Origin of the sequence: Oceanibaculum sp. (assembly GCF_022449305.1) — a bacterium.
Taxonomy (GTDB): domain Bacteria; phylum Pseudomonadota; class Alphaproteobacteria; order Oceanibaculales; family Oceanibaculaceae; genus Oceanibaculum; species Oceanibaculum indicum.
Window position 1 is genome coordinate 111,590 of the sequence record NZ_JAKUSO010000004.1, and the last position, 44,422, is coordinate 156,011.

Here is a 44,422-nt window from a genome sequence, read left to right on the forward strand (position 1 = left end):
CCCGCCCATCTATCGCCGCCAGCCCGCACAGGATGCCGGCAAGGCCCAGCATCTGCATCGGCGCCAGCCGTTCGCCCAGCACCAGCGCTCCCAGCAGGATGGCGCTGGCCGGCACCAGGAAGGTAACCAGCGCGACATTGGTTGCGCCTGCCTTCGCCAGGATGCGGAAGAAGATCACATAGGCGAGCGCCGTGCTTGCCACCGCCAGGGCTATGATGGCGGCGATGGCCTCGGCCGGCGGCATCGGCAGGCTCCAGGGCGCCTGGAATATCAGGATAATTGGCGTGAGGATCAGCGCCGACATGGAAAGCTGCCCGCAGGCCAGCGCCATCGGCGGGCGGTCACGGAATCGCCGGCCGAAGATATTGGCGCAGCCATAGGAGAAGGCTGCCCCGACAATGGCGAGCTGCGCCAGCGTGGTACCCAATCCAGACCCGCCGAGGCTGGCCAGCGCGTCCGGCCCGATCATCGCCACCACACCGGCAAGCCCGATCAGCAGCCCGGCCAGCTTCGCCCCGGTGATGCGTTCGTCCCGCGTCAGCGCATGCGCCAGCAGTACGGTGAAGAAGGGCGTCGTCGCGTTCAGGATGCCGGCCAGGCTGGCGCCGATCTCCTGCTGGCCCCAGAAGATCAGCGCGAAGGGGGCGACATTGTTCAGCATCCCCATCACCGCGACCTCGCGCCAGAATCGCCCGTCGCGCGGCAGCCGGACGCCGAAGGCCGGCAGCAGCGCCAGCAGGATGGCGGCGGCGATGCAGACGCGCAGCCAGACCACCACCAGCGGCGGCACATGGGTGACGGCGATCTTGGCGAACAGGAAGGAGCCGCCCCACAGCACCGACAGGACGATCAGCAGCAGCCATTCCGTTGGCCCCATCAGCGGGGCAGGCACGGTCGGACGCATCGCGGTGTTCCTTGGTCGTTGCCGGAAGGGGCAATGAACGGGATGGCAAGGGCTGCCGCCACCCGCTTCTTGCGCGGATGGTTAGAACATCTGCTCCAGCACGCGGTCGGGCGGGGTGTGGCCGTCGATGAAGGTCTTGATGTTGATGATGACCTTCTCGCCCATATCGATGCGGCCCTCGATGGTGGCCGAGCCCATATGCGGCATCAGCACCACATTGTCGAGTTCCAGCAGCTTCGGGTTGATCGCCGGCTCGTGCTCGAACACATCGAGGCCGGCACCGGCGATCTCGCGCCCGGCCAGCGCGCGTGCCAGCGCATTCTCGTCGATCACCTCGCCGCGCGAGGTGTTCACGACGAAGCTGGTCGGGCGCAGCAGCTTCAGCCGCCGGGCGGAGAGCAGGTGATAGGTTGCCGGCGTGTGCGGGCAGTTGATCGAGATCACATCCATGCGGGCCAGCATCTGGTCCAGGCTTTCCCAGTATGTGGCCTCCAGCTCGGCCTCGATGTCGGGATGGACGCGCCGCCGGTTGTGGTAGTGGATCGACAGGCCGAAGCCCCGCGCGCGCTTCGCCACTGCCTGGCCGATCCGGCCCATGCCGATGATGCCCAGCCGCTTGCCGCCGATGCGGTGGCCCAGCATCAGCGTCGGCCCCCAGCCCTCCCAGGTGCCGGAGCGCACAAGCCGCTCGCCCTCGGTCAGCCGGCGCGACACGGCAAGCACCAGCGCCATCGTCATATCGGCGGTGTCTTCGGTCAGCACGCCCGGTGTGTTGGTGACGGTGATGCCCTTCTGCCGGGCCGTCGCCAGGTCGATGTGATCGACGCCGGTGCCGAAGGAGGCGATGAGCCGCAGCTGCGGGCCGGCCTGCGCCAGGATGCGGGCATCCACGCGGTCGGTAACGGTCGGCACCAGCACATCGGCCACCTTCACCGCCTCGATCAGCTCCGCCGGGGTCATCGGCCGGTCGTCGAGGTTCAGGCGCGCGTCGAACAGCTCCATCATGCGGGTCTCGACCGCGTCCGGCAGCTTGCGGGTGACCACGATGGTCGGTTTCTTGGCGCTGTTCGGCATTGTCCCGTCCCTGCCTTCCTCTTGGGCCTTCCTCTTGACCCTGTTTCCAGCCCTGCCCTTGCGACAGACCCTAGCATGATGTAGCGCAGGCGCGCATCCCGCCCGCTTGACCTGTACCGGGTGAAAGCTGCACCGTTATAATACGCCGTCTGCTAGGGTCCAGCTTTCCGATACGCATCCGCCGCCGAATCGATGACATCAGCCACATTGCCCCGCCGAATCCTCCTGCCTGCGCTGGCCTGCCTTGCGATGCTGGTGGCGCTGCTGCCGGCGCTGGTCCAGGCGCAGCAGAGCCCCTCCGGCCTGCCGATCCCGCGCTTCGTCTCGCTGCGCTCCGGCGAGGTGAACATCCGCACCGGCCCCGGCGTGCGCTACCCCATCGACTGGGTATTCCTGCGCAAGGACATGCCGGTGGAGATCGTCGCCGAGTTCGATACCTGGCGGCGCATCCGCGATGTCGAGGGCACCGAGGGCTGGGTGCATCAGAGCCTGCTGTCGGGCAAGCGCACCATCGTCTTCACCGCGCCGCTCGCCAGCCTACGCCGCGAGCCGACGGAAAGCGCGCCGCTGGTAGCAAAGGTGGAACCCGGCGTGATCGGCGAACTGCAGGAATGCCGCCCCGCCTGGTGCCGGGTCAAGGCGGCGGGCCTTACCGGCTGGGTGCAGCCGATCGAGACCTGGGGCGTCTATCCTGACGAATGGATGCGCTAGAGATTCTTTCTTTGTTAACCGCTGTCGGGTAAATCCTTGGCGGACCGATCATCCAGACCCACATGGCAGGGCATGTCCGACGGACCGCTTCATCTCTACCGGCAGCAAAAGGCCGAGGGCGCGCTGAAGCCCGACCAGCATCAGGAACTGGCGGTCGAGAAGCTGCAGAGCCTGCATAATGCCTTGAAGAACCACCGCCCGAATGGCGGTGGCGAGGAAGGCTGGTTCGCGCGCTTCGGCTTCGGGCGTCGGCACAAGGATGTCACGCCGCCGCCGCAGGGCATTTATTTCTACGGCCCGGTCGGGCGCGGCAAATCCATGGTGATGGATTTGTTCTTCGCCGGCGCGCCGGTCGAGAAGAAGCGCCGCGTGCATTTCCACGAATTCATGGCCGAGGTACATGGCCGCCTGCACCGGCTGCGCCAGCAGGCGAAGAAGGAAGGCGGCGACCCGATCCCGCCGACCGCGAAGGAGATCGCCGCCGAGGCCTGGCTGCTCTGCTTCGACGAGTTCGACGTGAACGACATCGCCGATGCGATGATCCTGGGCCGGCTGTTCGAGGCGCTGTTCGCGCTGGGCGTCGTCGTGGTCGCCACCTCCAACAAGGCGCCGGACGATCTTTATAAGGGCGGGCTGCAGCGCGAGCGCTTCCTGCCCTTCATCGACCTCGTAAAGCAGAAGCTGGACGTACTGTCGGTCAGCGGCGACACCGACTACCGGCTCGACCGGCTGCGCGGCATGCCGGTCTATCATGCGCCGCTGGACGAGAAGGCCGCCGCGGCACTGGAAAATATCTTCCGCGAGTTGACCGATGGCGCGTCCGGCGCGCCGGACAGTGTCAGCGTGCTGGGCCGCCTCGTGCCGGTGCCAAAGGCGGCGCGCGGCGTTGCCTGGTTCTCCTTCGACGATCTGTGTCGCAAGGCGCTGGGCGCGTCGGACTATCTCGCCATCGCCGACCGCTACCACACGGTCATTGTCGAGGGCATCCCGCGCCTCGGCAAGGAGAACCGCAACGAGGCCCGGCGCTTCATCCACCTGGTCGATGCGCTGTACGAGCGCAAGGCGAACTTCGTCTGCTCCGCCGAATCGGCGCCGGAGACGCTGTATCGGGAGGGCGATGGCGCCTTCGAGTTCCAGCGCACGGTCAGCCGCCTGATGGAGATGCAGTCAGCCGATTACATCGCTGCCCCGCATCTGGGCCGGGCGACGGAATCGGCCGAGCCCGAAGCCGTGGCGGCAGCACAATGAGCGATTCTGGAGAAGGGATTGTTTCAGCGACCGCTTTCCCTTGCCCCCTCCTCGGAATCGCGCTAGTAACCCGACACTTTTTCGCGGCGCGGCAGGCCATGGCGGCACGCGCGATGACCGGCCTTTGGCGGCCGGCCACCGGGCAGCCGGTAACAGAGTCTGACGCGGCGCAGGCCGTAAGGTTTTGTCAATAGACGGCCCTTACCATCGCAAGCGGAGCGGATTCATGGCACGGAACAAGATCGCACTCGTCGGCGCCGGCAATATCGGCGGCACCCTCGCCCTTCTGGCAGGCCTGAAGGAGCTGGGCGACATCGTCCTGTTCGACATTGCCGAGGGCATGCCGCAGGGCAAGGCGCTGGACATCGCGCAGGCCTCCCCGGTCGAGGATTTCGACGCGGCGGTTTCCGGCACCAACGACTATGCCGATCTGAAGGGTGCCGATGTCGTCATCGTCACCGCCGGCGTGCCGCGCAAGCCGGGCATGAGCCGCGACGACCTGGTCGGTATCAACACCAAGGTCATGCGCTCGGTCGGCGCCGGCATCAAGGCGCACTGCCCCGATGCCTTCGTGATCTGCATCACCAACCCGCTGGACGTGATGGTCGGCGTGCTGCGCGAGGCCTGCGGCCTGCCGCACGAGAAGGTCGTCGGCATGGCCGGCGTGCTGGACTCGGCGCGCTTCCGCTATTTCCTGGCCGAGGAATTCAAGGTCTCGGTCGAGGATGTGAACGCCTTCGTGCTGGGCGGCCATGGCGACACGATGGTGCCGCTGGTGCGCTATTCCGCCGTCGCCGGCATCCCGGTGCCGGACCTGATCAAGTTGGGCTGGTCCACGCAGGAGAAGATCGACCAGATCGTGCAGCGTACCCGTGATGGCGGTGCGGAGATCGTCGGTCTGCTGAAGACCGGCTCGGCCTTCTACGCGCCGGCCTCCTCGGCGATCCAGATGGCCGAGAGCTACCTGCGCGACAAGAAGCGCGTGCTGCCCTGCGCCGCCTATGTGAAGGGCGCCTACGGCCTCGACGGTCTGTATGTCGGCGTGCCGGTGGTGATCGGCGCGAAGGGCGTCGAGCGCATTGTCGAGATCGAACTGAATGCCGACGAGAAGAAGATGTTCGACCATTCGGTCGGTGCCGTGAAGGCGCTGGTCGAGGTCGTGAAGAACATGGACGCCTCGGCGGGCTGAATATGAAGGAGCGCCCTTGGCTTGGTTGAACCCGGGCCATTGGGTGTTAGAGTACCGGAGGGCCGGCGGAGAGGCGCAGGAGTGGGGCCTGCGTTGCACCGCCGGTCGATGGCGCATCCGCTTCCCCCCACATCGATGCAATTGCCGGGAAGGCTGACCGCATGAATATCCACGAATACCAGGCCAAGCAGCTCATGGCGAAATACGGCGTCGCCGTGCCCAAGGGCGGCGTCGCCTACACCGCCGCGCAGGCGGCCGAGGTGGCCAAGAGCCTTGGTGGCCCCGTCTATGTCGTGAAGTCGCAGATCCATGCGGGCGGCCGTGGCGCCGGGCGCTTCAAGGACGATCCGAACGGCAAGGGCGGCGTGCGCGTCGTGAAGTCGGTCGATGACGTCCAGGCCAATGCCCAGGCGATGATCGGCAAGGTGCTGGTCACCAAGCAGACCGGTGCCGAAGGCAAGGAAGTGACACGGGTCTATGTCGAGGAAGGCTGCGACATCAAGCGCGAGCTCTATCTCGGTATGCTGATCGACCGCGCCACCAGCCGCATCACCGTGATGGCCTCGACCGAAGGCGGCATGGAGATCGAGGAGGTTGCGGCCGAGCATCCGGAGAAGATCCTGAAGGTCGCCATCGACCCGGCCACCGGCATGCAGGCCTTCCACGCCCGCCAGATCGCCTTCGGCCTCGGCCTTGAGGGCAAGCAGGTGAACGCGGCGGTGAAGTTCATGCTGGCCATGTACAAGGCCTTCACCGAGCTGGATTGCTCCATCGTCGAGATCAACCCGCTGGTCGTCACCGGCGACGGCAGCGTCATCGCGCTCGACGCCAAGGTGAACTTCGACGACAACGCGCTGTTCCGCCATGCGGACATCGAGGAGCTGCGCGACGAGGATGAAGAGAATCCGATGGAGCTGGAGGCCACCAAGCACGGCCTCAACTATGTGAAGCTGGACGGCAATATCGGCTGCATGGTGAACGGCGCTGGCCTTGCCATGGCGACCATGGATATCATCAAGCTCTATGGCGGCGAGCCGGCCAACTTCCTGGATGTCGGCGGCGGCGCCACCAAGGAGCGTGTGACCACCGCCTTCAAGATCATCCTGTCCGACCCGAATGTCGAAGGCATCCTGGTGAACATCTTCGGCGGCATCATGCGCTGCGACGTGATCGCGGAAGGCGTGGTGGCGGCGGCCCGCGAGGTCAGCCTGCATGTGCCTCTTGTGGTGCGCCTGGAAGGCACCAATGTCGAGCTTGGCAAGAAGATCCTGTCCGAATCCGGGCTGCCGATCATTTCCGCCGATAACCTGGCCGACGCGGCCGAAAAGGTCGTCAAGGCCGTGAAGGAGGCCCAGTAATGGCTGTTCTGGTCGATCGCAACACCAAGGTCATCTGCCAGGGCTTCACCGGCGCGCAGGGCACCTTCCATTCCGAGCAGGCGATTGCCTACGGCACCAGGATGGTCGGCGGCGTGACCCCCGGTAAGGGCGGCACCACACATCTCGACCTGCCGGTGTTCGACACAGTCGCCGACGCGGTCGCCAAGACCGGCGCCGACGCCTCGGTGATCTACGTCCCGCCGCCCTTCGCGGCGGACGCCATCCTGGAAGCGGTGGACGCGGAAATCCCGCTGGTCGTGTGCATCACCGAAGGTATCCCGGTAATCGACATGGTGGCGGTGAAGCGCGCGCTGGCCGGCTCGAAGACCCGCCTGGTCGGGCCGAACTGCCCGGGTGTCATCACGCCGGACCAGTGCAAGATCGGCATCATGCCGGGCCATATCCACCGGCCGGGCAAGATCGGCATCGTCAGCCGGTCGGGCACGCTGACCTATGAAGCCGTCGCGCAGACCACGGCGGCCGGCCTCGGCCAGTCCACCTGCATCGGCATCGGCGGCGATCCGGTGAACGGCACCAACTTCATCGACTGCCTCGATATGTTCCTGGGCGATCCCGATACCCAGGGCATCATCATGATCGGCGAAATCGGCGGTTCCGCCGAGGAAGAGGCAGCCGAATTCCTGAAGCAGAGCAAGGTGAAGAAGCCGGTGGTCGGCTTCATCGCCGGCGTCACGGCCCCGCCGGGCCGGCGCATGGGGCATGCCGGCGCGATCATCGCCGGCGGCAAGGGCGGTGCCGGGGACAAGATGGAGGCCATGCGTTCGGCCGGCATCACGGTCGCGGATTCCCCGGCCAGCCTCGGCAGCAGCATGCTGTCCCTGATGAAGGGCTAGCGTCGTCAATTGACAAGGGAGCGCGGCGGACGCGCCGCGCCACAAGGCGCCATGGCAAATAGCATCGATATCGATTCCGTTTTCTCCGGCGCGAACGCGCCATTCATCGCCGAGCTGTACGCCCGGTACCTGGACAATCCCGGCTCGGTGGATGCCAGCTGGCAGGCCGTGTTCGGCGAACTGACCGAGGCCAATGGCGTCGCGGTCGAACAGCCGAGCTGGTCAAAGGACCGCACCCGCATTATCGGCGTGCCAGACCCCGAAGCGGCAAAGCCGGTCAAGGGGAAGGCGAATGGCGCCGCCCCGGCAATGTCCGAGGCGGAGGTCAAGGCCGCGGCCATGGATTCGATCCGGGCGCTGATGATCATCCGCGCCTACCGGGCGCGCGGCCATCTGGTGTCCAACCTCGATCCGCTGGGTCTTGCCGGCACGCGCTTCCCGCATCCGGAACTCGACCCCGCGCATTTCGGCTTCACCGAGGCCGACATGGACCGGCCGATCTATCTGGCCAATGTGCTGGGCCGGGAAAAGGCGTCGCTGCGCGAGATCATGTCGATCCTGCGCGACACCTATTGCGGCAATATCGGCGTCGAATATACCCATATTTCCGACCCGGCGAAGAAGGCCTGGCTGCAGGAGCGCATCGAGGGCATCCGCAACCACACCGAATTCACCGAGAACGGCAAGAAGGCGATCCTGGAGCGGCTGACCGCGGCCGAATCCTTCGAGCGCTTCCTGCATGTGAAGTACACCGGCACCAAGCGCTTCGGCCTGGATGGCGGTGAGGCGGCGATTCCGGCGCTGGAGCAGATCGTCAAGCGCGGCGGTCAGCTCGGCGTCCAGGAGATCGTCGTCGGAATGGCCCATCGTGGCCGCCTGAACGTGCTGACCAATTTCATGGGCAAGCCGTTCCGCGCGGTCTTCTCGGAGTTCCAGGGCAACCCGGCGAACCCGTCGGATGTGCAGGGCTCGGGCGACGTGAAGTACCATCTCGGCACCTCGACTGACCGCGAGTTCGACGGCAAGTCGGTGCATCTGTCGCTGACCGCCAACCCCTCGCATCTGGAAGTCGTCGATGCGGTGGTGCTGGGCAAGGTGCGCGCCAAGCAGACGCAGCTGAAGGACACCGAGCGCCGCAAGGTGCTGGGCCTGCTGATCCACGGCGATGCCGCCTTCGCCGGCCAGGGCATCGTGGCCGAATGTTTCGGCATGTCGGAGCTGAAGGGCTACCGCACCGGCGGCACCCTTCACCTGATCATCAACAACCAGATCGGCTTCACCACCAGCCCGGCCTATTCGCGCTCCTCGCCCTATCCGAGCGATGTGGCGAAGATGGTCGAGGCGCCGATCTTCCATGTGAATGGCGACGACCCGGAATCGGTCGTCCATGTCGCCCGCATCGCCACCGAGTTCCGCCAGGAATTCGGCAGCGACGTGGTCATCGACATGTTCTGCTACCGCCGCTTCGGCCATAACGAAGGCGACGAGCCGGCCTACACCCAGCCGCTGATGTACGACGCCATCGGCCAGCACACCTCGGTGCGCAAGCTCTATGCCCAGCGCCTGGTCGAGGAAAAGCTGCTGACGCAGGACGAGGCCGACCAGGTCGAGAAGGACTTCATGGCCCATCTGGAGGAGGAATTCCAGGCGGCCAACAGCTACAAGCCGAACAAGGCGGACTGGCTGGAAGGCGCGTGGGCCGGCATGGAGACGGCGTCGGGCGATGACCGGCGTGGCGAGACGGCGGTGCCGCTGGAAAAGCTGCGCGAGATCGGCCTGAAGCTGTGCGAGATCCCCGAGGGCGTCGAGGCGAACCGCAAGCTGGTCCGCCAGATGGAAGACCGCAAGAAGCGCCTGGAAGCCGGCGAGAATCTCGACTGGGCGACCGGCGAGGCTCTGGCCTTCGGTACGCTGCTGACCGAGGGCTATCCGGTGCGCCTGTCTGGCCAGGACAGCGGCCGTGGCACCTTCTCGCAGCGCCATGCCGTGGTCATCGACCAGAAGACGGAGGAGCGCTACATCCCGCTGGCGAACCTGTCGGAAAACCAGGCGCAGTTCGAGGTGATCGACAGCCCGCTGGCCGAGATGTCGGTGCTGGGCTTCGAATATGGCTACACCCTGTCGGAGCCGCGGGCCCTGGTGCTGTGGGAAGCGCAGTTCGGCGATTTCGCCAACGGCGCGCAGGTCGTCATCGACCAGTTCATCAGCTCCGGCGAGAACAAGTGGCTGCGCATGTCGGGTCTCGTCATGCTGCTGCCGCACGGTTATGAGGGCCAGGGGCCGGAACATTCCTCGGCCCGGCTGGAGCGCTATCTCCAGCAGTGCGCGGAAGACAATATGCAGGTGGTGAACATCACCACCCCGGCGAACTACTTCCACGCCCTGCGCCGTCAGCTGCACCGGAAGTTCCGCAAGCCGCTGATCATCATGACGCCGAAGTCACTGCTGCGGCACAAGCTGGCGGTCTCCACCCTGGCCGACATGGCCGAGGGCACGACCTTCCACCGGGTGCTCTACGACAACGAGATCCTGTGCGACGACAAGGATGTGAAGCGCGTCGTGCTGTGCTCCGGCAAGGTCTATTACGACCTGTATGAGGAGCGGGCGAAGCGCGGCATCAAGGACGTGTTCTTCCTGCGCCTTGAGCAGCTCTATCCGTTCCCGCACAAGGCGCTGGCGGCGGAGCTGAAGCGCTTCCCGAAGGCCGAGGTGGTCTGGTGCCAGGAAGAGCCGGAGAACATGGGTTCCTGGACCTTCGTGGACCGCAAGATCGAGGCGGTGCTGACCGAGATCGGCGCCAAGCACAAGCGCCCGGTCTATGTCGGCCGGCCGGCGGCGGCGGCGACCGCGACCGGTCTGCTGAAGCGGCACAATATGGAGCAGGCGAAGCTGGTGGAGGAGGCCCTGACGGGCAAGCTCTGACCGGCGCAACGGGTATCGGCGCCAGATAAGGCGCCGCAGGACAGGCAAACCGGCCCTCTCCCGCATGGAGGGGCCGGCCAACGAAGCGGAGAAGGCATGGCCACCGAAATCAAGGTTCCGACGCTGGGCGAATCGGTCACCGAGGCGACTGTCGCCAAATGGATGAAGAAGGTGGGCGACGCCGTCGCCATGGACGAGCCGCTGGTCGAGCTTGAGACCGACAAGGTGACGCTGGAGGTGAACGCCTCCGCCGCCGGCGTGCTGGCCGAGATCGCCGTGAAAGAAGGCGCCAATGTCGAGGTCGGCGCCCTGCTCGGCACCATCGACGAGAAGGCGACCGCCGCTCCTGCCGCCGGCAAGCCGGCTGCCAAGGAAGAGCCGAAGAAGGAAGAGGCCAAGGCTGCTCCCGCGCCTGCGGCGGCTCCCGCCGCGCCGAAGCCGGCACCTGCCCCGGCCCCGGCTGCTGCCGCTCCGGCGTCTGCCACCTACGACAAGGTGCTGTCGCCTGCGGTGAAGAAGCTGATCGACGAGCACAATCTCGATCCGCGCAAGATTCAAGCCTCCGGCAAGGATGGCCGCCTGGTAAAGGAAGATGTGCAGAAGGCCATCGAGGCCGGCACCGCCAAGGTGATCTATGGCGCCCCTGCTGCGGGCGGCGCTGCCCCGGCGGCCCCGAAGGCCCCGCGCGCCGACCGCGAGGATGAGGAGCGGGTGCGCATGACGCGCCTGCGCCAGCGTATCGCCCAGCGCCTGAAGGAGGCGCAGAACACGGCGGCGATGCTGACCACCTTCAACGAGATCGACATGACGAACGTCATGGCGCTGCGCAACCAGTTCAAGGACGAGTTCGAGAAGAAGCACGGCGTGAAGCTGGGCTTCATGTCCTTCTTCGTGAAGGCCGCCATCGCCGCGCTGAAGGAGCTGCCGGCGGTGAATGCCGAGATCGACGGCGACGACATCATCTACAAGAACTACTACGACATTGGCGTTGCCGTCGGCACGCCGCAGGGTCTGGTGGTGCCGGTGCTGCGCGGGGCGGATCACCTGTCCTTCGCCGGTGTCGAAAAGGCGATCAACGAGCTGGGCGTGAAGGCCCGCGACGGCAAGCTGTCGCTGGACGACATGTCGGGCGGTACCTTCACCATCTCGAATGGCGGCGTCTATGGCTCGCTGATGTCCACGCCGATCCTGAACCCGCCGCAGTCTGGCATCCTGGGCATGCACAAGATCCAGAAGCGCCCGATGGCGATCGGCGACAAGGTCGAGATCCGGCCGATGATGTATGTGGCGCTCAGCTACGACCACCGCATCATCGACGGCCGCGAGGCGGTCACCTTCCTGGTGCGCCTGAAGGATGCCGTGGAAGACCCGCAGCGCCTGCTGCTGGACATGTAATCGGCTTACGAAACTCTTAAGGAACCATCATGGCTGACAGCTTCGACCTTGTGGTGATCGGCAGCGGCCCCGGCGGCTATGTGGCGGCAATCCGCGCCGCACAGCTCGGTATGAAGGTCGCCTGCGTGGAGAAGCGCGCCACGCTGGGCGGCACCTGCCTGAATATCGGCTGTATCCCGTCCAAGGCCCTGCTGGCCGCCTCGGAGAAGTATCACGAGGCGGTGGACGGGCTGGCCGCCTTCGGCGTCGATGTCGGCAAGCCGAAGCTGAACATGAAGCAAATGATGGCGCACAAGGACGGTGTCGTTGCCTCCAACGTCAATGGCGTCGCCTTCCTGTTCAAGAAGAACAAGATCGAGCAGGTCGTCGGTACCGGTTCCATCCCGAAGGCCGGCGAGGTGCTGGTGACGGCGGACGACGGCAAGACCCGCACGCTGAAGGCCGGCAAGATCCTGATCGCCACCGGCTCGGAATCGACCCCGCTGCCGGGCGTGGAGATCGACGAGAAGCAGATCGTTACCTCCACCGGGGCGCTGGACCTTACCAGCGTGCCGAAGCATCTGGTGGTGATCGGCGGCGGCGTGATCGGGCTGGAAATGGGCTCGGTCTGGCGCCGTCTCGGTGCCGAGGTGACCGTTGTCGAATTCCTCGACCGCATCGTCCCGACCATGGATGGCGATATCGGCAAGCAGTTCCAGCGCGTGCTGACCAAGCAGGGCTTCAAGTTCATGCTGGGCAGCAAGGTTACCGGCGCCAAGAAGGCGAAGACCGGCGTCACCCTGACGGTCGAGCCCGCTGCCGGCGGCAAGGCCGAGGAACTGAAGGCCGATGTGGTGCTGGTCGCCATCGGCCGCCGCCCCTACACCCAGGGCCTCGGCCTCAACAAACTGGGCGTGGCGATGGACAAGCGCGGCTTCATCCAGGTCGATGAGGATTACCAGACCAGCGTGAACGGCATCTACGCCATCGGCGATGCGATTCCGGGGCCGATGCTGGCGCACAAGGCGGAGGAGGACGGCATCGCCGCCGTCGAAATCATGGCCGGTGAGGCCGCCCATGTGGATTACGACCTTGTACCGGGCATCGTCTATACCTGGCCGGAAGTCGCCTCCATCGGCAAGACCGAAGAGGAGCTGAAGGCGGCCAAGGTCGAGTACAAGGTCGGCAAGTTCCCCTTCACGGCCAATGGCCGCGCGCGCGCCATGAACATGACCGACGGTCTGGTGAAGATCCTGGCCGACGCGAAGACCGACCGGGTGCTGGGCTGCCACATACTGGGCGCCGAGGCCGGCACGCTGATCCACGAGGTCGCCACCGCCATGGCCTTCGGTGCGTCGGCCGAGGACATCGCCATGACCTGCCACGGCCATCCGACGCTGAACGAGGCGGTGAAGGAAGCGGCGCTGGCGGTCCACGGCCGGCCCATCCACATCTGAGCATAGAACCCTCTCCCCTTGCGGGAGAGGGATGCATCCGCCTTATCGAGCCAGCGGCGAGATTAGGCGATGCTGGGTGAGGGGTGATTGCATGGGCGGAGCCGCCCCCTCACCCGCTCGCTGACGCTCGCACCCTCTCCCGCAAGGGGAGAGGGTTTTTCTTTGTCCTTTGCTGACGCCTGCTGAAGCGGGCTTCTCAGGGCGAAAGAGAACTTCCCCCTCACAGCGGCCAGAAGAACAGCAGCGCCGGAATAGCCACGGCGAGGATCAGGACTTCCAGCGGCAGGCCCATGCGCCAGTAATCGCTGAACTTGTAGCCGCCGGGGCCCAGGATCAGCGCGTTGTTCTGGTGGCCGATGGGGGTCAGGAAGGCGCAGGAGGCGGCAATCGCCACCGCCATCAGGAACGGGTCGGGATTGACGTCCAGCGCCTGCGCGACGCTGACGCTGATCGGTGCCATCACCAGCGCGGTCGCGGCATTGTTCATGATGTCGCTGAGGCACATGGTCAGCACCATCAACAGCGTCAGGGTCACCACCGCGGGCGCGCCGAAAGTGGCATGGATCAGCCATTCCGCCAGCAATTCCGCCGCGCCGCTTGTTTCCATCGCGGTGCCGATGGGGATCATCGCGCCCAGCAGCACGATGATCGGCCAGTCCACGCTCTCATAGATCTCCCGCGGCCGGACCGCGCCGAAGGCCACCATAGCCAGCGCTGCGATGCCGAAGGCGACGGGCAAGCCGATCAGCCCGACAGCGGCGGCAGCAACGGCACCGGCGAACAGGCCGACCGTCAGCAGCGCCAGCCGCCGGCTGCCGCCTTGCAGCTTGCGTGGCGCCAGCGGCAGACCGCCCAGCTGCTGAACGATGTCGGGCAGCCGGTCGCTTTCGCCCTGCAGCAGCAGCACGTCGCCGACCTGGAAGCGGAAGGAGCGCAGCCGCCCGCGATAGGGTCGGCCCTGCCGGGAGACCGCCAGCAGATTGACGCTGAACCGGCGGCGCATGCGCATGGAGGCGGGGGTCTGGCCGATCAGCGGCGAATCCTGCGCCACGACTGCTTCCACCAGGGTCATGTCCTGGCGGCGCAGCCGATCCTCGCGCGGTGCCTTCTCGCCCTCAACCTCTTCCTTTTCCTCTTCATCTTCCGGCGTGCCCGGCAGGGTCAGCTTCAGGGCGTCAGCGACCTTGCCGATGGCGTCGGGCGCGGCCTCGACCAGCAGCACGTCGCCGGCATGCAGCACCTCGTCCCGCCGGGCAGCCAGCACGAACCGGTTGCCGCGCGCCAGCCCGATCAGGATGGCGTCGATCTCCTCGATATCCTTTTCCAGCTCCTGGAAGCTGCGGCCAACCACTTTCGACTTCTCGCCGACATTCATTTCGGCAACGTAATTTTCAATGTCGAACAGGTCCATCGAACTGGCCGCCGACCGTCTTTCCTTCGGGATCAGCCGCCAGCCGATTGTGGCGACGAAGGCAATGCCGGCCAGTGCCACCAGCCCGCCCACCGGTGTGAAGTCGAACATGGTGAAGGGACCGTCGCCGCTGTCAGCTCTGTAGGTGGCGATGATGATGTTGGGCGGCGTGCCGATCAGCGTCACCAGCCCGCCCAGGATCGAGGCGAAGGAGAGCGGCATCAGGATCGTCGCCGGGGATCGCTTGGCGTTCAGGGCCGACTGGATGGCCGCCGGCATCATCAGGGCCAGCGCGCCGACATTGTTCATTATTGCCGACAGCAGCGCCGCCAGCCCGGAGAAGGCGGAGATATGGGTGAAGTTGGTGCGCGTCGCCGGCTGGATCGCATTGGTCAGCATGTCCACCACGCCGGAATTGGACAGCGCCCGGCTGATGATCAGCACGGCAGCCACGGTCACGGTGGCCGGATGGCCGAAGCCCATGAAGGCCTCGTCCGCCGGTACCAGCCCCAGCACGGTCGCTACCATGAGTGCCGCGAAGGCGACGATATCGAAGCGCCAGCGGCCCCAGATGAACAGCGCCATCACCACGGTCAGCAGGATGAAGATGCTCGTGACGTCGAAGGTCATGAGGCGTGCGTCCTTCCGGGTTGTACAGCAATCATGGTGCGGCCTCGCGGTCGCGGGCGCAATGGGCGCGGGAATGAGTGAAACGAAGAAAGCGGGGGGTCGGTTGCCGTCAGGCGACCCAGAAACGCCGGCTGAACAGCACCAGCACGGTGAAGAACTCCAGCCGCCCCAGCAGCATGCCGAAGGACAGCAGCCATTTCGCACCATCCTGGATGGTGGCGAAATTGCCTGCCGGGCCGACCACCGGGCCGAGGCCGGGGCCGACATTGCCGATGGCCTGGATGGCGGCGGTGGAGGCGGTCAGCGCATCCAGCCCGAACAGGGTCAGCGCCACCGACAGGGCCACGCAGCTGGCCGCGAACATGAAGATGTACAGCAGCACGGCGCGCGCCAGATCGTCGGTGATCGGCGTGCCGCGATAGAAGGGCACATTCACGCTGTGCGGCAGGATCAGGCTGCGCACATAGCTGCCGAACAGCTTCACCGCAATGTCGAGGCGGAACATCTTGATGCCGCCGGTGGTGGAGCCGGTGCAGCCGCCCACGGTCATCAGCAGGAACATGAACACCACGACATAGCCGCCCCACAGCGAATAATCGTCGGACGCGAAGCCGGTGGTGGTGACGACCGAGGTGACGTTGAAGCTGGCCAGGGTCAGCGCCTCGTCGAAGGGTATGTCCTGGGTCGCTGTCAGCCACAGCGCGATGGACAGGCAGACCAGCACCAGGAACAGCAGAAAGGCACGGACCTGCCGGTCGCGCAGCAGCAGCGTCGGCTTGCCCATGATGGCGCCGATATAGAGCGCGAAGGGCAGCGCGCCGGCGGCCATGAAGATCACGGCGATCCAGTGGATCGACACTTCCTCGAAATAACCGAAGGAGCTGTCATGGGTGGAATAGCCGCCGGTGGACAGCGTCGTCATGGCGTGGTTCACCGCATCGAAGCCGCTCATCCCGGCGGCCCAGTAGGCCAGCAGGCACAGGACCGTCAGGCCCAGATAGACCAGGCCGATGGCGATGCCAAGACGTCCGACCGAGGGCAGGATCTTCTCCGAGGAGGTATCGGAGGATTCGGTCTTGAACAGCTGCATGCCGCCGATGCGCAGGAACGGGAAGATCACCATGCTCATACCGATGATCCCGATGCCGCCCATCCATTGCAGCAGGGAGCGCCAAAGCAACAGGCCCGGCGGTGCCTCGTCCAGCCCGGTCATCACCGTGGAGCCGGTGGTGGTCAGGCCGGACACAGTCTCGAACAGCGCGTCGGCCAGGTCCAGGCGGTAGTCCGACAGCATGAAGGGTAGCGCCGAGAAGAAGGCGCTGGTCACCCAGGCCAGCGTGGTCAGCAGGAAGGCCTGCTGCCTTCGCAGCACCAGCGGCATGCCGCGCGTGGTCAGCACGAGGCTGACACCGACGAAGCCGGTGATGACGGCGGAGGCGAGGAAGCTGGTCCAGTCCCTGTTGCCGTCCGCCAGATCGACGGCGACGGGAATCAGCATGGCGGCGCCCAGAACCGTCAGCAGCCAGCCCAGCACGAACAGGATGGGACGCAGATTGAGAGCAGGGGACAAGAGTCCAGACCCGGCAGTGATCCCGAAGCGGCGGGAGCATCCGCCTGTCCGCTGGAGATTGCAAGCCTGTACTGGGCCGATACGGATGTCGGCGCTAGGCGGGCCGGTCTCCCCGGCGTAGGATCACGACCCTTTTCCGATGCCAGCCAGCGACTCAGCCAGCATGCGCCAGCCAGACCCAGAACCCGCGGGTGCCCCGACCGACATGAACCGCCGCGTCTGGGCGCTGGCCGGGCCGATCATCCTGTCCAACATCACCGTGCCGCTGATCGGCGTGGTCGATACGGCGGTGGTCGGGCATCTGTCCTCGCCGCACTATATCGGTGCGGTCGCGGTCGGCGCGCTGGTGTTCAACTATCTGTTCTGGAGCTTCGGCTTCCTGCGCATGGGCACGACCGGCCTGGCGGCGCAGGCAGCCGGGGCCGGCGATACCGACGAGGTGCGTTCCACCCTGGCGCGCGCGCTTCTGCTGGCAGGATCGCTGGGGCTGGCGGCCATCGCCCTGCAGGTGCCGATCCTCTCGCTGGCCCTGTGGGCAATCGATGCCAGCGCCGATGTCAGCGCGGAGGCCGCCGCCTATTTCGAGATCCGCATCTGGTCGGCGCCGGCGGCGCTCGCCAAATTCGCGCTGATCGGCTGGTTCCTGGCGCTGCAGAAGGCGCGGGTGACGCTGCTCATGCAGGTGGCGATGAATATCGTGAACCTGGTGCTCGACCTGCTGTTCGTGCTGGGCTTCGGCTGGGGCGTGGAAGGCGTCGCCGCGGCCAGCGTGATCGCCGAATATGCCGGGCTGGCGCTCGGCCTCCTCGTCATGCGCCGGCTGCTGGCGGAAATGGGCGGCAGTTTCCGCCGCACCCTCATCCTCGATGCCGTGCGGCTCAGGCAGATGGTGAAGGTGAACCGCGACATCTTCATCCGTACGCTATGCCTGCTGACCGCCTTCGGCTATTTCACCGCCAAGGGCGCGTCGATGGGCGATATCACGCTCGCCGCCAACGCCATCATGCTGCAGTTCCAGTCGATCATGGCCTATGCGCTGGATGCCTTCGCCCATGCCGCCGAGGTGCTGGTCGGCCGTGCCGTCGGCAGCCGCGACCGGGCGGAGGTGCGCCGCGCGGTACGCACCTGTTTCCTGTGGGCGCTGATCTTCGCCGTGCTGTTCGCGCTGGCCTGGCTGGCCGTGGGGCCGGCGCTGGTGCGTGTGCTGACCGGCATCGAGGCGGTCCGGCTGGCTGCCTATGCCCTGCTGCCCTGGGCCATCGCGGCGCCGCTGCTGTCGGTCTGGGGCTATACCTTCGACGGTATCTTCCTGGGCGCCACGCGCACGGTGGAAGTGCGCAATGCGATGATCGCCTGCCTCGTGCTGTGTGTGGCGCTGGGGGAGGCGCTGATCCCGCTCTGGGGCAATACCGGCCTGTGGGTCGCCTTCATGGGCTTCCAGGTGGCGCGGGGGGTGACGATGGCGCTCTATTACCCGCGCGTCGAACGAGCGATTACACAGGCTTAGAGAGGATGCGGCGTTTTGGCGCGGATAGCAGGCTGGCTTTTGTCAGCATTCCTGACAATTGGTCTCTCTGTTAAGCCTTTTTTATCGAAGCCCGCCATATCCTCGTCACGGATTGGAAATGTAATGGCACAGCCCGTGCTGTGCCAGTTGAGGCATTTCACCGGGGCGAGGATACGGAGAACCCCCGTTATGGACCGCATGCCAGAGACCGACCGGACGATTGCCAGCCCCCGCAGCGCGCGCGGGTGGGTCTCGACGCGTGTGTTCCGGCTAACCGGGTTCGGACTGCTCGGCCTGCTCGCCGTCGGTCTGGTGACACTGGCGGCCAGCGCCTTCCTGTTCGGTGCCGGCGATTCCGTGCGGGCGCAGGAGGCCAAGTTCTTCCGCATCGCCACTGGCTGGACGGGCGGCTCCTATTTCCCGATCGGCACCTCCATTGCCAATGTGATCAGCAGCCCGCCAGGCGCGCGGCCATGCGACCGGGGCGGCAGCTGTGGCGTGCCCGGCCTGATCGCGCTGGCCAAGACGACCGGCGGCTCGGTGGAGAATGTCCGGCAGATCGCCAAGGGCGAGGTCGAATCCGGCCTCAGCCAGGCCGATATCGCCTATGCCGCGCTGAACGGCACCGGCATCTTCAAGGGCGAGAAGGGCGGTGAGAAGCTGCGCGCCATCGCCAGCCTGTATCACGAGACAGTGCATCTGGTGGTGCGTGCCGATTCCGGTATCGAAACGATCAAGGATCTGCGCGGCAAGCGCGTCTCGCTGGGCGAGAAGGGCTCGGGCACGCTGGTGGACAGCCTGATCCTGCTGAAGGCGCATGGGCTGACCGAAAAGAGCGTGAAACCGGTCTATCTGCAGCCGGGTGCCTCGGTTGACCGGCTGGTCGAGGGCGAGATCGATGCGCTGTTCCTGATTGCCGGGGCCCCTGCCGCGGCGATTGCCGAGCTGGCGGGCCGGATTCCGGTGCGCCTCGTGCCGCTGGCCGGCCCGGCGGTGGAGAAGGTGCTGAAGGACTACCCGTTCTTCAAGGCCGGCACGATCCCGGCGGAGGCCTATGAGGGGCTGCCGGCCACGGAGACGCTGACCGTTGCCGCGCTGTGGCTGGTCTCGGCGGAGGTCGAGGCGGACCTCGTCTACCAGATCACCCGCGCGCTCTGGCACGAGAATTCGCGCGCGACGCTGGACCGTGGCCATGCGGCCGGGAAACTCATCCGGCTTGAAAGCGCGCTGGAGGGCGTGCCGGTGCCTTTGCATCCGGGTGCGGAGCGCTTCTACCGCGAGGCGGGCCGCCTGCCGGCGGATGCGGAAGCCGCCCCCCGCACCCAGTAAGCGGTCTTAGTCTCCGTCAGGCGACTTCCTGCTCGATCATCCAGGGTTCTTTCTTCGCGGCTGCGATCCAGGCCTGCATCTCCGGCATGTCCAGAATGGTCTGGCAATAGGCCTGGGCATCCTCGCCGATTTCCGGCCGGTAGGTGTTGAAACGCAGCACGACCGGCGCGTACATCGCATCGGCAATCGTGAAATGGCTGAACAGGAAGCCGGTATCGCTTCCGAAACGACGGCGGCAATCGCGCCAGATTGCGCTGATGCGGTTGATATCCTCCCGCACGCCCGGCGCCATGCCTCGGTCCGGCATTGTTTCGCGCGCATCCATCGGCATGTTCCGCCGCAGCGCCGCGAAGCCGGAATGCATTTCCGTCGAGACAGCGCGCGCCACGGCGCGGGCCGCCGGATCGGCCGGCCACAGCTTCGCGTCAGGATAGGTTTCCGCCAGATATTCGCAGATCGCCAGGCTGTCCCAGATGGCGAGATCGCCGCGCTTCAGCACCGGCACCTGGCCGGAGGGGGAATGGCGCAGGATCTGTTCCTTGCTGTTCGCCTGGTCGAGGGGAATCAGCTCCTCGGTGAAATCCTCACCGGTCATTTTCAGCGCCAGCCAGGCGCGCAGCGACCAGGAGGAATAATTCTTGTTGCCGATGACGAGCGTGATATCGCCGCCAAGCTCCGTGCTGTTGCTCATTCCTCTGCTCCCCTCTCGCTCCCCGGCCTTGCGGCCAGGCTTTTCCACTAACCGTGCCGTCATATGGCGGCCAAGGCAATCTTCATCCCGCACGGCCCTGCGCCTGGTATGGCGCCGCCGCATCGTTAACGCTTTGCAGGCGGCGCGGTTCGCGCCATCCTTGCGGCCGATTTTTCTCAAGCCGGGAGAACCGACGTGCCGAGCTGTTTTGCCAACCGTGCCAATGCCGATACCCGCATCCTGCTGCCGGTCTTCACCAAGGACTACAAGGCGTGGCTCAAGAAGCAGCCCGCCGGGTGGCAGGACTGGCTGGCGGCAACCGGCTTCAAGGGCGAAGCCGGCGAGGTCGGTTTCCTCCCCCCCATTGATGGGCACGCCATAAATGGGCAAGAAGGCCGTGCGGCGCAAGTCGTGATCGCCGTCGAAGCGCCCTGGACGGTCTGGTCGCTGGCGGGCCTGCCGTCCAGCCTGCCCGCCGGGCGCTACCGGCTGGAGGCCGATCTGGCGCCGGATGAGGCAACCCGCCTGGCACTCGGCTGGGCGCTGGGCTGCTACCGTTTCGCTCGCTACCGCAAGAATGATCGCGTGGTGCCGGAGCTGGTTTGGCCGGCGGGTGCGGACCGCAAGCGGGTCGAGAGCGCGGCCGCCGCCATATCGGAAGTGCGCGATCTGGTGAACACGCCGGCGGGCGATCTGGGGCCGGAGCAGCTTGCCGAGGCGGCGCTCGCTCTCGCCGGCAGCTTCAAGGCCAAGGCGAAGGTGACGGTCGGCGAGGCGCTGCTGAAGCATAATTACCCGGCCATCCACACCGTGGGGCGGGCCGCTGCGCAGGAACCAAGGCTGATCGATTTCAGCTGGGGCGCCAAGGGCGATCCGAAGATCACGCTGGTCGGCAAGGGCGTCTGCTTCGATACCGGCGGTCTGGACCTGAAGCCGTCCAGCGGCATGCTGATGATGAAGAAGGATATGGGCGGTGCGGCGCAGGCGCTGGGTCTGGCGCGCATGATCATGGCGGCCGGGCTGAAGGTGCGGCTGCGCGTGCTGATCCCGGCGGTGGAGAACGCGGTCTCCGGTAACGCCTTCCACCCAATGGATATAATCCGGATGCGCAACGGTCTCAGTGTCGAGGTTGGCAACACCGATGCGGAAGGCCGTCTGATCCTGGCCGACGCCCTGGCCGAGGCGGATTCGGAGAAGCCCGAACTGCTGATCGACTTCGCCACCCTGACCGGCGCCGCCCGGGTGGCGCTGGGACCGGACCTGCCGGCCTTCTACTGCAATGACGAGGCGACGGCGAAAGGATTGCTGGAAGCGTCGGAGGAGGAGGCCGATCCGTTCTGGCGACTGCCGTTGTACCAACCCTACAAGCGCATGCTGAAGAACAAGATCGCCGATCTGTCCTCGACCGGCAGCGGCGGCTTTGCCGGCTCGATCACGGCAGCGCTGTTCCTTCAGCATTTCGTATCCGAGACGACCCCCTGGGTGCATTTCGACGTCTATGCCTGGAACCCGTCCGACCGGCCGGGCCGGCCGGAAGGCGGCGAAGCGCAGACGATCCGGGCAGTTTTCGCCTATCTGGCCGGCAGGTACGGCGCGGCATAGGGTATATCGCCAAGATTTCATTTTGCGGTTCGGCCAAGAGAGGCTATTCTTCGGTACGTTATCGTAACGATAGGACGGTCTCCGCGCCGATATGACGATCACGCAGACACAGGCTCTCGACCTCTGGCGCCGCGCTCTCCTGGAGAGTGTGCGGGCGGATGCGCCTGACCTGTCGTCGCGCCAGATGGCCATCCTGCTGACTGTCTATCTGACACCGCCGCCGCACACGGTGCGCGGCCTTGCCCAGACCCTGAACATCTCCAAGCCGGCGGTGACGCGCGCCCTGGACCGGCTGGGCGAGCTTGGCCTGCTGAAGCGGCGGCCCGACGAGACCGACCGCCGCAGCGTGCTGGTGCAGCGCACGGTGAAGGGTTCGGTCTTCCTGTCGGACTTTGCCGGGCAGGTGATGGAGGCGGCCCAGCAGGCCGCCAGCGGCGGCATGGAGCCGCCCGTCACCGCGGCCGGCCTGGGCCAGGCAGCGGCGAGCCTGCCGCATTAGCGCGTGAAAGAGCAGTCCGCCCAGCCCAAAACCTGGCGCGACCGTCCCCTGTTCCGGCGCCTTCAGTCTATCTCCGCCCTGCCGGTCGATACCGCGCGCCGCTTCCTGCAGCATGACGGAATGGTCCGCGCGAGCGCGATCTCCTTCAGCAGCCTGTTCGCGCTGTTTCCCTTCCTGATCTTCCTCACCGCCGTGGCCGGCGCGCTGGGCAACAATGCCGAGGCGTTGAATTTCGTCTCGCTGAGCCTCGCCAATTTGCCATCCGAGGTGGCCGATACGCTGCGCCCGGTGATTACCGAGGTGGTGGGCGGCAACAAGGGCGGCATCCTGACACTGTCCATGCTGGCAACACTGTGGACGGCGGGATCGGGCGTCGAGGCGCTGCGTGACGCGCTGAACAGCGCCTATGACGTGGAGGCGCCGCGCTCCTTCCTGCTGCGGCGGTTGCAGGGGGCGATCATCGTGATCGCGGCGGCTCTGGTCATCCTGTTCACCATGAGCGGCGTGGTCTTCCTGCCGCTGCTGTGGGAGCCGCTGACCAGCTGGCTGGATTTGCGCGATGTCAGCCTGTTCGCCGTCGGTACGGTGCAGGGTGTTGTCGCCATCCTGCTGGTGCTGACCGGCGTGACGCTGCTCTACCGGTTCCTGCCGAACGTGCCGCAGCGCCTCGCCGATGTGGTGCCCGGCATGTTGCTGGCGGGGCTCTTGTGGTTCGCCCTGCTGTTCGGCTTTTCCTGGTACCTGTCCAGCTTCGGGCGTTTCGCCGTGGTCTATGGCAGCCTGGGCGGAATCGTCATCACCCTGCTGTTCTTCTATCTGTCGGCGGCGACGCTGATCCTTGGCGCGGAGCTGAATGCCGCGATCCGCATCCGCCGCCTGGCGCGGCAGAGTGCGCTGGCGGCGGCGGCACGGGAGGAAGAAGAGGATCAGTAGCCGGCGCTGCGGTCCACTACATAGGCCGGCGGCTGGCCGGCTCGGGTGCGCAGGATATTGTCGGCAACCTGCTTGGCGCCGGTGCGCGGGTTGGTCAGCGCCGCCGCGTGCGGCGTGACCAGCACCTTCGGGTGCGTCCAGTAGGGGTGGCTGGAAGGCAGCGGCTCCTCGCGGAACACATCCAGCGCCGCCCCGGCGATATGGCCGGAATCGAGGGCGGCGATCAGGTCCTCATCCACCACATGCTTGCCGCGCGCGGAATTCACGATGAAGGCGCCTGCCGGCAGGGTCGCCAGCAGCTTCGCATCGATGATGTTCTCGGTCTGCGGCGTCAGCGGCAGCAGGCAGCACAGAATGTCGGTGCGCTTCAGGAACGGCTCCAGCCCGTCCTGGCCGCTATGGCATTCCACACCCTGGATCTGCTTCGGCGTGCGGCTCCAGCCGGCGGTCGGGAAGCCCAGCGCGGCGATCTTCTTCGCCGCATCCTCGCCCAGCGAGCCGAGGCCCAGAATGCCGACGCGGCGCTTGGCGGTATCCGGGAAGGGCAGCGTGTCCCACTTCTTCTCCGCCTGCTGGCGGGCATAGATGTCGCCCTGGCGGTGGAAGCGCAGCACCTGCAGCAGCACATACTCGCTCATCGCCTGCGCCATCCAGGGATCGACCAGGCGGGTGATCGCCACTCCCTCCGGCAGGTCGGGATCGCGGAAGATGTGATCGACACCGGCGCCCAGCGAGGCGATGCAGCGCAGATTCGGGAATTTGTGGAACTCGCCGGCGGGCATGCCCCAGACCAGCGCGAAGTCGATATCGGCGGGATCGCCGTAATCCGGCCAGACCCTGAAGTCGAGATCGGGGATATGGGCCCGCAGCTCCTTTTCCCAGCGTGCCGCGGAATCCGAATTCGACTTGAACAACAGCGCCATGATCCAATGCCCCTGATCCGTAAGAAGTTGTTCAGGTCTTTAACACGTCCCCCTCTACCGCTTCCAGATCGAAGGCGGCTTTCAGCAGCGCTTTCGTATAGGCTTCGCGCGGTGTCTCGAAAATTGCTTCGGCCGGCCCGGTTTCCACTGCCTTGCCGTTGCGCAGCACGATGACCCGGTGCGCCATGGCGCGCATCACCCGCAGATCATGGCTGATGAACAGATAGGCCAGCCGGTGGCGTTCCTGCAGCCCGCGCAGCAGATCGACGATCTGGCCCTGCACGCTCATGTCCAGCGCGCTGGTCGGCTCGTCCAGCACCACCAGGCGCGGCTTCAGCACCATAGCGCGCGCGATGGCAATGCGCTGGCGCTGCCCACCGGAAAATTCGTGCGGATAGCGGTGCCGCCAGGCCGGGTCGAGGCCAACTTCCTCCAGCGCCTGGCAGATCATGCGTTCGCGCTCGGCCGCGTTATCGGCCAGCCGGTGCACCGACAACCCCTCGCCGACGATCTCGGCGACCGACAGGCGCGGGCTGAGTGCGGAGAACGGGTCCTGGAAGACGATCTGCATCTCCCGCCGCAGCGGGCGCATCCCGGCATTGCCCTGTCCGGCGATATCCTGCCCCTTGAAGCGGATGGCGCCCTGGCTGCGCTCCAGCCGCAGCAGCGCCAGCCCCAGCGTGGTCTTGCCGGAGCCGGATTCGCCGACCAGCCCCAGCGTCTCGCCTTCCCGGATATCGAGATCGACGCCGTCCACCGCCTTCACATGGCCGACGGTCCGGCGCAGCAGCCCGCGCTTCACCGGGAACCAGACGCGGATATCCCGCCCTTCCAGCACCAGCGGCGCGCCGTCGGGCACCGGCGGCGGCGCGCCCTTCGGCACGGCACCCATCAGCTTCCTTGTGTAGGCGTGTTGTGGATCGTCGAACACGCTGGCGACCGGCCCTTCCTCGACCACCTCGCCTTGCGTCATCACATAGACCCGGTCGGCGATCTTGCGCACCACGTCAAGGTCATGGGTGATAAACAGCATCGACATGCCGGTCTCGCGCTGCAGCTTCTTCAGCAGCGCCAGAATCTGGGCCTGGATGGTGACATCCAGCGCAGTCGTCGGCTCGTCGGCGATCAGGAGCTTCGGCTCGTTCGCCAGCGCCATGGCGATCATTACGCGCTGGCGCTGCCCGCCGGACAGCTGGTGCGGGTAGCTGGCCAGCCGCTCCTCCGCGCGGTCGAGGCCGACCTGGCGCAGCAGCTCCAGCGTGCGCAGCCGGGCGGCGTCGCGCGTCAGGCCGCGATGCACGAACAGGATTTCGCCGATCTGCTTTTCCACCGTGTGCAGCGGATTGAGCGAGGTCATCGGCTCCTGGAAGATGATCGAAATGTCGTTGCCGCGCACCCGGCGCAGCGCCGCCTGGTCCTGGCCCAGCAGCTCTACCCCGTCGAAGCGGATGCTGCCGCCGGGATGCTGCGCCACCGGATAGGGCAGCAGCTGCAGGATCGACAGGGCGGAGACCGACTTGCCGGAGCCGGATTCGCCGACCAGCGCCACCGTCTCGCCCTGGCCGATCTCGAAGGAAATGTGCTTCACCGCCTGCACCCGGCGGCCCTGCACGGCGAAATCGACCGACAGGTTATGTACTTGGAGCAAGGGTTTCTCGGTCATCGCTCCCGTCATCGCAGGGTCTTCCGCGGGTCGAAGGCATCGCGCACCGCCTCGCCGACGAAGATCAGCAGGCTCAGCATCACCGCCAGCACCATGAAGCCGGTGATGCCGAGCCAGGGCGCCTGCAAATTCGCCTTGCCCTGTGCCAGCAGCTCGCCCAGCGAGGCCGATCCCGGCGGCAGGCCGAAGCCCAGGAAGTCCAGCGAGGTCAGCGTGGTGATCGAGCCGTTCAGGATGAAGGGCATGAAGGTCAGTGTGGCCACCATGGCGTTGGGCAGCATGTGGCGGATCATGATGACGGCGTTCGATACACCCAGTGCGCGGGCGGCGCGGATATAGTCGAAATTGCGCGCGCGCAGGAATTCGGCGCGCACTACGCCGACCAGCGCCATCCAGGAAAAGGCCAGCATCAGGATCAGTAGCCACCAGAAGTTCGGCTCCACCACGCTGGCCAGGATGATCAGCAGATAGAGTACCGGCAGGCCCGACCAGATTTCGATGAAGCGCTGGAAGATCAGGTCCAGCCAGCCGCCGAAGAAGCCCTGCACCGCGCCGGCGGCAATACCGATCAGCGAGCTGAACAGGGTCAGGGTCAGGCCGAACAGCACGGAAAGGCGGAAGCCATAGATCAGCCGGGCCGCCACGTCGCGCGCCTGATCGTCGGTGCCGAGCCAGTGCCTGGCGTCCGGCGGCGAGGGCGCGGGGCCGGGCAGGTCGGTCGCGACCGTGTCATAGCTGTAGGGGATCAGCGGCCAGATCGCCCAGCCCTTCTCCTCGATCAGCGCCATCACTTCGGGGTCGGTGTAGTCCGCCTCGGTCGGGAAGAAGCCGCCAAAGGTGGTTTCCGGGTAGGCCTTCACCACCGGCGCATACAGACCGCCATCGTAATAGACCAGGATCGGCCGGTCGTTGGCGATGAACTCGGCGAACAGGCTGACGAAGAACAGGAAGAGGAAGATCCACAAGGACCAGAAACCGCGCCGGTTGGCCCGGAAATTCTGCAGCCGCCGCCGCGTCAGCGGGGTGATGCGCAGCCCCAGGAAACGGTCCTGGGGGGTGGCGATGACGGGCGCGAAGCCGGTGCCGCCAGGGGCGCTGCCAGGAGTGCTGCCAGGAGTGCTGGGGGTATCGGTCATCGCCCTAGACCTCCCGGCTCTCGAAATCGATGCGCGGGTCGATGGCGACATACATCAGGTCGCCCACCAGGTTCAGCAGCAGCCCCAGCAGGGTGAAGAAATACAGCGTGCCGAACATGATCGGATAGTCGCGGTTGATCGCCGCCTCGAAGCCCAGCAGCCCCAGCCCGTCCAGCGAGAAGATCACCTCGATCAGCAGCGCGCCGGTGAACAGGATGCCGATGAAGGCGCTGGGAAAGCCGGCGACCACGATCAGCATGGCGTTGCGGAACACATGGCCGTACAGCACGCGGTTCTCGGTCAGTCCCTTGGCCCGCGCGGTCATGACGTATTGCTTGTTGATTTCCTCCAGGAAGGAGTTCTTGGTCAGCATGGTCAGGCCGGCGAAGCCGCCAATGACCATGGCGGTGATCGGCAGCACCAGATGCCAGAAATAATCGACGATGCGGGCCGGCCAGGACAGCTGCTCCCAGTTGGCGCTGGTCAGGCCGCGCAAGGGGAACCAGTCGAGGAAGCTGCCGCCGGCGAACAGTACCACCAGCAGAATGGCGAACAGGAAGCCGGGGATGGCGTAGCCGACAATGACCACGGCGGAGGTCCAGACATCGAAGGCGCTGCCGTCGCGCACCGCCTTTCGCACGCCGAGCGGGATGGAGATCAGATAGACCAGCAGCGTCGTCCACAGCCCGAGAGAGATTGACACCGGCATCTTGTCCAGCACCAGATCGACGACGCGCTGGTTGCGGAAGAAGCTCTCGCCGAAATCGAAGGCGAGATAATTGCCGATCATCAGCGTGAAGCGTTCCAGCGGCGGTTTGTCGAAGCCGAACTGGCGCTCCAGATCCTTGATGAGTTCGGGCGGCAGGCCGCGCGCGCCGCGATACTGGCTGGCGGACTCGTCGCCGCTGCGGCTGGAGGACCGCGACTCGGTGCCGCCGCCAGGTGCCTGCTCGCCGCCACCGCCGGTGATGCGCGCCGTGGCATCCACCGCCGTGCCCCGGATCTCCGCGATCATGCGTTCGACCGGCCCGCCGGGGGCGGCCTGCACGATGACGAAGTTCAGCACCATGATCCCGAACAGGGTCGGGACGATCAGCAGCAGGCGGCGGACGATATAGGCCAGCACGGGGCGCTACCGGTTTCCGGTCAGTTGCTGGACCGGCGGCGGAAGGCGTTCACCTTCTCCGCCTTGGCCGGGTCGATCCACCAGGTGTCGCTGAAGCCCAGCGCGTATTTCGGCGTGATGTCGGGCTGTGCGAACTTGTCCCAATAGACAGTGCGGAAGGCGCGGATATGCCAGTGCGGCACCACGTAATGGCCCCACAGCAGCACCCGGTCCAGCGCGCGGGTGCGGGCGATCAGGCTGTCGCGGTCCGGCGCCTGGATCACCATGTCGATCAGCTGGTCGATCACCGGATCGGCGATGCCGGCGGTGTTTCGGCTGCCTTGCTCGTCGCGGCGGCTGGAGCCCCAGAAATCGCGCTGCTCGTTACCGGGCGACAGCGATTGGCCCCAGACATCGACGGTCATGTCGAAATCGAAGCCATCGATGCGGTTCTGGTACTGCGCAGTGTCCACCGTGCGCACGCTGGCCTCGATGCCCAGCCGCTCCAGATTCTTCGCATAGGGCAGGGCAATCCGCTCGAAGGTCGGGCTGGAGAGCAGGATTTCGAAGGCGAAGGGCTCGCCCGCCGCATTCACCAGCTTGCCACCCTTCACCTGCCAGCCGGCGGATTGCAGCAGCTCCAGCGCCTTGCGCAGATTGGCGCGGTTGTTGCCCGACCCGTCGGTGGTGGGGTTCTTGTATTCGGTGGTGAAGACCTCGTCTGGAATCTTGCCGCGGAACTGTTCCAGGATCTTCAGCTCCTCCCCTTCCGGCAGGCCGCGCGAGGCCAGCTCCGAATTGGAGAAATAGCTCTCGGTCCTGGTGTAGGCGCCGTAGAACAGCGCCTTGTTCGACCATTCGAAGTCGAAGGCGTAATTCATTGCCAGGCGCACGCGCGGGTCGCTGAAGATCGGGCGGCGGGTGTTCATCGCGAAGCCCTGCATGCCGGTCGGCAGCTCGTGGGGGATTTCGCGCTGTACCGCCAGCCCTTGGCGCTGGGCCGGGAAATCATAGGCGGTCGCCCATTCCTTGGCGCTGTTCTCCAGCCGGAAATCGTAGGCGCCAGCCTTGAAGGCCTCGATGGCGACGGTGGCGTCGCGGTAATAGTCGTAGCGGATGCGGTCGTAATTGTAGCGGCCGCGCATGATCGGCAGATCCTTGGCCCAGTAGTCCGCCACCCGCTCATAGGTGATGGTGCGGCCGGGCTCGAAGCTGGCCACCTTGTAGGGGCCGCTGCCGGTGATCGGCTCCAGCGAGGTGCGGTCGAACTCCTTATCGGCGAAGTAGTGCTTCGGCAGCACCGGCATCTGCCCGATGATCAGCGGCAGCTCCATATTCACCGTGTCGCCGAAGCTGAACCGCACCTTGCGCTCGCCCAGCGCCTCGGCCTTCAGCACATCGGCGTAATAGGCCCGGTAGAAGGGGGCGCCCTTGGCCTTCAGCGTCTCGAAGCTCCACACCACATCCTCTGCCGTGACCGGCTTGCCGTCGTGGAAGCGGGCTTCCGGCCGCAGCGTGAAGGCGACCCATTTGCGGTCGGCCGGCAGCTCGATGCTTTCCGCCAGCAGGCCATATTCGGTGAAGGCCTCGTCCGAGCTGCTCTGCAGCAGCGTGTCGAAGGTCAGCCCGAGCGCCGCCGCCGAGACGCCGCGCAGGATGAAGGGGTTCAGGCTGTCGAAGGTGCCGATGGCGGCCTGAATGACCTCGCCGCCCTTCGGCGCGTCCGGGTTCACATACTCGAAATGTTTGAAGTCCGCCGGGTATTTCGGCGTGCCATGCAGGATCAGCGCGTGGCTGGTCGTCACCTCCTGCGCCGTGGCCGGTACCGTCAGGGCGGGCAGCGCCAGAAAGGACAGCAGCAGGAGCAGGAAGCGGGCGAGCGTCTGTCGCATGGGCTTTTCGTGTCTCCTCTCCGAAGGCGGGCCGAAAATTCGGGGCCGGAATGGGTATCCGGGTAACCGTGCTTAACGGCGATATAATGGCAGATCGCGCGGGATAAAGGAGAGGCGCGTACTTACTTCGCGCAAAAAAAGCCGCCAGGCGCTATTGGAGGCGCCGGCAGCGCGCCGGCTCAGCCGTACAACTTCAGGCGTTCAGCAGGTCGAGGACGGCAGGCAGCATCCGGCGGTCGCCACAGGCCACCACATCGAAGCTGCCGTCGCGGATTTCCAGCTTCTTGCCCTGCCAGTCGGTTAGGCTGCCGCCGGCCTGTTCGATGATGGGGGCCAGCGCCACCCAGTCATAGAGCTGCAGCGAGGATTCGATGGCGATGTCGATGAAGCCGCTGGCCAGCAGGCCGAACCCATAACAGTCGCCGCCCCAGTGGATGAATTTGCAGGCCTTGCCGACGCGCTCGAAGGCGGCGAACTTGCCGTCCTTGAACATGTCGGGGGAGGTGGTCTGCAGTACAGCACCGCCCAGGCCCTTCTCGGCGGGGCGGGTACGGGCCGGAATGCCGTTCAGCGTGGTAGGATGGCCGGCGCCGCCGATCCAGCGGTCATTGATGATCGGCTGGTTGATGACGCCCAGCACCGGCTCGCCCTTGTGCAGTAGGCCGATCAGCGTTCCGAACAGCGGCTTGCCGGTAAGGAAGGCCTTGGTGCCGTCGATCGGGTCCAGGACCCAGACCCATTCGGCGTCGCGGCGCACGCTGCCATGTTCCTCGCCGATGATGCCGTGGTCGGGAAATTCCTTCTCGATCAGGGCGCGCATCGCCGCCTCGGCGGTGCGGTCGGCGATGGTGACCGGGCTTTCGTCAGCCTTGTCCTCGGCCTGCACGCCACTGCGGAAGTAGCGTTGCGCGACCTCGCCCGCCGCGTCGGCCAGATGGCCGGCGAAGCGGACGAGCGAGTCTGGGCAGGTGTCGGTCACGGAGAGCTGCTTACGGCAGCGGAGCCGGATTGTCGGACAGGGTCCGCAGATAGGCGATCAGGTTGGCGCGGTCCGTATCCTTCTTCAGCCCGGCGAAATTCATCTTCGTGCCCGGGATATATTCCTTCGGATTGAAGATGAAGCGGCTGAGATTCTCGTAGCCCCACTCGCCCTCGGCCGAGGCCATCGCGTCGGAATAGGCGAAGTCGCCGAGATGCGCCTTGTCGGCATTCACGATGTCATACAGGTTCGGGCCAACGCGGTTCGGGCCGCCCTTCTCGAAGGTGTGGCAGGCGGTGCAGCGCTTCACCAGACCCTCGCCAGCCGAGGCGTCGGCGGAGGCCAGCAACGGCGCGATCGGCTCCGGCCACTGGAATTCCTGCGGTGCGGCGGCCGTGGCGGTGGCTTCCTCGGCGACCTCGACCTTGTAGGCATTTTCCTGCAGCGGCTTGGGCGCCACCAGCATGTGCCCCAGGAAACCGGTCACCATGAACAGCAGGGCGCCAATGAGGACACCGGCAGCAACCTTGTTCAGTTCAAATGTCGACATGGAGAGACCTCGTCACGTCCCGTATTGCTTTTCCAGAGCGCGGGAGATTAGTGATTCCCGGCGCGCGTGTCCAAAGGAAAGGCGCGACGCCGGGTAATCCGAGGGAAATCCGGCGTCGTGCTGTCCCTGAAGGCACCGATATATCGTCTTTCGCCGCCGGCGCGACGCAAAAGCGTCCTCGCACCGGCGATTTCGGTGCGGCATTCTGTCGCGCATCGTCCGTCGTTCGTTACAGAAAGCTGTTCGGAATCATGGCTCACGCCCCCGTTTCCCCCGCTGCCACCCGGCCCGTGGTCATCATCCCGGCGCGCATGGCCTCGACCCGGCTGCCCGGCAAGCCGCTGGCCGATATCGGCGGCGCGCCGATGATCGTGCAAGTCTGGCGCCGCGCGATGGAGGCCGGCATTGGCCCGGTCTGGGTCGCGGCCGCCGAGCCGGAGATCGTGGCGGCGGTGGAAGCGGCGGGCGGCCAGGCGGTGCTGACCGACCCGGATTTGCCCTCGGGTTCTGACCGCATCTGGCAGGCGCTGGAACGCATCGACCCGGATGGCGCCTACGATGCGGTGGTGAATGTGCAGGGCGACCTACCGACGCTGGACCCGGCCATTGTCGCAAAGGCCTTCGATCTGCTGGCCGATCCGGCGGTCGATATCGGCACGCTGGCCGCGCCGATCAGGATCGAGGAGGAGCGCACCGCCAGCCAGGTGGTGAAGCCGGTGGTGGCCTGGCGTGAGACGGGTGCCATCGGCCGCGCGCTCTATTTCACTCGCGCCACGGCGCCCTGGGGCGAGGGCGAGCTGTTCCACCATATCGGCCTCTACGCCTATCGCCGGGACGCGCTGCGCCGCTTCGTCTCATTGCCACCGAGCCCGCTGGAGCTGCGCGAGAAGCTGGAGCAGCTGCGCGCGCTGGAGGCCGGCATGCGCATCGAGGTGGCGCGCGTTGACACGGTTCCGCTCGGCGTCGATACTCCCGCCGACCTCGACCGGGCCCGGCACCTCCTTGCCTCTGGCCGCTAAATCGGGGGCATCTCCAGGGGCCTCTCATGACCGATCCGAAGAACATCATCGCCTTCCAGGGCCTGCCCGGCGCCTTCTCGCACATGGCCTGCCGCGCGGCCCGTCCGGATATGGAAGTGATGCCCTGCGCCAGCTTTGAGGACATGCTGGAGGCAGTCTCCAGCGGTGCCGCGGAGCTGGCCATGGTGCCGGTGGAGAATTCCGTCGCCGGCCGGGTCGCCGACATCCACCATCTGCTGCCGGAATCCGGCCTGCACATCATTGGCGAGCATTTCCAGCGCGTCGAGCTGACGCTGCTGGCCGCGAAGGATGCCAGCATCGAGGGCCTGAGCCAGGTGCGCAGCCATGCCATGGCGCTGGCGCAGTGCCGCAAGCTGATCCGCGAGCTGAAGCTGAAGCCCGTCGTCCATCCCGACACGGCGGGTGCTGCCGCCGAGATCGCGGAGCTGAACGATCCGGAGATCGCCGCCCTGGCCTCGCCGCTGGCCGCCGAGATCTACGGGCTGAAGGTGCTGCGCGCCAATGTCGAGGATGCCGCGCACAATACCACGCGCTTCCTCATCATGGCGCGGCAGGGCATCGTGCCGCCGCTGGACGACCAGCCGGTGGTCACCACCATCGTGTTCGCCGTGCGCAGCGTGCCGGCGGCGCTGTACAAGGCGCTGGGCGGCTTCGCCACCAACGGCGTGAACCTGACCAAGCTGGAAAGCTACATGGTCGGCGGCTCGTTCGAGGCGGCCCAATTCTATGTCGATGCCGAGGGGCACCCGGAAAGCCAGTCGATGCAGCACGCGCTGGAGGAGCTGAAATTCTTCTGTCCCAAAGGGGCGGTGAAGATCCTCGGCACCTACCCGGCCAACCCCTACCGCCAGATCGCCAAGCAGAACGGGCGCTAGACTAATTACTCCTTGTCATTGCTGGGCTTGACCCGGCAATCCAGGGACGCAGGGCATGGCGTCCCAGGCAAGGCGCCGCCCCTGGACCCTCGGGTCAAGCCCGAGGGTGACGATTTAGGGTAGGTCGGTATTGACAGAACATCTGAATCCGCCGCGTTGACGCCTACGCCTTTTCGGCCAGCCAGTCGTCGATCAGCCGGCGGGCGATGGAATCCGTGCGCGGCAGGCGCCGGCTCACCCCGTCGAACGCCTTCATCTCGGTGCGGGTGAACCAGCGCGCGTCGGCCAGCTCCTCGGTATCGATGGTGATCTCCGTACTCTCCGCCGTGGCATAGAAGCCCAACATTATCGAGGAGGGGAACGGCCAGGGCTGGGAGGAGTGATAGCGCACGTCGGAGACCTTCACGCCGGTCTCCTCCTCGACCTCGCGGGCGACGGCCTCCTCCAGGCTCTCGCCGGGCTCCACGAAGCCGGCCAGCGTCGAATACATGCCCTCGGTGAAACGCGGGGAGCGGCCGAGCAGCGCACGGTCACCCTGCTCCACCAGCATGATGACGGCGGGGTCGGTGCGCGGGAAATGCTCGGTAGCGCAATCGGGATTGCTGCATTTCAGCACATGCCCGGCCTTCTTCGCGAGGGTCGGGTGGCCGCACAGCCCGCAGAAGCGGTGGCGCAGATGCCAGTACATCAGGCCGCGCGCATAGGCCAGCAGCGAGCCTTCCTCGCGCACCATCAGCGGACCGACGGCGCGCAGATCGACGAAATTGGCGTTCGGTCCCGCCCTGGCGATGCGGCGTTGCGCCTCCTCCTCATCCAGGTCGGAAACGTCGAGCGCCACATAGGTGACGCCGTCGCGCACGCCCAGCAGGGCGGTGTGCCGCTTGCCATCCATCAGGTCGCGCGCGGCCTCCGGCTCCAGCAGCACCGGCTTCGGCTCGTCGCCCTCGGCCACCAGATTGCGGCTGCGCCAGACCGGCACCAGCCGCGTCTCCGGCTCCATCAGCGTGTGTTCCAGCCATTCCTCGCGCTGGCGCAGGGCGGCGGCGCGGTCCAGCCCGCCATAGGCGTAATAGTTCATTCGCTGCATGGGGTTTCCCGGGGTGCTCTGGGGCCAGGTCATTCTTGTACGAACGAGCATAGCGCAAACTCGGTATTGGCTACAGCCACCCTTGCATCCGGGCCGCCCATGCGCGATATAGGGGCCGGGAGGCTGGCGCGGACGGAGTCCTCGCCAACCCGGTCAGGTCCGGAAGGAAGCAGCCGTAACGAGTTTCGCTTCGGGTCGCTGCCAGTCTCCTTTTACTCCCGGAAAACCAGCGGCCCCTATGCGGTCCCTCATCCCTTGCGGATCAGGGTGCCCGCCCCGTGTTCGGTGAAGATTTCCAGCAGCACCGCATGCTCGCCGCGCCCGTCCAGGATGACGGCGGCATCCACCCCGCCTTCCACCGCCTGCACGCAGGTTTCCACCTTCGGGATCATGCCGCCGGAAATGGTGCCCTCGCGGATCAGCCGGTCCACATCGGCCAGCGTCAGCTCATCGATCAGCTTCTTGTCCTTGTCCAGCACGCCGGACACATCGGTCAGCATCAGCAGGCGGCTGGCGTTCAGCGCGCCGGCGATGGCGCCGGCCGCGGTGTCGGCATTGATGTTGTAGGTCTGGCCGTCCTCGCCGATGCCGACCGGGGCGATGACCGGGATGAACTTGGTGTCGTTGAAGACGCGCAGCACCTCGGTATTCACCTTCATCGGCTCGCCGACGAAGCCCAGATCCAGCACCTTCTCGATGTTGGAATCGGTCTTCTGCCGGTGCTCCAGCTTGCGCGCCTGGATGAGGTTGCCGTCCTTGCCGCACAGGCCCACGGCCTGGCCGCCGGCAGCCTGGATGGCGCTGACGATCTGCTTGTTGATGGCGCCGGCCAGCACCATCTCCACCACCTCGACGGTGGCCTTGTCGGTGACGCGCAGCCCGTCGATGAACTCGCTCTGGATCTGCAGCTTCTTCAGCATCTCGCCGATCTGCGGACCGCCGCCATGCACCACCACCGGGTGGATGCCGACCTGCTTCAGCAGCACCATGTCGGCGGCGAACAGCGCGGCAAGCCGCTCGTCGCCCATGGCATGGCCGCCATACTTCACGACCACGGTGCGGCCGGCATAGCGGCGCATATAGGGTAGCGCCTCCGACAACACCTTGGCCGTGGACAGCCAGTCGCGCGGGCTGATGCTGGGGGTGGACGGAGTCTTGCTGGTCATGGCGCTGCGATCCCTCTGGTGGCGTTTTCGCTTCGGTAAATGGCTACCAGCGCTCGGTTACGGCTGCAAGGCGAGCGTGGCCAGTTCCGCGCGCAGTTCGGGAATACCCTCTCCGTTGACCGCGCTGGTCGGGAACAGCACGGGATAGGCCGCCACCCGCTTCGACAGTTCGGCGGCCAGCTTGTCCAGCGTGGCCTGCAGCTCGGCCGGCTTGGTCTTGTCGGTCTTGGTCAGCACCACCTGATAGACCACGGCGGCCTGGTCCATCAGGGCCATCACCTCGCGGTCATTATCCTTCAGCCCGTGCCGCGCATCGACCAGCAGGCAGACCCGGCGCAGCGAGACCCGGCCGCGCAGGTAATCCTTCACCAGCCTCGTCCAGTCCCGCACCTGGGTCTTGGAGACCTTGGCGAAGCCGTGGCCCGGCAGATCGACCAGCAGCAGCCGGTGGCCGAGATCGAAGAAGTTCAGCTGCTGGGTACGGCCCGGCGTGTTGGAGGTGCGGGCCAGCGTCTTGCGGCCGGTCAGCGCGTTGATCAGGCTGGACTTGCCGACATTGGAGCGGCCGGCGAAGGCGATCTCCGGCAGGCTGTCGGGCGGCAGCCGGTCCAGCGTCGTCGTCGCCGCCACGAAGCCGCATTCCTGCGCGAACAGCAGGCGGCCGGCCTCAAGCGCGGCTTTCCGTTCGGCGTCGTCCTGCAGGGTGCTGTCCATCCCGCCGTCAGGACTTCTTCTTGGCCGGCTTGGTCTTGCCAGCGGAGTCGGCCGGCTTCTTGTCCTCGGCCTTGGGCTTTGCGGCGTGCGGCGTGGCGGTCTTGTCCTTGCCGCCGCCGATCTTCACGCCCATGCGGCGCATGATGACGTACTGCTGCGCCATGGACAGCGTGTTGTTCCACGCCCAGTAGATCACCAGGCCGGCCGGGAAGCTGGCCAGCATGACGGTGAACACGATCGGCAGGAACATGAATATCTTGGCCTGGATCGGGTCGGCCGGCTGCGGGTTCAGCTTCTGCTGCAGGAACATGCTGATGCCCATGATGATGGGCCACACGCCGATCATCAGCATCTGCGGCGGGTCCCACGGGATCAGGCCGAACAGGTTGAAGATCGTCGTCGGGTCGGGCGCCGACAGGTCCTTGATCCAGCCATAGAACGGGGCATGGCGCATCTCGATGGTGACGAACAGCACCTTGTAGAGCGCGAAGAACACCGGAATCTGGACCAGGATCGGCAGGCAGCCGGCGGCCGGATTGACCTTCTCCTTCTTGTACAGCGTCATCATTTCCTGGTTCAGGCGCTGGCGGTCATCGCCGATCCGCTCGCGCAGCTCCATCATCTTGGGCTGCAGCTCCTTCAGCTTGCTCATCGCCTTGTAGGACTTGTTGGCGAGCGGGAAGAACAGCAGCTTGATGAAGACGGTCAGCGCCAGGATGGCGAGGCCGAAATTGCCCAGGAAATGGTACAGCCAGTCGATGGCGTAGAAGATCGGCTTGGTCAGGAAGTAGAACCAGCCGAAATCGATGGCGAGGTCGAAATTGGCGATGCCGTACTGTTCCTCGTAGCGGTCGAGGGTGCGCACTTCCTTCGCGCCGACGAACAACCGGTTCACGCTTTCCAGCGTGGCGCCGGCGGCGACCTCGCGGCCGGCATCCAGATAATCTACCTGGTAGCGGTCGTCATTGTTGCGCGTGGTGTGCAGGAAGCGCGCCTTCACCTGCTCCTGCTGGTCGGGGACCAGGGCCACCAGCCAGTATTTGTCGGTGATGCCGATCCAGCCGCCGGTCGAGGGCATCTCGACCTGCTTGTCTTCCTGGATGTCGTCGTAATCGACTTCCTTCAGCGTGCCGTCGAACACGCCCAGCAGGCCTTCATGCAGGATGAAGAAGCCGGAGGTCTGCGGCGTGCCGCCGCGTGATGCCAGCGCATAACTGTGCAGGTTCACAGACTGGCCGCTTTCGTTCGTCACGCGCTGGGTGACCGTGAACATGTAGTCGCTGTCCAGCGCCACGCGCTTCTCGAAGCGCAGCCCCTGGCCATTGTCCCAGGTCAGCGTCACCGGCTGGCCGGGCGACAGCACGTCGCGGTCGGCCTGCCAGACCGTGTCCGGGCCGGGCACGGCGATGCCGCTGCTGCCGGCACCGGCGACCCAGCCCAGTTCGGCATAATAGGGCTGCGGCAGGCCGCGCGGGGTCAGCAGCGTGATGTTCGGGCTGCTCTTGTCCGGGTTGACGTGGTAGTCGCGCAGGGTGATGTCGTCGAGCCGCCCGCCGGTCAGCGACAGGCTGCCGCGCAGCCGGGGCGAATCGATGCGGATGCGCGGACTGTCGGCGATCACCTGCTCGCGGGTCTGCGGCTGGTTGGCCGCGGTCACCGTCCCCGCCGTCACATCGGCGCCGGGCGCCGCCGGGCTGGGGCGCGAGGCATCCAGCTCACGCGCCTGCTGGGCGATCTGCTCGCTCGTCTGCGCCTGCTGCTGCTCCTGCATCTTCGGGAATTCGAAGAAGTACTGGAAGCCCAGCAGGATCGCCAGCGAGACGCCAATGGCGAGGATGAGGTTCTTCTGATCGGTCATCGCAAATCAGCCCGTAACCGTTTCATGCCCGCCATGGGCGCGCGTGTGGGAAGGATGTGTGCAGGAATTGGTGGCCGTCTTGCCGTCCTGTCCGGCTGCCCCGGCGGAGGGCACGGGATCATAGCCCGATCCGCCCCAGGGATGGCAGCGCAGAATGCGGCGTGCGGCAAGATAGCCGCCCTTCACCGCGCCATGCGTCGCCAGCGCTTCCAGCGCATACTCCGAACAGCTTGGCGCAAAACGGCAATTCACGCCCAGCAGGGGCGAGATACCGTAGCGATAGAGATGGATCGGCAGGCGCAGAATATGGACGAGGGGACTCATGACGCCTCCCCTTCGGTGCGCGGGGCATCGGCCCTGAGGGCACCGGTCTTGCCCAGGGCCAGCTTCAGATCCTCGACCAGCAGCGCATAGGGGCGCGTCGCGGTGTCGCGGCGCGCGATCAGCACATAGTCGAGACCGGGCTTGGCGTAGAGCGGCATGACCTCGTCCACAACGGCTTTCAGGCGGCGTCTGGCCCGGTTGCGCACCACGGCGTTGCCGACCTTGCGGCTGGCGGTGAAGCCGATCTGGATCGTCGTAACGTCAGGTCCGGGCTGCTGGGCGTCCGGCTTGGCGTTGGCGACCTGCAGCATCACGCCGGGCGTGACCCATTTGCGGCGCACCCCGGCGACGCGCAGGAAGTCGGCACGGCGCTTCAGGCGGGCGAGCGAAGACCCGTCTTTCCGCTGTGGTTCGGCCCGCTCGGGACTGGTCCGCTGGGGCTCGGCCATCGCCACCTCGGCCATCGCTGCCGCCGTCCGTTCGACTGGGGCGGCAGCGTGATAGGAAATGGTCTTAGGCCGACAGGCGCTTGCGGCCGCGCGACCGGCGGTTGGCGATCACCTTGCGGCCGCCGACAGTCGCCATGCGGGCGCGGAAACCGTGCCGGCGGGCACGAACGATCTTGCTGGGCTGAAAAGTACGCTTCACGGGTTTTCTCCGTTGGCCAACGTCGAGAATTTCTGAAAATCGAGCGCCGGTGTATAAGCGCAACGCCCGCCGGAGTCAATGTGAGCCGTGCGGCAAAGCACTAATCGGCGCGTGCTGACATCTTGCCACGGAAACCATTGCGACGGTATGACGGCTGCATTAGCCGCGAACGAAGGACCGCGACCGCCCATGGCCGACAGCGCCCCGCAGACCGCCTCCGCCTCAGGTGCTCCGGCCCAGCCGGTGCGCGGCACCGGCATCCTGCCCTCCCAGATGCTGCGCTATCTGATCGAGCAGGGCGATATCCTGGCCGATGTGCCGATTGGGGAGGATCAGGTGCAGCCGGCCAGCCTCGACCTGCGGCTGGGGGCCATCGCCTACCGCGTGCGCGCCAGCTTCCTGCCGGGGCAGGGTGTGGCGGTGCGGCAGAAGATCGAGCAGTTCGGCATGCACGAGATCGATCTGTCGCGCGGCGCGGTGCTGGAGCGTGGCTGCGTCTATATCGTGCCGCTGATGGAACGGCTGCGGCTACGCGCCGGCATCGCCGGGCTCGCCAATCCGAAAAGCTCCGCCGGGCGGCTCGACATCTTCACCCGCGTCATCACCGATGGCGGCGAGGCGTTCGAGGCGATCCCCGCCGGCTATGACGGGCCGCTTTATGCGGAGATCGCGCCGCGCACCTTCTCGGTGCTGGTGCGTCAGGGCACGCGGCTGAACCAGCTGCGCCTGCGCAAGGGCCAGCCCGGCCTCAGCGCCTCCGAGCTGCACGCGCTGCACGCGGCCCAGCAGTTGACCGACCGGGCGCTGGAACGCGACGATCTGCGCGGCGGCGTGCCGTTCAGCGTCGATCTGTCGGGCGAGACGGCGGCCCCCGGCTTTGCCGGCGGCGTCATCGGCTATCGCGCCCGGCGCAATGCCGGTCTCATCGATTTCGACAATATCGGTGCTTATGCCATTGAAGACTTCTGGGAGCCGCTGCGCGCCGCCAAGGACGGGCTGGTGCTCGACCCGGACGATTTCTACATCCTGGCGTCCAAGGAAAGCGTGGCGGTGCCGCCCGACCATGCCGCCGAGATGGTGGCCTACGATACCTCGGTCGGTGAGTTCCGCGTGCATTATGCCGGCTTCTTCGATCCCGGCTTCGGCCATGGTGCGGCCGGCGGGCGCGACGGCGACGGCATCGGCTCGCGTGGCGTGCTGGAGGTACGCTCGCACGACGTGCCCTTCCTGATCGAGGACGGGCAGCGCGTTGGCCGGCTGATCTACGAGAAGCTGGCGGCCGCCCCCGACAAGCTGTACGGGCAGGGCATCGGCTCCTCCTACCAGCGCCAGGGGCTGACGCTGGGCAAGCAGTTCAGGCGGTAGGGAGTTCCCCCTCACCCAGCTCCACCTAACCTCGCTTTCGCTTCCTCCAGCCGTCATTCCCGGGCTTGTCCCGGGAATCCAGGGTTCAGTTTACTCGAGCGGGCATCCAGCAAGCGGAAGCCTGGACCCCCGGCACAAGGCCGGGGGTGACGGTCGTCGTAAAAGCGGGAACTGGAAGGCCGCCGGGGAAAAGAGCAGTGCCGGCGCCGGCCATCCTCAGAACGGCAGCTTCATGCCTTCGGGCAGTTTCATGCCGCCGGTCAGCTTCTGCATCTGCTCGGCCATGTGCGCCTCGACCTTGGCCTTGGCGTCGTTGGTGGCGGCGACGATCAGATCTTCCAGCACCTCGACATCCTCGGGCGTTGCCAGCGCCGGGTCGATCTTGATCGCGCGCATCTCGCCCTTGCCGTTCAGCGTAACGGTCACCATGCCGCCGCCGGACTGGCCGGTCATCTCGTGGCGCTCCAGCTCGGCCTGCATCTCGGTCATGCGGGCCTGCATCTGCTGCGCCTGCTTCATCATGCTTGCCAGGTTCTTCATCGCATCAATCCTCTTCGCTCTGGTCCTCGCCGGCGATGCCATCGTCCATTGTGCCGTCGAGCGTGTCTGATACCCCGGCAACCGGCGTCTCGGCCGGCTGCAGCGCCCGCACATCGGCGATGGCGGCACCGGGGAAATGGTCCTGCACGGCCAGCACCAGCGGGTGGCGGCTGGCGCGGTCGCGCTGTTCGTTCTCCGCCGCGTGGCGCTGTTCGGCAATCGTCGGCTGGCCTGGTTCGCGCGAGACCGAGACGAGCCAGCGCCGCCCGGTCCATTCGCCCAGATAGCGCCCGATCTGGCTGGCGAGGTCCGGCCGTGTGCCGGGGCCGGGATGGAACTCGATGCGGCCGGGCTCGAAATGTACAAGGTGCACCTTCATTTCCAGCTCGCTCTGCAGCAGCACCTCGCGATTGTCGCGGAACAGCGCCACCACCTCGGCAAAGCTGCGCGGGTCGGGCAGGGCCGGTTCCACCTGAACCGCTGGCTGCGGCGCGGGCTGGCGCATCGCCTGCGGCCCGCCACCACTTTCACCAGTTACCCAGGGCGGCATGTCGTCGGTGCCGCCCGCGCTGGTCCCAACCGCATCGGCGGGCGGGGCGGCTTGTGGCGCTGCCGAAGGCCGCGATGCTGATCCAGAGGGTGGCGAATGTGGCGCGGGCATCGGGGCACCCGCCGGGGCAACACTCCCGCCGCCCTCCTTTGCCTGCCGGATCAGCTCGGCCGGCGGCGGCAGCTCCGCCATGTGGGCGAGGCGGATCAGCACCATCTCGGCGGCCTGCAGCGGCTGCGGCGCGGTCTGTACTTCCTGCAGCCCCTTCAGCAGCCCCTGCCAGGCACGGGCCAGCGCGGCCACGCCCAGCCGCGAGGAGATATCCCTGCCGCGCGCCAGCTCGGCGTCAGACAGGCCGCTGGCCGCGACCGCCGCGGGGGCGACCTTCAGCCGGGTCAGGAAATGCGTCAGCTCCAGCAAATCCTGCACGATCACCACTGGGTCGGCGCCGACGCCATGCAGCCCGGCCAGCCGCTCCAGCGCTGCCGTCGGGTCGCCGCGCATCACCGCGTCGAACAGGTCGAGCGCTTGGTCGCGGTCGGCGAGGCCCAGCATGCCCTTCACCGACTCTTCGGTGACTGTCGCGCTTTCGGCGTCGTTTCCGGCCAGCGCGATCGCCTGGTCCAGGATCGACAGCCCGTCGCGCACCGATCCGTCGGCGGCACGGGCCACCAGGCGCAGCGCCCCCTCCTCGATGCCGATGCCTTCCTTCTGCGCGATGGCGGCAAAATGGCCGGACAGCACGTCGAGATCGACCCGGCGCAGGTCGAAGCGCTGACAGCGCGATAGCACGGTCACCGGCACCTTGCGGATTTCCGTGGTGGCGAAGATGAACTTCACGTCGGGCGGCGGCTCCTCCAGCGTCTTCAACAGCGCGTTGAAGGCGGCGGTGGAGAGCATGTGCACTTCGTCGATGATGTAGATCTTGTAGCGCGCCGAGACCGGACGGTAGCGCACGCCCTCGATCAGCTCGCGGATATCGTTGACGCCGGTGCGGCTGGCGGCGTCCATCTCCAGCACGTCGGGGTGGCGGTCCTCGGCAATGCCGCGGCAGGCCTCGCACACGCCGCAGGGGCTGACGGTCGGCCCGCCGGTGCCGTCCGGGCCAGTGCAGTTCAGCGCGCGGGCCAGGATGCGCGCCGTGGTCGTCTTGCCGACGCCGCGCACGCCGGTCAGCATGAAGGCATGCGCCAGCCGGCCCGACGCGATGGCGTTGCGCAGGGTGCGTACCAGCGCCTCCTGGCCGATCATCTCGGCGAAGGTCTGCGGCCGGTATTTACGCGCCAGCACCCGGTAGGGCGCTTGCGGGGCCGGTGTTGCCTCGGCGGTTGGCGTCGTCTGCTCTGTCATCGTCCTGTTCGGAGACGGTGCGGGAGAAACGCCGTTAAGCTACGACAGCGGGGCGGCGGGAACAATGCCTTGCGCCCGCCGCTCCGGCTCGCCACTTGCGCTGGCTCAGGCGAGCTTGCCGTCCAGCGCCTTGCGGATCAGGGCCACCATGTTGTCGCGGCCATAGAGCTGCACGAAGGAGCCCATGCGCGGCCCCTGTTCCTGGCCCAGCAGCACCTCATAGACGGTCTTGAACCAGCCGCGCAGGTCGTCGGCCATGATGGTCTTGCCGACCTCGTAGAAGATATTCTGGATATCCTCCGCGCTGGCATCGGCGGGGGCGGCTTCCAGCTGGGCAGCCAGCGCTTCGAAGGCGCCGCGCTCCGCCTCGGTCGGCGCACGGTAGGCCTTGTTGGCGGCAACGAAGTCCCGGTAGTAGTTCAGCGCATAGCCGACCAGCCGGTCGAGCTGCGGATCGCCCTCCGGCGTTGCCCCCGGCGCATAGGACCGGATGAAGCCCCACAGCACCTCCTTGCTCTCGGCATGGCAGGCGCTGGCGAGGTTCAGCAGGATGCCGAAGGTCAGGCCCGTGCTGTCCGGCGCCGGCGGCTTGCCGCCATGGATGTGCCAGGCCGGGTTCTCCAGCTTCTTCGCCTCCTCCTCCTCGGCGAATTTGCCGACGAAGGTGCGGTAATCGTCCACGGCGCGCGGGATGACGTCGAAATACAGGCGCTTGGCCTTGCGCGGCGACTGGAACATGTACAGCGCCAGGCTCTCCGGCGGGGCATAGGTCAGCCACTCCTCGACTGACAGGCCATTGCCCTTGGACTTGGAAATCTTCTGCCCCTTCTCGTCCAGGAACAGCTCGTAGGCGAAGCCTTCCGGCGCCTTGCCGGCCAGGATGCGGACGATCTTCGCCGACAGCTCCGCCGACGGGATCAGATCCTTGCCGTACATCTCGTAATCGACGCCCAGCGCGAACCAGCGGCCGGCCCAGTCAGCCTTCCATTGCAGCTTCACATTGCCGCCGGTCACCGGCGTCTCCACCAGCGTGCCATCCTCGCCGCGATAGACGATGGTGCCGTCGTCCGGCTTGGTCTCGACTACCGGCACCTGCAGCACGCGGCCGGTCTTTTGGCAGATCGGCAGGAAGATGGAATAAGTCTGCTGCCGCTCTTCGCCCAGCGTCGGCAGCATGACCGCCTGGATTTCCTCGTAATGCCGCAGCATAGCCAGCAGCATCGGGTCGAACCGGCCGGATTTGTACCAGTCGGTCGCCGACTGGAACTCGTACTCGAAGCCGAAGGAATCGAGGAAGGCGCGCAGCCGCGCGTTATTGGCCGCGCCAAAGCTCGGATATTCGTTCGAGAACGGGTCCGGCACGCTGGTCAGCG

General features: G+C 66.3%; 38 protein-coding genes and 1 other RNA gene (1 of these 39 only partly in view). 17 read left to right on the plus strand and 22 right to left on the minus strand.

What is annotated here, in order from left to right:
- On the minus strand, positions 1 to 904 hold the 5' portion of the coding sequence (locus MK313_RS03015; protein ID WP_287780056.1) for a DMT family transporter. It extends 26 nt beyond the left edge of the window; the window shows 904 of its 930 coding nt (coding positions 1–904); it begins with the start codon at positions 902 to 904; the stop codon falls past the left edge of the window.
- A gap of 81 nt (positions 905 to 985) precedes the next feature.
- On the minus strand, positions 986 to 1,978 hold the full coding sequence (locus tag MK313_RS03020) for a 2-hydroxyacid dehydrogenase (RefSeq protein WP_287780057.1): 993 nt from the start codon (positions 1,976 to 1,978) through the stop codon (positions 986 to 988).
- A gap of 207 nt (positions 1,979 to 2,185) precedes the next feature.
- On the opposite strand from MK313_RS03020, the gene MK313_RS03025 reads away from it, so the two are divergent.
- From MK313_RS03025 to lpdA, 8 genes are all read left to right on the plus strand, one after another.
- A complete protein-coding gene (locus MK313_RS03025; RefSeq protein ID WP_237740151.1) occupies positions 2,186 to 2,689 on the plus strand; it encodes an SH3 domain-containing protein in 504 nt (167 codons plus the stop codon).
- 72 nt (positions 2,690 to 2,761) lie between these two features.
- Positions 2,762 to 3,937 (plus strand): cell division protein ZapE, encoded by a 1,176-nt coding sequence (zapE, locus tag MK313_RS03030; RefSeq protein WP_287780058.1) that lies wholly within the window; start codon positions 2,762 to 2,764, stop codon positions 3,935 to 3,937.
- Positions 3,938 to 4,163: 226 nt separating this feature from the next.
- Positions 4,164 to 5,126, plus strand: coding sequence for a malate dehydrogenase (mdh, locus tag MK313_RS03035; protein WP_287780059.1), 963 nt, complete (start codon positions 4,164 to 4,166; stop codon positions 5,124 to 5,126).
- Between the two features lie 161 nt (positions 5,127 to 5,287).
- Entirely contained in the window at positions 5,288 to 6,484 is a 1,197-nt protein-coding gene (gene sucC / locus MK313_RS03040) for an ADP-forming succinate--CoA ligase subunit beta (protein WP_287780060.1), read from the plus strand.
- Complete coding sequence (sucD, locus tag MK313_RS03045; RefSeq protein WP_287780061.1) at positions 6,484 to 7,359, plus strand: succinate--CoA ligase subunit alpha; 876 nt, start codon at positions 6,484 to 6,486, stop codon at positions 7,357 to 7,359. Before sucC ends, sucD begins: the two co-directional genes overlap by 1 nt.
- A gap of 51 nt (positions 7,360 to 7,410) precedes the next feature.
- The gene (locus MK313_RS03050; protein WP_287780062.1) at positions 7,411 to 10,281 is read left to right on the plus strand and encodes a 2-oxoglutarate dehydrogenase E1 component; all 2,871 of its coding nucleotides are present in this window, start codon (positions 7,411 to 7,413) and stop codon (positions 10,279 to 10,281) included.
- Between the two features lie 96 nt (positions 10,282 to 10,377).
- Entirely contained in the window at positions 10,378 to 11,676 is a 1,299-nt protein-coding gene (gene odhB / locus MK313_RS03055) for a 2-oxoglutarate dehydrogenase complex dihydrolipoyllysine-residue succinyltransferase (protein WP_287780063.1), read from the plus strand.
- Between the two features lie 29 nt (positions 11,677 to 11,705).
- Entirely contained in the window at positions 11,706 to 13,112 is a 1,407-nt protein-coding gene (gene lpdA / locus MK313_RS03060; protein ID WP_287780064.1) for a dihydrolipoyl dehydrogenase, read from the plus strand.
- Between the two features lie 220 nt (positions 13,113 to 13,332).
- On the opposite strand, the gene MK313_RS03065 is transcribed toward lpdA, so the two are convergent.
- Together MK313_RS03065 and MK313_RS03070 are read right to left on the minus strand one after the other, a co-directional pair.
- Positions 13,333 to 15,153, minus strand: a complete 1,821-nt coding sequence (locus tag MK313_RS03065) for an SLC13 family permease (protein WP_287780065.1) — start codon at positions 15,151 to 15,153, stop codon at positions 13,333 to 13,335.
- A gap of 109 nt (positions 15,154 to 15,262) precedes the next feature.
- Positions 15,263 to 16,723, minus strand: a complete 1,461-nt coding sequence (locus tag MK313_RS03070) for a TrkH family potassium uptake protein (protein ID WP_287780066.1) — start codon at positions 16,721 to 16,723, stop codon at positions 15,263 to 15,265.
- A gap of 205 nt (positions 16,724 to 16,928) precedes the next feature.
- Between MK313_RS03070 and MK313_RS03075 the strand changes: the two genes are divergently transcribed.
- Together MK313_RS03075 and MK313_RS03080 are read left to right on the plus strand one after the other, a co-directional pair.
- Positions 16,929 to 18,230 (plus strand): MATE family efflux transporter, encoded by a 1,302-nt coding sequence (locus MK313_RS03075; RefSeq protein ID WP_287780067.1) that lies wholly within the window; start codon positions 16,929 to 16,931, stop codon positions 18,228 to 18,230.
- Between the two features lie 189 nt (positions 18,231 to 18,419).
- Positions 18,420 to 19,559 (plus strand): TAXI family TRAP transporter solute-binding subunit, encoded by a 1,140-nt coding sequence (locus MK313_RS03080; protein WP_287780068.1) that lies wholly within the window; start codon positions 18,420 to 18,422, stop codon positions 19,557 to 19,559.
- Between the two features lie 16 nt (positions 19,560 to 19,575).
- Here the strand turns inward: MK313_RS03080 and MK313_RS03085 are convergent, their stop codons facing one another.
- A complete protein-coding gene (locus MK313_RS03085; protein ID WP_121221507.1) occupies positions 19,576 to 20,250 on the minus strand; it encodes a glutathione S-transferase family protein in 675 nt (224 codons plus the stop codon).
- A 195-nt stretch (positions 20,251 to 20,445) separates the two neighbouring features.
- Between MK313_RS03085 and MK313_RS03090 the strand changes: the two genes are divergently transcribed.
- From MK313_RS03090 to MK313_RS03100, 3 genes are all read left to right on the plus strand, one after another.
- Entirely contained in the window at positions 20,446 to 21,852 is a 1,407-nt protein-coding gene (locus MK313_RS03090; RefSeq protein ID WP_287780069.1) for a leucyl aminopeptidase family protein, read from the plus strand.
- Positions 21,853 to 21,943: 91 nt separating this feature from the next.
- Positions 21,944 to 22,351: a MarR family transcriptional regulator gene (locus tag MK313_RS03095; RefSeq protein WP_008943051.1), complete on the plus strand. Its 408-nt coding sequence runs from the start codon at positions 21,944 to 21,946 to the stop codon at positions 22,349 to 22,351.
- A gap of 3 nt (positions 22,352 to 22,354) precedes the next feature.
- Positions 22,355 to 23,284, plus strand: a complete 930-nt coding sequence (locus MK313_RS03100; RefSeq protein WP_287780070.1) for a YihY/virulence factor BrkB family protein — start codon at positions 22,355 to 22,357, stop codon at positions 23,282 to 23,284.
- On the opposite strand, the gene MK313_RS03105 is transcribed toward MK313_RS03100, so the two are convergent.
- The 7 genes from MK313_RS03105 to MK313_RS03135 all read right to left on the minus strand — a co-directional run bounded on the left by MK313_RS03105 (position 23,278) and on the right by MK313_RS03135 (position 31,532).
- Entirely contained in the window at positions 23,278 to 24,207 is a 930-nt protein-coding gene (locus MK313_RS03105; protein ID WP_121221513.1) for a 2-hydroxyacid dehydrogenase, read from the minus strand. The two genes, MK313_RS03100 and MK313_RS03105, sit on opposite strands and share 7 nt — an antisense overlap.
- A gap of 31 nt (positions 24,208 to 24,238) precedes the next feature.
- A complete protein-coding gene (locus tag MK313_RS03110) occupies positions 24,239 to 25,870 on the minus strand; it encodes an ABC transporter ATP-binding protein (protein WP_287780071.1) in 1,632 nt (543 codons plus the stop codon).
- 8 nt (positions 25,871 to 25,878) lie between these two features.
- Positions 25,879 to 27,006: an ABC transporter permease gene (locus MK313_RS03115; protein WP_008943047.1), complete on the minus strand. Its 1,128-nt coding sequence runs from the start codon at positions 27,004 to 27,006 to the stop codon at positions 25,879 to 25,881.
- Positions 27,007 to 27,010: 4 nt separating this feature from the next.
- Entirely contained in the window at positions 27,011 to 28,132 is a 1,122-nt protein-coding gene (locus MK313_RS03120) for a microcin C ABC transporter permease YejB (RefSeq protein ID WP_008943046.1), read from the minus strand.
- A gap of 20 nt (positions 28,133 to 28,152) precedes the next feature.
- Entirely contained in the window at positions 28,153 to 30,003 is a 1,851-nt protein-coding gene (locus tag MK313_RS03125; protein WP_287780072.1) for an extracellular solute-binding protein, read from the minus strand.
- Positions 30,004 to 30,196: 193 nt separating this feature from the next.
- Entirely contained in the window at positions 30,197 to 30,982 is a 786-nt protein-coding gene (gene hisN, locus MK313_RS03130; protein WP_287780073.1) for a histidinol-phosphatase, read from the minus strand.
- A gap of 10 nt (positions 30,983 to 30,992) precedes the next feature.
- The gene (locus MK313_RS03135; protein ID WP_287780074.1) at positions 30,993 to 31,532 is read right to left on the minus strand and encodes a c-type cytochrome; all 540 of its coding nucleotides are present in this window, start codon (positions 31,530 to 31,532) and stop codon (positions 30,993 to 30,995) included.
- A gap of 251 nt (positions 31,533 to 31,783) precedes the next feature.
- On the opposite strand from MK313_RS03135, the gene MK313_RS03140 reads away from it, so the two are divergent.
- On the plus strand, positions 31,784 to 32,551 hold the full coding sequence (locus tag MK313_RS03140; RefSeq protein WP_287780075.1) for a 3-deoxy-manno-octulosonate cytidylyltransferase: 768 nt from the start codon (positions 31,784 to 31,786) through the stop codon (positions 32,549 to 32,551).
- A 26-nt stretch (positions 32,552 to 32,577) separates the two neighbouring features.
- Positions 32,578 to 33,447: a prephenate dehydratase gene (locus MK313_RS03145; protein WP_008943041.1), complete on the plus strand. Its 870-nt coding sequence runs from the start codon at positions 32,578 to 32,580 to the stop codon at positions 33,445 to 33,447.
- 163 nt (positions 33,448 to 33,610) lie between these two features.
- Here the strand turns inward: MK313_RS03145 and nudC are convergent, their stop codons facing one another.
- Positions 33,611 to 34,534 carry an NAD(+) diphosphatase gene (gene nudC / locus MK313_RS03150; RefSeq protein WP_287780076.1) on the minus strand — a complete coding sequence of 308 codons (924 nt, stop codon included), beginning with the start codon at positions 34,532 to 34,534 and terminating at the stop codon, positions 33,611 to 33,613.
- A gap of 120 nt (positions 34,535 to 34,654) precedes the next feature.
- On the opposite strand from nudC, the gene ffs reads away from it, so the two are divergent.
- Positions 34,655 to 34,745: signal recognition particle sRNA small type (gene ffs, locus MK313_RS03155), an RNA gene on the plus strand.
- Between the two features lie 37 nt (positions 34,746 to 34,782).
- Here ffs and argB read toward each other — a convergent pair.
- The 6 genes from argB to rpmH all read right to left on the minus strand — a co-directional run bounded on the left by argB (position 34,783) and on the right by rpmH (position 39,244).
- Entirely contained in the window at positions 34,783 to 35,700 is a 918-nt protein-coding gene (gene argB / locus MK313_RS03160) for an acetylglutamate kinase (RefSeq protein WP_121221535.1), read from the minus strand.
- Between the two features lie 57 nt (positions 35,701 to 35,757).
- Positions 35,758 to 36,414 carry a ribosome biogenesis GTP-binding protein YihA/YsxC gene (gene yihA / locus MK313_RS03165; RefSeq protein ID WP_287780077.1) on the minus strand — a complete coding sequence of 219 codons (657 nt, stop codon included), beginning with the start codon at positions 36,412 to 36,414 and terminating at the stop codon, positions 35,758 to 35,760.
- 7 nt (positions 36,415 to 36,421) lie between these two features.
- Positions 36,422 to 38,272 carry a membrane protein insertase YidC gene (gene yidC, locus MK313_RS03170; RefSeq protein WP_287780078.1) on the minus strand — a complete coding sequence of 617 codons (1,851 nt, stop codon included), beginning with the start codon at positions 38,270 to 38,272 and terminating at the stop codon, positions 36,422 to 36,424.
- Positions 38,273 to 38,278: 6 nt separating this feature from the next.
- Complete coding sequence (yidD, locus tag MK313_RS03175) at positions 38,279 to 38,596, minus strand: membrane protein insertion efficiency factor YidD (RefSeq protein WP_287780079.1); 318 nt, start codon at positions 38,594 to 38,596, stop codon at positions 38,279 to 38,281.
- A complete protein-coding gene (gene rnpA, locus MK313_RS03180) occupies positions 38,593 to 39,045 on the minus strand; it encodes a ribonuclease P protein component (protein WP_287780080.1) in 453 nt (150 codons plus the stop codon). The genes yidD and rnpA overlap by 4 nt, the downstream gene beginning before the upstream one ends.
- 64 nt (positions 39,046 to 39,109) lie before the next feature.
- Positions 39,110 to 39,244, minus strand: a complete 135-nt coding sequence (gene rpmH, locus MK313_RS03185) for a 50S ribosomal protein L34 (protein ID WP_008943033.1) — start codon at positions 39,242 to 39,244, stop codon at positions 39,110 to 39,112.
- A gap of 189 nt (positions 39,245 to 39,433) precedes the next feature.
- Here rpmH and MK313_RS03190 point away from each other — a divergent pair, with 189 nt between their 5' ends.
- Positions 39,434 to 40,609 (plus strand): 2'-deoxycytidine 5'-triphosphate deaminase, encoded by a 1,176-nt coding sequence (locus MK313_RS03190; RefSeq protein ID WP_287780081.1) that lies wholly within the window; start codon positions 39,434 to 39,436, stop codon positions 40,607 to 40,609.
- 216 nt (positions 40,610 to 40,825) lie between these two features.
- Here MK313_RS03190 and MK313_RS03195 read toward each other — a convergent pair whose 3' ends face one another.
- The 3 genes from MK313_RS03195 to MK313_RS03205 all read right to left on the minus strand — a co-directional run.
- Positions 40,826 to 41,149 carry a YbaB/EbfC family nucleoid-associated protein gene (locus MK313_RS03195; protein WP_287780082.1) on the minus strand — a complete coding sequence of 108 codons (324 nt, stop codon included), beginning with the start codon at positions 41,147 to 41,149 and terminating at the stop codon, positions 40,826 to 40,828.
- A 4-nt stretch (positions 41,150 to 41,153) separates the two neighbouring features.
- Positions 41,154 to 43,049, minus strand: coding sequence for a DNA polymerase III subunit gamma/tau (locus tag MK313_RS03200; RefSeq protein ID WP_287780083.1), 1,896 nt, complete (start codon positions 43,047 to 43,049; stop codon positions 41,154 to 41,156).
- Between the two features lie 105 nt (positions 43,050 to 43,154).
- The coding region (locus MK313_RS03205; protein ID WP_287780084.1) for a lysine--tRNA ligase at positions 43,155 to 44,422 on the minus strand (1,268 nt) is incomplete at its 5' end.

Excerpts from the sequence above, each read along its gene's own strand:
- MK313_RS03020 (WP_287780057.1), bottom strand. The coding sequence starts at position 1,978 with ATGCCGAACAGCGCCAAGAAACCGACCATCGTGGTCACCCGCAAGCTG.
- zapE (WP_287780058.1), top strand. The coding sequence starts at position 2,762 with ATGTCCGACGGACCGCTTCATCTCTACCGGCAGCAAAAGGCCGAGGGC.
- mdh (WP_287780059.1), top strand. The coding sequence starts at position 4,164 with ATGGCACGGAACAAGATCGCACTCGTCGGCGCCGGCAATATCGGCGGC.
- sucC (WP_287780060.1), top strand. The coding sequence starts at position 5,288 with ATGAATATCCACGAATACCAGGCCAAGCAGCTCATGGCGAAATACGGC.
- sucD (WP_287780061.1), top strand. The coding sequence starts at position 6,484 with ATGGCTGTTCTGGTCGATCGCAACACCAAGGTCATCTGCCAGGGCTTC.
- MK313_RS03050 (WP_287780062.1), top strand. The coding sequence starts at position 7,411 with ATGGCAAATAGCATCGATATCGATTCCGTTTTCTCCGGCGCGAACGCG.
- odhB (WP_287780063.1), top strand. The coding sequence starts at position 10,378 with ATGGCCACCGAAATCAAGGTTCCGACGCTGGGCGAATCGGTCACCGAG.
- lpdA (WP_287780064.1), top strand. The coding sequence starts at position 11,706 with ATGGCTGACAGCTTCGACCTTGTGGTGATCGGCAGCGGCCCCGGCGGC.
- MK313_RS03065 (WP_287780065.1), bottom strand. The coding sequence starts at position 15,153 with ATGACCTTCGACGTCACGAGCATCTTCATCCTGCTGACCGTGGTGATG.
- MK313_RS03075 (WP_287780067.1), top strand. The coding sequence starts at position 16,929 with ATGAACCGCCGCGTCTGGGCGCTGGCCGGGCCGATCATCCTGTCCAAC.
- MK313_RS03080 (WP_287780068.1), top strand. The coding sequence starts at position 18,420 with ATGGACCGCATGCCAGAGACCGACCGGACGATTGCCAGCCCCCGCAGC.
- MK313_RS03085 (WP_121221507.1), bottom strand. The coding sequence starts at position 20,250 with ATGAGCAACAGCACGGAGCTTGGCGGCGATATCACGCTCGTCATCGGC.
- MK313_RS03095 (WP_008943051.1), top strand. The coding sequence starts at position 21,944 with ATGACGATCACGCAGACACAGGCTCTCGACCTCTGGCGCCGCGCTCTC.
- MK313_RS03105 (WP_121221513.1), bottom strand. The coding sequence starts at position 24,207 with ATGGCGCTGTTGTTCAAGTCGAATTCGGATTCCGCGGCACGCTGGGAA.
- MK313_RS03110 (WP_287780071.1), bottom strand. The coding sequence starts at position 25,870 with ATGACCGAGAAACCCTTGCTCCAAGTACATAACCTGTCGGTCGATTTC.
- MK313_RS03115 (WP_008943047.1), bottom strand. The coding sequence starts at position 27,006 with ATGACCGATACCCCCAGCACTCCTGGCAGCACTCCTGGCAGCGCCCCT.
- MK313_RS03125 (WP_287780072.1), bottom strand. The coding sequence starts at position 30,003 with ATGCGACAGACGCTCGCCCGCTTCCTGCTCCTGCTGCTGTCCTTTCTG.
- MK313_RS03135 (WP_287780074.1), bottom strand. The coding sequence starts at position 31,532 with ATGTCGACATTTGAACTGAACAAGGTTGCTGCCGGTGTCCTCATTGGC.
- MK313_RS03140 (WP_287780075.1), top strand. The coding sequence starts at position 31,784 with ATGGCTCACGCCCCCGTTTCCCCCGCTGCCACCCGGCCCGTGGTCATC.
- MK313_RS03145 (WP_008943041.1), top strand. The coding sequence starts at position 32,578 with ATGACCGATCCGAAGAACATCATCGCCTTCCAGGGCCTGCCCGGCGCC.
- nudC (WP_287780076.1), bottom strand. The coding sequence starts at position 34,534 with ATGCAGCGAATGAACTATTACGCCTATGGCGGGCTGGACCGCGCCGCC.
- argB (WP_121221535.1), bottom strand. The coding sequence starts at position 35,700 with ATGACCAGCAAGACTCCGTCCACCCCCAGCATCAGCCCGCGCGACTGG.
- yihA (WP_287780077.1), bottom strand. The coding sequence starts at position 36,414 with ATGGACAGCACCCTGCAGGACGACGCCGAACGGAAAGCCGCGCTTGAG.
- yidC (WP_287780078.1), bottom strand. The coding sequence starts at position 38,272 with ATGACCGATCAGAAGAACCTCATCCTCGCCATTGGCGTCTCGCTGGCG.
- yidD (WP_287780079.1), bottom strand. The coding sequence starts at position 38,596 with ATGAGTCCCCTCGTCCATATTCTGCGCCTGCCGATCCATCTCTATCGC.
- rnpA (WP_287780080.1), bottom strand. The coding sequence starts at position 39,045 with ATGGCCGAGCCCCAGCGGACCAGTCCCGAGCGGGCCGAACCACAGCGG.
- MK313_RS03190 (WP_287780081.1), top strand. The coding sequence starts at position 39,434 with ATGGCCGACAGCGCCCCGCAGACCGCCTCCGCCTCAGGTGCTCCGGCC.
- MK313_RS03195 (WP_287780082.1), bottom strand. The coding sequence starts at position 41,149 with ATGAAGAACCTGGCAAGCATGATGAAGCAGGCGCAGCAGATGCAGGCC.
- MK313_RS03200 (WP_287780083.1), bottom strand. The coding sequence starts at position 43,049 with ATGACAGAGCAGACGACGCCAACCGCCGAGGCAACACCGGCCCCGCAA.